The following is a 55253-nucleotide window of genomic DNA, read 5'->3' on the forward strand; positions in this document are numbered from 1 at the left end:
AGCGCTGATGCTGCTGCATCACTTGCTGCGCACGCTGCTGCTGATAACCGGGGGGCTCGCCGAGGACGACCCTGAGCCGGGAGCCCTTTCATGATCCTGATGATAGGTCTCTTCATACTGCTGGTCGTGCTTGGCACACCGTTGGCGTTTGCCATCGGTATCACGGCAGTGTACGGCTTGCTGGAGAGTGGCGGCGAGGCGCTGCTGCGCCTGGTGCCCATGCGCCTTTACTCCGGTATCGACATGTTCTCGCTGATGGCCATGCCGTTCTTCATCCTGGCCGGGGACATGATGAACAGGATCCGGATTACCGACAGATTAGTGGATCTGGCCAATGCCCTGGTCGGTCGCGTACGTGGGGCGCTCGCGTACGTCAATATCCTGGTTTCCGTGCTGTTTGCCGGCCTTACCGGTGCGGCCGTGGCCGATACCGCAGCCATCGGGCGCATGATGATCCCGACCATGCATGCCCAAGGCTACGACCGCGCCTTCGCCGCGGCAGTCACGGCATCGTCTTCAGTGATTGGGCCCATCATTCCGCCCTCGATCATCATGGTGATCTACGGCTCGTTGATGCAGGTATCGATTGCCGGTCTTTTCGCCGCCGGTATCGTGCCTGGCATCCTCATGGCCGTATCGCTGATGGCCTACATCGCCTGGCGTGCCAAGCGTGACAACCTGCCCGTCGCTTCGCTGCGTAGTGACACACCGCCCTTGGGCATGGCCGCACGGCGGGCCATCGTGCCCCTGATGATGCCGATCATCATCCTGGGGGGAATCCTGGGCGGCGTCGTCACTCCCACCGAGGCAGGTGCGCTGGCTGTCCTGTATGCCTTGGTCGTGGGTGTGATCGTCTATCGCAACCTTGGTTTCAAGGATATCGCTCTGCTGCTCTACGACATGGTGCGAACCTCCGGTTCGGTATTCATCATTCTCGCTGCCGCCTCGATCCTTGGCTGGGTTCTGGCCAGGGAGGGCGTACCGAACGAGCTGGCGGCCTTGCTGCTGGGCATCAGTGACGATCCCCTCATTTTCCTGTTCGTCGTGTCGTTCGCCCTGCTGATTGTCGGCATGTTCATGGAGATGACAGCGGTGCTCATCATTCTTGGACCCATTCTCCATCCGATTGCCGTATCGCTTGGCATCGATCCGCTGCACTTCGCCATCGTCATGATCGTCAATCTCAACATTGCCCTGGCGACCCCGCCACTTGGGGCCTGCCTATTCGTTGCCTCCTCGGTGGGTGAAGTGTCGTTCGAGAAGCTGATGCTGCGCATCCTGCCGTTCATTCTGGTGGAGGTGCTGGTGCTGGCGCTCGTCGTTGCTTTTCCCGCTATCGCCCTCACGCTGCCGGCGTGGCTTGGGCTGCATTGATGAACAACAAGGACCATTCCATGCGCAACGACCTCATTCTCTGTGGCGTGGGTGCCATGGGGCAGCGCATTGCTCGGCTTGCGCTGGCGCGTGACTACCCCATCCGTGCGGTGGTTGATCGTGACCCGGCCAAGGCGGGCATTGCCCTCCATGAATTGCTCGACATCCCCGAGCCCGAGCAGCCAGTGATCATCACGCCCGACCTCAACCTGGCCCTGCAGGGCGAGAAGGCCACGGTGATGCATGCCACCGGATCCTTCCTGACCGATGTGGCGCCCATGCTGCGCGACTGTCTCGAGAAGGGGCATGACGTCATCTCCATCGCCGAGGAGATGATCTATCCGATGGCGGCCGATCGGAAACTGGCCAGTGAGCTCGATGAGCTGGCCAGACTGCATGGGGCCCGCCTGCTGGGCACCGGCGTCAACCCGGGCTTTGCCATGGACGTGCTGCTATTGGCCCTTACCGTTCCTTGCGGTCAGGTCGGCCATCTGTATGCACGTCGCTGCAACGATCTATCCGATTTCGGTGCCACAGTGCTCGACAGCCAGGGCGTGGGGCTGACGATTCAAGCCTTCGAGCGCGCCGTCGCAGCCGGTGAGGTAGTGGGGCATGTCGGCTTTCGCCAGTCGATTTGCCTGATGGCGGCACAGCTCGGCTGGCCAGTGGATCGTATCGAGGAGCACAAGGTGCCGATCGTCACACGAGTGGCGCGATCGACTCCCCATGTATCCGTGGCGCCGGGTGAAGTGGCTGGCTGTCATCACGAGGCCGTTGCCTACTGTGGTGACCGCGAGGTCATTCGCCTGGAGCATCCTCAGCAGATTCGGCCGGAACTGGAGGGTATCGAGACCAGCGACTTTGCCCGTATTTCCGGTGACCAGGCAATCGAAATGCGTATCTCACCCGAGGTCGGCGGTGGGGCCGGCACCGCTGCCTGTGCCGTGAACGCCATCGCTTATCTTCCCCTGGCCAGGCCCGGACTCGTGCACCTCAACGAGCTGCCGCTGACCGCCCCCCGTTTCGCCCAATCACCACTTGACTGAAGGAGACGACATGCAGAGCCACTGTGGGCAGTGGGTGCAGATTCGCACCACGATTCTTCCACCGGACGCACGCGCCGAGGCCATTCCTGCCGAGACCCGTGAAGTGCCGCTCGAGATGCGCATCAAGGGCTGGCAGGTTTCGCCCGAGACCGCCACCACCGGCGATACCGTGGAGGTTCGCTCGACCCTTGGCCGCCATTACCGGGGCCAGCTCGAGGCGATCAATCCGCCCTATGGGCACGACTTCGGGGCGGCTATCCCCGAGTTGCTGGAGGCAGGCGAGCAGGCCCGGGCCATTCTCAGCCAAGGCAAGGAGGCAACATGAAGCAGGTCGACTACCAGTCTGTCATGGCTCGCCGCAACGACACGATGCTTACGGCGCTGGGCTTGGACTACTCACCCTTCCTGGAAAACCCCATCGCATTCGATTACGAGGGGCTCATGGGTATGGTCGAGTATGACATTGATACCATTCGCCGTATCCAGGCGGACTCGGGCGTGGGTAACACGGCTTTGATAGAGCTCAAGCAGATTACCGAGCTGGGCCGGTTGCTTGCACCTGCGGGAAAGGGTGCACGTATTTTCGTCAAGGATGAGGCGGCAAACCCGTCAGGAAGTTACAAGGCGAGACGAGCCTCTCTGAGCCTTCATCATGCTCAGAAGTCGGGGTTTCGAGGTGCGGTAGCCGCTACCAGCGGCAATTACGGTGCGGCAGTGGCAAGCCAGGCGGCGATGCGCAACCTGGACTGCGTCGTCGTCCAGGAAGTATTCGACAGTCTGGGGATCGGCCAGCCCGAAATCCTCGAGAAGGGCCGGGCCTGTGAAATCTACGGTGCCGAGGTGCTGCAGCTCAGCGTGGGACCCGAGCTTTTCTATCAGTTCCTGCGCGTGCTTGAGGAGACCGGCTATTTCAATGCCTCGCTCTATACGCCCTACGCCATTGCCGGAGTCGAGCCGCTGGGCGTCGAAATCGTCGAACAGATGACGGCCGCTACCGGGCGCGCTCCAGACGTTGTGATGTGCACCCATGCCGGCGGAGGCAACCTAACCGGTACGGCACGCGGCTTGATCAAGGCTGGCACCACCGAGACCCAGGTGGTGGCCGCCAGCGTCGACCTGACTGGCCTGCACATGGCCAGTGACCGCGACTTCAACCGCAAGCACTTCACTACTGGCCATACTGGCTTCGGGATACCCTTTGCCGGCTGGCCCGACCGCACCGACGTACCTCGTAACGCAGCGCGTGCCCTTCGCTACATGGACCGCTATATGCTGCTCAAGCAAGGCGAGGTCTTCTACATGACCGAGATCCTGGCGCGTCTGGAAGGACTTGAGCGCGGCCCGGCGGGCAACGTCGCCCTGGCAGGAGCTCTGGCCCTGGCGCAGGAGATGGATGAAAACCAGACCATCGTGGTACAGGAGACCGAATATGCCGGGGCCGGCAAGCAGCCCTCGGCGCAACTGAGCTTCGCCCGCTCTAACGGGATCGACATTCGCCGTGGCGATAGTGAGGAAGAAGTGCCGGGCGAATCGGTGGTGATACCCGACCACCCTTCGCGTTTGCGAGTTCGCGACGTCGATCTCGACCGTGTGCGCAAGAGCCTCATTCGCAAGGCCGCCAGTCTGGCCCCGGAAGGCCGAGTCACTCGCGAAGAGGATATCCTTTTCCTGGCCGAAGAGACGCGGACCGACACCGATTTTGTCAGCCAAGTACTCGAGTCTGATGCAGGAGCTCCCTAAACCCCACTTGAGAATTTCTGCAGCAACCCATGACGGCCTTTCATGTGAAAGCCGTCATGGGCTGGGGTATCATGGCGCATCTGATCCTTCCCCCGTATGTGAGGTTTCCCGCCGATGTTCAGCCGTGACATGACGATTGCCGGTTTCGATGATGCTTTGTTCGACGCGATGCAGAAGGAAGTCGCTCGCCAGGAAGCGCACATCGAGCTGATCGCCTCCGAGAACTATGCCAGTCCCCGCGTGCTCGAGGCCCAGGGCAGTCAGCTGACCAACAAGTATGCGGAGGGCTACCCCGGCAAGCGCTACTACGGCGGCTGTGAATACGTCGACATCGTCGAGCAGTTGGCCATCGACTATGCCAAGCAGCTGTTTTCGGCCAGCTATGCCAACGTTCAGCCGCACTCCGGCTCCCAGGCCAACAGTGCCGTGTTCCAGGCCCTGGTCAAGCCGGGCGATACCGTGCTGGGCATGAGCCTCGACGCCGGCGGCCACCTGACCCACGGTGCCAAGCCGAACTTCTCCGGCAAGCATTACAATGCGGTGCAGTATGGCATCGACGAGAGCGGTCGCATCGACTACGAGGAAGTGGCCCGCCTGGCCCGCGAGCACCAGCCGAAGATGATCATCGCCGGCTTCTCGGCCTACTCCCAGATCATCGACTGGGCGAAGTTCCGTGAGATCGCCGACGAAGTGGGTGCCTACCTGCTGGTGGACATGGCCCACGTGGCCGGCTTGGTGGCCGCCGGGGTCTACCCGACCCCGCTGCCCCACGCCCACGTGGTCACCACCACCACTCACAAGACACTGCGCGGGCCGCGCGGTGGCCTGATTCTCTCCGCCGAAGGCGACGCCGAAATCGAGAAGAAACTGCAGTCCGCGGTCTTCCCGGGCGGCCAGGGCGGTCCCCTGGAGCACGTGATCGCGGCCAAGGCGATCTGCTTCAAGGAGGCGATGGACCCCGAGTTCAAGACCTACCAGCAGCAGGTAGTGAAGAATGCCCAGACCATGGCCGGCGTGTTCATCGAGCGCGGCTATGAAGTGGTTTCCGGCGGCACCGAGGACCACCTGTTCCTGCTTTCGCTGATCAAGCAGGGCCTGACCGGCAAGGACGCGGACGCCGCCCTCGGCCGCGCCCATATCACCGTCAACAAGAACGCCGTGCCCGGCGATCCGCAGAGCCCGTTCGTCACCTCAGGCCTGCGCATTGGTACCCCTGCCGTCACTACCCGCGGCTTTGGTGAAGGCGAGTGCCGTGACCTGGCGGGCTGGATCTGCGATATTCTCGACGTGATGGCGAAGGGCGAGGACTCCGGAGCCATCGAGGCCGAGGTGAAGGCCAAGGTCGAGGCCGTCTGCGCGCGCTTCCCCGTCTATCGCTGAGCTCCGATACCCCGCATGACTGCAACGCCCCGTGCCGCTCATCGCCGGCACGGGGCGTTGTCGTTCCCCGATGCCAAAGATTCCAACACTGCAACACTGAAATCGTCATACAACGCTGACCGGGGTCGGCTTTTTCTGCATGTCGCCCGAGGCTCCTTCCGGTATGCTGGCGAGTGAAAGCATCGTTCTGAAGGATCCTGAGTACATGTCGACACTGACGTTCCAAGGGGCAGTGGGGGAGGTTACCGGTTCTCGCTACCTGATCGAGGTCGAAGGCGAGGGTGACGGGGAAGATCGAGTCTACCGGATACTGCTGGAGTGCGGCCTTCATCAGGGAGGCAAGGAGGCTGACGAGGCCAATGAGGCACCCTTCGGGGCGTTGGCGAAACAGCTCGACGCCGTGGTGATTTCCCACGGTCATCTCGATCATGCCGGCCTGCTGCCCAAGCTGGTTCGGGAGGGCTACAGCGGGCCCATATACTGCACCCGTGGCACACGCGATCTGCTGGAAATCATGCTCGAAGATGCCGCCTTCATCCAGGCCAAGGATGTCGAGTGGGAAAACAAGTGGCGCAAGCGCAACGACAAGCCGCTGATCGAGCCGCTCTATGAACTGAAGGATGTGGAACGCACCCTGAGGCTATGCAAGTCGCAGAGCTACGGTCAGCCTGTGCAGCTCCCCGGCGGCGTGACCCTGGTGTTCCGTGATGCCGGTCATATTCTGGGATCTGCGCTCGTCGAACTGGCGATTCCATCCGGGGGGCAGGTGAAGCGCCTCGTCTTCTCGGGGGATCTGGGCAACCCCAGCTCGGTGTTGATGAAGGACCCGGAAAAGCTCTACGAAGCCGACCTGGTCTTGATGGAGAGCACCTACGGTGATCGTGATCATCGTCCGCTCGAAGAGACTCTCGAGGAGTTCGCACAAGTACTGGAAGAGGCGCATGCCGATGGCGGCAACGTGCTGATTCCCGCTTTCGCGGTGGGGCGTACCCAGGAGATCCTCTATCACCTGGGCGTGCTCTATCACCAGGGCCGGCTGCGGCAGCAGATGGTCTTTCTCGATAGCCCCATGGCGATCAAGGTTACCGAGCTCTACCACCGCGCTCGCAAGAACCTGGATGCCGAGGATCTCAAGGTCCTCAACATTGCCGCCAGCGGCGATGTCAGCCGCTACCTGCCGGTCCTGCGCATGACGCGGACGGTGGAGGAATCCATGGCGATCAACCGGATTCATGGTGGGGCAATCATCATAGCGGGCGCCGGCATGTGCACCGGTGGGCGCATCGTGCATCATTTTCGCTATAACATCGAGAAGTCGAGTACGCGCCTGGTTATCGTCGGCTTCCAGGCCGGTGGAACCCTCGGCCGCCAGTTAGTCGACGGCGCCGAGCGGGTTCGGGTACTAGGGCACGATCTTCAGGTGAAGGCCCAGGTGCATACCATCGGCGGTTTTTCCGCCCATGCCGGGCAGAGCCAGCTGATCGGCTGGGCCGGTGCCTTTCGCAACCAGCCACGTTTCTATCTGGTCCATGGTGAGCCCGCTTCCCAGGAGGCACTCAAGGCTGCCCTGGGAGAAACCGGCGTCGAGGCGGAGATTCCCGCCTTTGGCGACCGTATCGTGCTTTAGTCAGGGTTACGAGACCACCTGCTGCCTTGCCTGCGGAGTGCCGAAGGGTCAGCTTGAAAGCAGTCAACCGGTGTCAGGGAGGGGGCCATGGGCTTGATTCAGGCGTTGACACGAAACCTGGTATTGGCGATCCCCATCGCCATGTTGCTGGGTCTGGCTTTCGGGGCATTGGCCACGGTGGACTGGCTCTCGGTGCTGGTGGTGCCGCTCACCCTGCTGATGATCTACCCGATGATGGTCAACCTGAAGCTGCGTCAGCTGCTGGAGGGCGGCGATGGGCGCACCCAGGGCCTGGCGCAGCTGATCAATTTTGCGGTCATTCCCTTCATCGCCTTCGGCTTGGGCATCTGGTGGTTCGGCGACCGCCCCTACCTGGCACTGGGGCTGCTGCTGGCGGCCCTACTGCCTACCAGCGGCATGACCATCTCTTGGACCGGCTTCGCCCAGGGCAACCTGCCTGCTGCAGTCAAGATGACCGTGCTGGGCTTGCTCCTGGGGTCGCTGGCCACGCCCCTCTACGTGAAGTGGTTGATGGGCGCCGCCATCCCGGTGGACCTGTTCGGCGTTTTTCGCCAAATCGTGCTGGTGGTGGGCCTGCCATTATTGGCTGGCCAACTGACACGCCATCTGCTCGTCAAGCGCCACGGTCAGGCCGGTTTTCAGAAGCAGTGGGCGCCGCGCTTCCCGCCTTTTTCCACCCTGGGGGTGCTGGGCATCGTGTTCGTGGCCATGGCGCTCAAGGCCGACGATCTTCTGACTACCCCCGGACTCCTGCTGGATATCGCCGTTCCGCTGCTGGCCCTCTATGCCATCAACTACCTGTTCAGTACGCTGGTGGCCAAGGCCTGGCTCTCCCGTGGGGATGGCATCGCTTTGGTATACGGCACGGTGATGCGCAACCTCTCCATCGCTCTGGCGCTAGCCATGAATGCCTTCGGCGAAGCAGGAGCAGAGGCATCGCTGCTGATCGCCCTGGCCTATATCGTCCAGGTACAGTCGGCGGCTTGGTACGTGCGCCTCACCGACCGGCTGTTCGGACCGCCCGCCGAAGAAGTCACCTGAGAGTCGTTGGGTTATTCCCTGGCGCCGGCCGCCTCGAGCTGTGATACGACCCCGGCGTGGCCACCCTCTCGCGCCAGCTGGAGCGGCGTGGTGCCGTCGTCAGCCGCATGGGCAGGATCGGCGCCGTGAGCCAGCAGCAGGGAGGTGAGCTCCTCGCTGCCATTCCTTGCGGCCCATATCAGGCTTGACCAGCCCGCTTGGTCATCGACGGCATGCACGTCAGCCCCCACCCTGAGCAGCGCCCGACTCGTCGCCTCCCGGCCGTTCACGACGGCCACCATCAGTGCCGTATAGCCCGCATCGTCGCGATGCTCCGGGTTGGCGCCGCGAGCCAGCAGTTCCTCGAGCATGGCCAGGTGACCGTTTGCAGCTGCCTTCATCAGGGCCGTCCAGCCGCAGCGGTCGCGCTCGTCAACGGGGGTGCTGGCGTCGATCATTTCCATGACCGCTTCGTGCTCGCCACGCTCGGCGGCAAGGGTCAGGGCCGTTCTTCCCAGTGGGTCGATTTCCTGCTCAGGCGGCTCCAGCATGCGAGGCATCACCACGAACAACGCCAGCACGATCAGTGGCAGCAGTCCGCCGGTCAGCATCGGGTAGCGGCGATAGGGCAGGGTGATCCAGTGGCGGAGTGTCGACATGCCAGGTGGGTGCCTCAAGTCATGGCTGGCTCATGATGATGCCGCACTACGGTTCCCTTTCGTGCGTGACATGTTGTCCCAAGCTTTTCTCAAAGGTCACTCAACTTGATTCATATCAAGCTGCGTCCAAGTGACGCATGTGAATCATGGTGCAATGCACTAGGCTAGCCTTAATGCTGGTAGATATTAATATAGAGGGTTTGGTTATGAGATTTGCTTTGTTGGCCGGCGTCCCGTTGGCTGGCCTTTTGACCGTCGGCACTGTCCTGGCCCAGGAGTCCGACGCCTACAGCGAGACCCAGCTCGGCCTCTACCTGGATGCGGTGGAAGCCTACGAGCTGATGCAGGAGAACGAGCGGGCGGTGCTGATCGACGTGCGTGATCCCGTCGAGATCAAGTTCACCGGTTTCGCCGGGTCCACTGATATCCACGTGCCCTGGGTACTGGCCGATCACACCGACTTCGATGAGGAGGCGAAGACCTGGCCCATGGTACGCAACAGCGACTTTGAGGCGCAGGTGAAAGAGCGTCTCGAGGCCCTCGGCGTGACCGAGGACGACCCCATCATCGTCATGTGCCGATCCGGCGCCACCCGGAGCGCCCCTGGCGCGGATGTGATCCACGCCATGGGCTATAGCCAGGTGTATTCGGTCAGCGATGGGTTTGAGGGCGGCACCCTGCAGGAGGGTGAATCCAAGGGGGTGCGTGCTGTAAATGGTTGGCGCAACTCCGGCTTGCCGTGGAGCTATGAAATCGATCCCGCGGTGGCCTGGCGCCCGGCCGACTGATCCAAAGCCGTTGTCGATACCACAACAGAGAGAGGTGTACCTATGAGCATCAAGACTACCCTGACCCTGGCTGCAACCGCCACTGCCGTCGCCCTGTCCGGTGCAGCCCTGGCAGACAGCCACGGTGGAGAAGATCATGCTTACGATGACATGGCCGAGCGTGCCCTGGTCATTCTGACCAGCGACTCCCTGCAGACCCAAGGCATGGCAATGATTCTGTCCAACGCCATGCAGCAGCAGGGAGCCGAGCTCTCGATACTACTGTGCGATGCGGCAGGCGATCTTGCTATCGAAGGCTACGCCAGCGCTGAGCCGATCAATACTCCGCCCGAGAATCCGGCCGGACAGGTGACCCCGGAAGGGATCCTGCAGATGCTGATGGACAATGGAGCCCAGGTGGAAGTTTGCGCCATCTACCTGCCCAACAGCGAGCACGAGCAGGAGGATCTGCGAGAGGGTGTCGGCGTGGCTGCCCCCGGCCCGATGGCCGAGATGATGCGCGATCCGAAGATTCCTGTCTTCAGCTTCTGATCTCCAACCTCGCGAGGTGTATCACATGAAGAGCAACGTAGGTGGTATCGACAAGATCCTGAGGATCGTGGTCGGGGCCGTATTGATCGGCCTGGCCCTGACGGGCGTGATCGGCGCCTGGGGCTGGATCGGCGTGTTGCCGCTGGCGACCGGGCTGTTCAACTTCTGTCCGGCCTACCAGCTGCTAGGTGTCAATACCTGCAACCTGACCAAGAAGTAGCCGAGAGTCGTCACTCTCGCTTTGAAGGCGCTATCGCTCCCGGCGATGGCGCCATTTTTTTCTCCGCTGCAGGGCTTGGCTATCGCCATCATCGGCAACTTCAATTGGTCGTTATATCTCCAAATGAAATATCGTTATAACCGAAGCGAGGAGAAGCCCCCACATCACCCAGAGAGGAGAACGAATATGGAAAACCAGATCCAGCAGCCTACGATGCCCCAGCTCAACCGTCCGGCCCCGGACTTCAGCGCCAAGACTACCCACGGCATGAAGTCGCTGTCGGACTACCAGGGCAAGTGGCTGGTGCTGTTCGCTCACCCCGCCGATTTCACCCCGGTCTGCACCACCGAGTTCATGGCCTTCGCCCGGCGCGCCGAGGAGTTCGCGGCCGTCAATACCGAGCTGCTGGGGCTCTCCATCGATGGCATTCATGCGCACATCGCCTGGACCCGTAGCATCAAGGAGAACTTCGGTGTCGAGATCCCCTTCCCGATCATCGAGGATCTGCAGATGAAGGTGGCCAACGCCTACGGCATGGTGCAGCCGGGTGCCAGCGACACCTCGGCAGTGCGCGCCACCTTCGTCATCGACCCGGAAGGCGTGCTGCGGGCCATGATCTACTATCCGATGAGCAACGGCCGCTCCATCGACGAGGTGCTGCGCCTGGTCAAGGCGCTGCAGACCAGCGACGAACACGGCGTGGCCACCCCTGAAGCCTGGCAGCCGGGCGAGCCGGTCATCGTGCCGCCGCCACACACCGTTGCCGACGCCGAGGCGCGCCAGGAGCAGGGCTACGAGTACACCGACTGGTACTTCTGCAAGAAGACCCTTTAACGCATCAGCAGGGCCTCGGCGCCTCCGGGGGCTGGGGCTCTGCGTTCGTTATGCATAAATGATATATATATATAACTTTATTCGTGCTACAGTAAGACAAGCGTGCGGAAACTACACCGACGGAGGTCGATAACCATGTCCAAGCCGATCGTGACCCATTTCTTTGACGAGCCCACCAATACCTTCAGCTATGTGGTGCAGGATCCGGGCAGCAAGGCCTGCGCCATTGTCGATTCCGTGCTCGACTTCGACTACGCCGCCGGCAGAACCGATGTGCGTTCCGCCGACGAGATCATCGCCTTTATCCGGGATAAAGGCCTTGAGGTCGAGTGGATCCTCGAAACCCACGTGCATGCCGATCATCTTTCCGCCGCCCCATACCTGCACGAGAAACTGGGCGGCAAGACCGGTATCGGTGCCAAGATCACCGTGGTACAGGACGTCTTCGGCAAGGCCTTCAACGCGGGTACCGAGTTTGCCCGCGACGGCAGCCAGTTCGACCGCCTCTTCGAGGAAGGCGACACCTTCGCCATCGGTAACCTGGAAGGGCGCGTGCTGCATACGCCGGGCCATACGCCGGCCTGCCTGACCTACGTCATCGGTGATGCCGCCTTCGTCGGCGATACCCTGTTCATGCCCGATTACGGCACGGCTCGCTGCGACTTCCCGGGTGGCGATGCCCGCACCCTCTTTCAATCCATCCAGAAGGTGCTGGCGCTGTCGGACGAGACGCGTCTCTTCCTGTGCCATGACTACAAGGCGCCGGAACGTGAGGAGTACCAGCACGAGACCACCGTGGCGGAGCAGCGTGCCCATAACGTCCATGTGCACTCAGGCATCAGCGAGGAGGAGTTCGTCAAGATGCGCACCGAGCGCGATGCCACCCTCGATATGCCGCGCCTGATCCTGCCGTCGGTGCAGGTCAACATGCGCGCCGGCCACATGCCTCCGCCCGAGGACAATGGCCAGATCTATCTCAAGGTGCCGATCAACAAGTTCTGAGGCGGTCAGGAGGTGAGCCACCATGCAGGTACATGAAATTGACCCCGGCTTTGCCATCGCCGATGCCGTCACCCCGGCCGACCTCGAGGAGGTCGCTCGCCAGGGAGTCCGTGCGGTGATCTGTAACCGTCGTCCGGGCGAGGCGGAGGATCATCCCGATGATCGAGCGCTGAGTACAAGGGCTGTCGAGCTGGGGCTCGAGTGGCGCTGCATCCCGGTCACTCCGGGCGAGTACAGCGAGGCCGATATCGCGGCCTTCGGGCAGGCGCTGGAGAGCCTGCCCACGCCGATCCTGGCCTTCTGCCGGACCGGCAGGCGGGCGGTACACCTGTGGGCGCATGCCCGAAGCCGTGAGCCGCAGTGCAACATCCCGCTGCTGCTGGCCGCCGCGCGAGCCGCCGGGCATGACCTCGAGGAGCGCCGCTCCCAACTGGAAGCGGCTGCCAGGCAGAGCTGATCGATGAATCCCAAGCGCTACCTACCGATACTGCAGTGGTTGCCTGGCTACAGCCGGGCCACCATGGGCAGCGACCTGCTGGCAGCGGTCATCGTGACCATCATGCTGATCCCGCAGTCGCTGGCCTATGCCATGCTGGCGGGATTGCCGCCCGAGGTGGGGCTCTACGCCAGTATCGCGCCGCTGGTGGTCTATGCCGTGTTCGGCACCAGCCGGACCCTGGCAGTCGGGCCGGTGGCGGTAGTTTCGCTGATGACGGCGGCGGCGGTGGGGCAGGTCGCCCCCCAGGGATCGCCGGAATATCTCGGTGCGGCGCTGGTTCTGGCGCTGATGTCGGGACTGATCCTGACCCTGATGGGGGTGGCACGGCTGGGCTTTCTGGCCAACTTCCTCAGTCACCCGGTCATCTCGGGTTTCATCACCGCCTCGGGGCTGATCATTGCCGCCAGCCAGCTCAAGCATGTCCTGGGTGTGGAAGCCAGCGGTCACAATCTGCTGGAGCTGCTGGGCAGCCTCGGCGGCAGCCTGGGGGGAGTGAACGGGCCTACCTTGATCATCGGCTTCTCCGTCCTGGCTTCGCTCTACAGCGCCCGCCGCTGGCTCAATCCCTGCCTGCGAAAGCTGGGCGTACCCGCACGACCGGCAGATATGCTGACCAAGGCGGCGCCCATCCTTGCCGTGGCGGTGACCACCCTGGTCACCTGGAGGCTGGGTCTGGATGCCCAGGGCGTGGCCGTGGTGGGAGAGGTGCCGGCGGGTCTGCCGCCCCTGACCCTGCCGGGGTTCGATAGCGGCCTGTGGAGCCAGCTGTTCGTGGCAGCCCTGCTGATCAGCATCGTCGGCTTCGTCGAGTCGGTCTCGGTGGGCCAGACTCTCGCCGCCAAACGCCGGCAGCGGATCGACCCGGACCAGGAGCTGGTGGGGCTGGGCACCTCCAACATTGCCGCGTCGTTCACCGGCGGCATGCCGGTCACCGGCGGCTTCGCCCGCTCGGTGGTCAACTTCGATGCCGGCGCCGAGACTCCCGCAGCCGGGGCCTTCACGGCGGTGGGTATTGCCGTGGCGGCACTGCTGTTGACCCCGCTGATCGCCTACCTGCCGATCGCCACCCTGGCAGCCACCATCATCGTGGCAGTGCTGTCGCTGGTGGACTTCGGCGCCATCCGCCGGACCTGGGACTACTCCCGCTGTGATGCCATGGCCATGCTCGTCACCATCGGCGTGACGCTCGCCATCGGAATCGAGACCGGCATCCTGGCCGGGGTGGGACTTTCACTGGCCTTGCATCTCTACAACACTAGCCGCCCCCACAGCGCCGTGGTCGGTCGCGTGCCCGGGACCGAGCACTTCCGCAACGTCAAGCGCCACGCAGTGGAAACCGATCCACAGCTGGCCATCCTGCGGGTCGACGAGAGTCTTTACTTCGCCAATTCGCGCTATCTCGAGGATACCGTCATGGATCTGGCGCTTCGCCAGCCCGGGCTATGTCACGTCGTACTGGCCTGTCAGGCAGTGAACGTCATCGATGCCTCGGCGCTGGAAAGCCTGGAGGTGATCAATGCCCGACTGCGCGATGCCCAGGTCAAGCTGCATTTGGCGGAGGTCAAGGGGCCGGTGATGGACCGGTTGAGGAATACCCAATTCTGCCGCGAGCTGACCGGGGAGGTGTTCCTGAGCACCTTTGATGCCTGGCGCTCGCTGCGTGGCGAGTCTGCCACACCGGGCCGAGCCTGCGGTGCAGCGGAGCCGATGGTGTAGGCACGACCTTTCTTGACGTTCAACACTGTAAGAAGGAGTGAAGAAGTGGACTGGATCGCGAGCCTTCAGGGGCTGATAGGGGGTGTGTTCATCGGCCTGTCGGCCGTCTGGTTGATGGCCACGCTGGGGCGCATTGCCGGCATCAGCGGGATCGTTGGTAGCCTCGTCACCACGCTGCCCAAGGGCGACAGCGGCTGGCGCGTGGCCTTCGTGCTGGGTCTGGTCAGCGGTCCCCTGTTGCTCATGCTGCTGGGAGGCGGGCTTGGCAACGTCGCCGGTGCCCCCGGTGAGGTGGTCGGTCAGCCGGCTGGCGGCGTGGGCCTGATGCTGGTGGCCGGCCTGCTGGTGGGGCTGGGAACCGGCCTGGGCAGTGGCTGCACCAGTGGCCATGGCGTCTGCGGCCTGGCGCGCTTGTCACCGCGCTCGATGGTGGCGACGATGACCTTCCTGGCCTGTGCCATCGTCACCGTCTATATCGCACGGCACGTGCTGGGAGGTGGCGCATGAAATCCGTCATGGGTTATATCGCCGGGCTGCTGTTCGGCCTGGGCCTGGCACTCGCCGGCATGACCGACCCGGCCCGGGTGCTCGGCTTCCTGGATATCTTCGGCGCCTGGGACCCGACGCTGATGTTCGTCCTCGGCGGGGCGGTGGTGACGACTTTCATCGGCTACCGGCTGGTCTTTCGCCGCGAGCGGCCGATGCTGGGGGAGACCTTTCAGCTGCCCACGCGCCAGGACCTGGACGTCCGGCTGATTGGCGGGTCGGCCCTGTTCGGCATCGGCTGGGGGCTTTCCGGCTACTGTCCCGGGCCCGCGGTGGCATCCATTGCCGGGCTCACCGCGCCGCTGTTCGCCATGCTGATCGCCATGGTGGCGGGCTGGTTCCTGGCCCGGGCGATCCCCGCTCGCGACTGAGGGGGGCTCGACAACCCTGCCCTGCGTCCCCATCGGCTCGGCCGATGGGGACGCTTATCGTTGCTCTCTCGGCCTGGCTTTCTCCTGTCGTTAACCTCCGCTTAATCTGCACATGACACGATGCGCCACAAGAAGAGGAACCCTTCATGCACGTTCTGCTCATCGAGGATGATGCGCTGGTGGCCTCAGGCATTCTGGCCGGGCTGAGCGCACACGATTTCGTTGCCGACCATGTGGAAACCATGGCAGAGGCGCGTATGGCCCTCGAGGCGGTGGCCAGCGACGTGGTCATCCTCGATCGTGGCCTGCCTGATGGCGATGGACTCGAGTTGCTGGAGGAGTGGCGCAGAGCCGGGGTCACCACCCCGGTACTGGTACTGACTGCGCGCGACAGTGTTCAGGATCGCGTCATGGGACTTCAAGGTGGAGCGGACGACTATCTGGTCAAGCCCTTCGACCTGGACGAGCTGGTGGCACGGTTGCATGCCTTGCTGCGCCGGGCCGTAGGGCGATCCCGCTCGGTGATGGAGCACGGTGCGCTGTGCCTCGACCCGGTTGCGCGCGAGGTGAGCGTGGCCGATCAGCCGGTGGCGCTGTCGCGACGAGAGCTGGTGCTGCTGGAAACCTTCCTGCGGTCGCCTCGCAGCGTGCTTACCGCCGACCAGCTCAAGGACAGCCTCTACGGCATGAACGAAGACGTGGAAAGCAATGCGCTCAACGTGCATATCCATCACTTGCGGCGCAAGCTCGGCATCCGGGTGATCGAGACCGTACGCGGGCTGGGATATCGCCTGGGCAAGCCTTCGGCGGTGGAAGCGCCGCCCGGGAGAGCGGGGCGATGAGCCTGCGTACGCGCCTGTTGCTGACCTTGGGCTTGACCCTGGCATTGCTGTGGGGGCTGGCTGCGACCTGGTTGATGCGTGACCTCGAAGAGCAGTTCGTGGCCACCCTCGATCAGCGCCTGGCCCAGTCGGCACGCATGGTGGCAGGGCTGATGGCTCAGCTTCCCGAGGAGGTGTGGCTGACGGCGGATCGGGCCGCCTTGTCGATTCCACCCATCGAAGGGCTCGCCTGCCAGGTGCATTCGCCCAGCGGAGAGGTCATGGCCCGCACCCATACCGACCTGGAGTCGATCCTGGCGCCGGGGGAGCGCGGGCATAGCTTCCGTGAAGAGGGGGGCGTCACCTGGCGGGTGTTCACCTACGAGCGTGGCGGACTGACCATTACCACCGCGGACCGAATGGATGAGCGCAACCAGTTGTTGAGTGAGGTCTTCAAGGTGGCGGTGGTGCCTTTTGCCGTGGCTCTGGTGGGCAGCATGGTCGCACTGTGGCTGGGAGTGGTGCGTGGCCTGGCGCCGTTGTCCCGGCTGCGACAGTCGCTGGCGAAGCGTCACCCTGAAGCCCTGGGGCCGGTAGCCACTCACGGGGTACCGGTGGAGCTCAAGCCGCTGATCAAGACGCTCAATGGCCTGTTGGAACGTGTTCAGCAGGCCATGGTGCGCGAGCAGCGCTTCACCAACGATGCCGCTCATGAGCTAAAGACGCCGCTCACTGCCATCAAGACCCATCTCCAGGTAGCCGGTCGTGTAGAGGGACAGGCTGCCCGCCAGTCACTGGCCCACGCCGAGGAGGGCGTCGGCAGGCTGACGCGAATTCTCGATCAGCTGCTGATGCTCGCCCGGGTCGAGGGTCAGGCCCGGTTCGATGATGGCGAGTGCAGCCGAATTGCCGATGTGGTGGAGCTGGCGCTTCGCGATAATGGCATGACGGTGTCGCGGTTCGAGCTACCCGCAGTGTGGCCCGAAGGACGGCTAGGCCTGCCTCGCGAGCTGGCAATCACCGCATTGCGCAATCTGGTTGACAACGCCCTGCTGCATGGCGGCGATGCGGGGCCGGTGGTCCTTGACGCCGAGCGGGTTGAAGGAGGATCGGCTGTCACCTTCCGGGTCCGCGACCACGGGACGGGGGTCGAGGCCAAGCTGCTGGGGCAGCTGACCGAGCGCTTCTGGCGCACCAGCAAGCAGCAGGGGAGCGGCCTGGGGCTCGCCATCGTCAACGCGATCGCAGAGCGCTTCGGCGGGCAGCTCGATTTCACTCGCCCGCAGGGAGGCGGACTCGAGGCCCGCCTTACCTTGCCGCTGCAGCCGGAGCCCTGAGCTCGCGGCTCAGGGCTGTTCTCCCCCCATCATTTCCACCAGGCGCGCCTCTTCCGGCATGCCGTCCGCACGCTGTAGCCGTCCCTCGTGGCGGTAGATCGTGGTCGGCGTGGCATACAGCCCCAGTTCATCGAACAATCCGTTGTTGCGATAGATCTGGTCCTCGATATCCCGGGGCTGCGGGGCCGCCGCGACGGAATTGCCCTGGCTGTGGTCGTGCAGGGCGGCCTCCGGGTCATCGGCGCCCAGCAGGGAAGCGGCCTTCGCCGGGCTGCTCTGCTGCAGGATCCCCACCATGATATGGCGCAGCTGGACCTGCCCGGCCTCGATCCACGGGCGGGCCTGCTTCCAGAACTGGTGGCAGTAGGGGCAGTTGGGGTCGGTGAAGGTATACAGCACCAAGGGGGCGTCCGGCTGGCCGTCCTGGATCCAGTAGCTGGCTTCCAGCTTCTGCCAGACTTCCTCTTCCTGTGGTGCTCTGACGAGTTCATCGAGAGGCGCCTCGGAGAGGTCGTTGCCTTCGGCATCGATCATGGTGCCGACGATGGCATGTTGACCATCGCCAGTCACGAAGACGGTCATCTCGCGGCCCTGGTGGCTGGCGGCGAAGCCGGAAAGGCCGCTTGGGGCCTCGAACTCACCGTGTATTTCCAAACCTTCTGCACTCAAGGCGCGGATGGGGGCTGGCCAGTCGTCGGCAAGCGCCATGGGGGCGCCGGCGAGGACAGTCAGTCCGGTGGCAAGCACGCAATATCGAAAAGCCATGTGGGTTTCCTTGATGTCGATGTGACGCTATGGACCCCGGGAGTCCGTTGGATGACAGGGGGCTGAATTCAGCGCAGGCGCTCGATGCCGCTCAGCAGGGTGGCCCGAGACAGTTCGCCGAAATGCGTGCTTCTCAGTTGACCGTCTGCATCGTAGAACAGCGTCGTCGGCATGGCCATGGAGCCGGTGACTTCGCCAAGCGAGTTGCGGGCATCGAGCAGGATGTTGTCGAGCTCAAGGGTGTGTTCGGCAAGAAAGCGTTCCACGTGACGGGCATCTTCCCCCTGGTTGACGAAGACAAAGGTAATGTCGTCCGCTTCCTGCTGCATCTGCTCGAAGACCGGCATCTCGCGAATACAGGGCGGGCACCAGGTAGCCCAGAGATTGACTACCAGCGGCTGGCCCTCCGCGGCCGCAAGCGAAGGCAGGTCGGCCGGGCTGCCATCCAGGGCGACCAGTGCGGTATCCGGCAGGGGGCGCGCAGTGGATTCCATCAGCAGCAAGGGGCCGGCAAGCAGCCCCCAGGTAATGGCGCCCGTGGTCAACGCGCCGGCAAGGGCGACCCTTTGTGCCGGGTGCCGCCACATCAGCCAGAGGGCGTAGGCCAGGCCAACCACCAGGCCTCCCAGGGGGTCGAATCCACCGTCACGGATGTCCAGTATCGACAGTATCCCGTCGTAGCTGCCCCAATAGCGGATCACGAACAGGGTGCGGGCACCGGCCAGTCCGAGAAGCAGCAGTGTAAACAGTGTGTCGGCGACAGGGGTGCGATAGCGCCGCCCCAGCAGCGCTCCGGCAAGCAGGGCCATGAAGAAGGCCAGTACGATCAGCAGTTGGCCGATGGAGATTCCCACGGGGCCAAGGGCAAGGCTCTGCTGCAAGGCATGCATAGGGTGCTGTCCTCCTGAAGCGAAGCTCACGGTAAAGGCGACTCGCCAGCGTGACAGGCCTGGATTAATTCCCGGTTAACTCAAGCTGTGTCGCTATGACGCAGCCTGCCACACTTGCGCTACGGCATAGTATTCTCATGCAGTGCTTGCCCTGACCCTGCTCGACCTTATAACAAGGAGCCTCCATGATACTGCCCCGCTCACTTCTGCTTGCCGCCGGCCTTTCCCTGGTATCTCTCGCCGCCCATGCCGATCTGCTGACCATCGAGGATGCCCAGGTGCGTGCCGTGCCGCCGGGTTCCCAGGCCTCGGCTGCCTTCATGACGCTGCGCAACCCCGGAGAAGAGGATGTGGTTCTGGTGGACGCCGGCTCCGCGGCTGCGGAGGTCATGGAACTGCACAACCATGTCGATGTGGAAGGCGTGATGCAGATGCGCAAGGTGCCGGAGATCGTCGTGCCGGCTGGAGGTAGCACGTCGCTGGCGCCGGGTGGGCTGCATCTGATGCTGATCGGCCTGACTGCTCCCCTGGAAGAGGGTGAGCCAGTCGAAATCGAGCTGATATTCGAATCGGGTGACAGTCAGCGGTTCGAAGCGCCGGTGAGGCAGATCATGGTTCACGACCACGACCACGATCACGATCACGATCACGACCACGACCACGACCACGACCACGACCACGACCACGACCACGACCACGACCACGACCATGACCACGACCACGGTGACCACTCTCACTCCCACTAGCGCCGAGAGGGTCGTGCGGGGCCAGCCTCGGCTGGCCCGCGCTGGGCGGTGAGCGGTCGAGCGGGTACAATGCCGGGTCAAACACGCTTATTCGCGACCCAAGCGCGACGTTCGCGTCGCCCCGCTCCACGTTCGGATCGACACCATGCATTGCCCTTTCTGTGGTGCCCATGACACTCGAGTGACAGACTCCCGCCTGGTGGCAGAGGGCGATCAGGTGCGCCGTCGCCGCCAGTGCACTGATTGCGGCGAGCGCTTCACCACCTACGAAACCGCTGAGCTGGTCATGCCCAGGGTGGTCAAGTCAGACGGCTCACGGGAAACTTTCGACGAACAAAAGCTGCGTGCCGGAATGCTGCGTGCCTTGGAGAAGCGTCCGGTCAGTGCCGAGTCTATCGAGGCAGCGGTCGAACAGATTCGTCACCGTCTGCGAGCCAGCGGCGAGCGTGAAATCCAGGCTCGTGATATCGGCGAAGCCGTGATGCAGGCGCTCAAGCGCCTGGATCAGGTCGCCTACATACGCTTTGCTTCGGTCTATCGTCGCTTTCAGGATATCGACGAGTTCCGCGCCGAGATCGACCGTCTTTCCCAGGAGCCCGGCTTTCCCCCCGGCTCGAACGACGACTAGCCTTTCCAGAAGCTCAGGAGCGATATGGGCAAGCCGACCGATTCCGCCTGGATGGCCCGGGCGCTGCAGCTCGCTCGCCGCGGCAATTATACGACTCACCCCAACCCCCGCGTGGGCTGCGTGCTGGTCAAGAACCGGAGAGTGGTAGGCGAGGGCTGGCATGTCCGTGCCGGTGAGCCCCACGCCGAGGTGCATGCGCTGCGCATGGCCGGAGACGCTGCCCGTCGCGCTACCGCCTATGTCACCCTCGAGCCGTGCTCGCACCAGGGGCGCACCGGCCCCTGTGCCGTGGCACTCATCGAAGCGGGGGTCAAGCGGGTGGTGGTGGCCATGCAGGACCCCAACCCCGACGTGGCCGGTCGAGGCATCGCCATGCTCCGTGAGGCGGGGGTCGACGTCGTGGTCGGCCTGCTCGAAGAGGAGGCCAAGGCCCTCAACCCGGGTTTCATCTCGCGCATGACACGCCTGCGCCCCTACGTGCGGATGAAGATGGCCATGAGTCTCGATGGGCGCACCGCCATGCAATCGGGCGAATCGCAGTGGATCACCGGCCCTCATGCCAGAGCCGAAGTGCAACGGCTACGTGCCAGCGCCAGCGCCATCATGACCGGGGTCGATTCGATCATCTTCGACAACTCACGCTTGACGGTCCGGGCCTCCCAACTGGCGCTGGACGATGCCGAGGCCATCGCCGAGCGCCAGCCGTTGCGCGTGGTGGTCGATACCCAGCTGCGCCTGCCCCAGGCGGCGGCCTGCCTGCGTGAGCCGGGGCGTACCCTGCTGGCGACCGCCCCCGGGCATGACCCGCAGCGCCGCGCCCGCCTGGAGGCGGCAGGCGCCGAGGTGGTGGTGATCCGTGCCGGAGGGGATGGGCGCATCGACCTGACTTCCCTGATGCGCTATCTGGTGGAACAGGAGCTGGTCAACGAACTGCTGCTCGAGACCGGGGCCACCCTGGCTGGCGCCATGCTCGATGCGGGCCTGGTGGACGAGATGCAGCTTTTCGTGGCGCCGACGCTGCTTGGCGGCGAGGCGCGCCCGCTGTTTGCCCTGCCGGGACTGACGCGCATGGCCCAGCAGCGGCCGCTGGAGATTCTCGACATACGCGCCGTGGGGCGCGACTGGCGGATCACCGCGCGACCGGAGCGCAGGCAGATTGAGGCGTAGTTTTCCGCGCAACCGAGCGACGGGGCAGGCTGCTGGGGAGGTTTTTTTCCAGGGATGGAAAAAATAGCGTCCAGGGAGGGATTCACAGCGCCTCCCCAGCGGCCTTTGCCCCGGAGGGGTAAAGTGTGAGGGGATGCCCCAATGTACTCGTTACTGGCGCCCGAAGCCGCGCCAATGTACTCGTTACTGGCGCCCGAAGCCGCGCCAATGTACTCTGACGCCCATTCAACGTGGTGCGATCTTCGCTGCAATGTTCTGTTGCGGTGCACTATCGCCCAGGAAATCGATAGATATTCGGAGATTCGAGCGTGCATTCTTCCTCCGGGGGCCTGGCTCCCATTGAAGAGCTGATCGAGGATATTCGCCAAGGCAAGATGGTGATCCTCATGGATGATGAGGATCGCGAGAACGAAGGCGATATCATCATGGCCGCCGAAAAGGTCGAGGCCGAGCATATCAACTTCATGGCGCGCCATGCGCGCGGCCTGATCTGCATGCCGATGACGCGTGAGCGCTGCGAGCGCCTCAATCTGCCGCTGATGGTGAGCGACAACGGATCCGGCTTCGGCACCAAGTTCACTCTCTCCATCGAGGCCGCCGAGGGTGTGACCACCGGTATCTCGGCCGCCGATCGGGCACGGACCGTGCAGGTGGCAGCATCGCGCAACGCCAGTGCCGAGGACATCGTCCAGCCCGGGCACATCTTCCCGCTGATGGCCGAGCCCGGTGGCGTGCTGCGTCGTGCCGGCCATACCGAGGCGGCCTGTGACCTCGCTGCGCTGGCCGGCTTCGACCCCAGTGGGGTGATCTGCGAGATCATGAATGACGACGGCAGCATGGCCCGGCGCCCCGAACTCGAGCGCTTCGCCGCCGAGCATGGCCTCAAGATGGGCACCATTGCCGATTTGATCCACTATCGCATTCACAACGAGCAGACCGTGGAGCAAGTGGAGTCCACTCTGGTGGACACGGCATACGGCAAGCTGACCCTGAACCTGTTTCATGACCGCATCCAGAATGCCCACCACGTGGCGCTGGTAAAGGGGAATCCTTCCCCCGAGGCCCTGACTACCGTACGGGTCCACCTGGCCGATACCATGCGCGACCTGCTGGGACTGCAGAAGAGCGAAAACCGCAGCTGGACGACCCACAGTGCCCTGCAGGAAATCGCGGCCGTCGACCATGGCGTCTTCGTGCTGCTGGACGACGGCCGGCCACAGCGGGATTTCCGCGATCAGCTCGAAGTCTTTCTGGAGCGCCGCCGCTTGCCGCGTACCAGCGACTCCGACGGGGCAGGCAATTACCTGACCATCGGCACCGGCTCGCAGATTCTGCGCCACCTCGGCGTAGGGCGCATGCGGCTGTTGAGTTCGCCCTGGAAGTTCTCGGCGCTGTCAGGCTTCGACCTCGAGGTGATCGAGCAGATTTCCCCGGGCAGCCAGACCGTACCCGAGCAGGAGTGACGCCGGGCTCGGTCTGCTCGAGTCGGCAGCAACCACACGTTTTCAGCAGGACCCTTTTCATCAGGAACTAGCGATGCATACCCTGTCTCAACTGGAAGGCAACTTCGTCGATGTCGATGGCCGTTACGTGATCGTGGTGGGCCGCTTCAACCATCATGTGGTCGACAGCCTGGTCGAAGGCGCCGTCGACAGCCTGGTCCGCCACGGCGTGGATGCCGAGAACATCGACATTGTCCACGTGCCGGGAGCCTGGGAGCTGCCGCTGGCGGTGAAGCGCGTGCTGCAGGTGGCTAGCCCCGATGCAGTCATCGCCCTGGGTGCAGTGATCCGTGGCGGCACGCCGCACTTCGAATACGTGGCGGGTGGCTGCAACGCCGCCCTGGGTAATCTTCAGCTCGAGTTCGATACCCCCATCGCCAACGGCGTGCTGACCGTCAACTCCATCGAGCAGGCCATCGAGCGCTCCGGTACCAAGGCCGGCAACAAGGGCGCCGAAGCAGCCATGGCTGCGATGGAAATGGTCTCACTGCTGCGTGGCTTCGGTGACAGCGACTCCAGCAACGGAGCGGATACATGAGTGCATCGCGTCCGCAACGCCCCCCTTCGGCGGGCCAGCAAGCGCGACGAGCGGCCCGGGAGCTGGCGGTACAGGGCCTCTACCAGTGGCAAATGACCGGCAAGTCGGCCACCTCGATCGAGGCGGAGTTCCGCAGCCAGCAGCCCGATGATGACCTCGAGGATCACGAGAACTGGGCCAAGGTGATGCAGATTGCCGACTTGGCTCTGTTCCATGAGCTGCTGCATAACGTGGTGCGCTATCGCGATGATCTGGATGCCTCGATCTCACCGCTGCTCGACCGTCGCCTGGAAGATCTCGACCCCATCGAGCTCGCCATTCTTCGCCTGGGGGCCTATGAGTTGAGTCGCCGCCTCGACGTTCCCTACCGGGTGGCGATCAACGAGGGCGTGGAACTTGCCAAGTCCTTTGGCGCCACCGACGGGCACAAGTACGTCAACGGCATTCTCGACAAGCTGGCCGCCCGGTTGCGTAGCGCCGAGGTCAGGGCACGTCGCGGCTGAAGGGGTCCCCGGTGGCCAGTGAATTCGAACTGATCGCCCGCCACTTCACTCCTGCTGCACCCGGCCCGGATGCCGGCGTGCCGCTCGGCGTGGGCGACGATTGCGCCTTGCTCGCCCCGCGTCCGGGCCTGCAGTTGGCGGTCAGCGTGGACACCTCGGTGGCCGGGGTCCACTTTCCCGCGGATGCGCCTGCCGACGCCATCGGCCATCGTGCCCTGGCGGTCAGTCTGAGCGATCTGGCCGCGATGGGAGCGGAGTCGCGCTGGTGCCTGATGTCAGTGACGCTCGAGGACGACAATGACAGCTGGATGGCGGGCTTCGCCAGCGGCTTCCATGCGCTGTGCCAAGCGAGCGGTACGGCGCTGGTGGGCGGCGACATGACCCGGGGACAGCTTGCCATTGGCGTCACGGTCATGGGAGAGGTTGCTCCCGGGCAGGCGATGACTCGGTCCGGCGCCCGTGCCGGTGACGTCCTGGCCGTGACCGGCGCTCTGGGCGGTGGGGCAGGGGGGCTGGCTTTGTGGCAGCGCGGTGAGCGTGACCTGACGCATCCGCTGCTGGGCCGTTACCTCAAACCGACGCCCAGGCTCGCGGCTGGCCTGGCACTTCGCGACCTGGCCACGGCCGCCATCGATATTTCCGACGGGCTGCTGGCCGACCTCGAGCATGTCCTCACGGCATCGGGAGTCGGGGCTCGGCTCGAGCCAGAGGCACTGCCCCTGGCACGGGGGTTGCGCGAGTCGCTGGGTGAGAAGGCCGCTTGGCGTGCCGCGCTGTGTGGTGGCGATGACTATGAGCTGCTGCTAAGCCTGCCCGGGGAAGCCCTCGGGGAGGCGCAGCGGCGGCTGACGCTGGAGGGGCTTGCGCTGACGCCGATTGGCACCGTCTGTTCCGGCAGCGGGGTGTCCGGGGTCGATCTGGACGGTGCTCGCGGCTGGCAGCACTTTGGTGGAGGCGAGCCATGAACCGTTGTCCACAGAGCGTCTGGCGGCGCCCCGTGCATTTCTTCGCCTTCGGCTTGGGCAGCGGTGGCGTGCCCTGGGCCCCGGGCACCTTCGGTACCCTGGCGGCAATTCCCTTCTACTGGCTGATGTCCGAACTGCCTCTGGGCTGGTACCTGTCGCTGGTGGCGGTCGCCTTCGTGGTGGGTGTCTGGCTGTGCGACAAGACCTCACGGGATCTCGGCGTGCACGACCACTCCGGCATCGTGTGGGACGAGTTCGTCGGCTACTGGATCACCATGGCCGCGGTCCCCTTCTCCTGGGAGGCGGCGCTGTGGGGGTTCGTGCTGTTCCGGATCTTCGATGTATTCAAGCCATGGCCCATTCGCTGGGCCGACCGGCGCGTGGCGGGCGGGTTCGGTATCATGATCGATGACGTGCTTGCCGGTATCTATGCCTGGAGTACGATGCACCTGTGGCTTTGGTTGCACTAGTTTACATACCATGTACGGTTAGTTGGTCTAGCGCATGTATCAGCACAGGGAGGCGAAGCAATGCGCAAGGAACGTCTTATCGTCCCGTTGTTGGTTGTGCTATTGCTTGCCTGGTTTGGTGCGCAGGCGGTATCGAGCTGGCTGTTCGAGCGCGAGATGTCGCGCACCCTCGCCGATCTCGAGGCACGCGGAGAGCTGGCCATCGAGCGCGTCGACGTCGAGCAGGGCTGGTGGTCCTCGACCGGGCGCATCCATCTGGCGCCGCTGTTTGGTCAGATGTGGCATCTCGAGCTGCCTTATCAAGCCCGACATGGGGTGCTCCGCACGCACCTGGACGGGGAGGCGATGCTGCGCCATGGGCCGGACGGTACCCATCTCTTCGATGAATCACTGGCTTCGACTCCACCCCTCTGGGAAGCCAGCTACCATACCCTGACCGGAACCCTGGAAGGGGGGCTGCAACTCGCCCCGCTGCGTATCACCCAGCAGGAGCGTGAACTGGCCTTCGACGGGGGCAGGCTTCGCTTCAGTGGCGAACAGGGCAATTGGCGTCTGCGGGCCCGGCTCGAATCATGGTTCCTCAGCGACGGTGAGACCAGGCTCGAAGTCGGCCCGGCCACCCTCAACAGCCAGTATGCCTACACCCAGGATGCGCACTCCTTTACTCAGGAGGATCGTCTGCAGATCGAGTCGCTCTCCTGGCGCCAGCCGCAGCTAGCACTCGACGCCAGCGACGTTCGCGTGATGAATCGCACGCTGCTGGATGATCAGGAGCTGAGGTTGCAGCTAGAGCTGGATCTGGGCGAAATCCATACTGCCGAGCAGGTACTGCTGAGGGGTCAGACCGAGGTCGAGCTCTCGCGCCTGCATGCCGACGCCATTCGCACTGCCATGCTCCAGCTGCGCAAGCTGGCTGCCAGCGGCCATCATGGCCTGAAGCGGGATGACATGCTGGTAGAGCTCCAACCCTACCTGCTGGCGATCCTGCAGGATTCGCCGCGCCTCGACCTGCTGCGCCTGGAGCTGGAAAGCCCCATGCTGGGCCTGTCTGCCCGTGCCGACGGTTCGCTGTTCTTCGACGGTCGCCGGCTCGAAGAGCTCAGCCTGGTCGGTCTCGATGATTCCGCGGCGAGGGAGCCTTGGCGACGACGCCTCGACGGCGATTTCACCTGGTATGACTTGCCCACCGTGGTGGCGCTGTGGCTCGGCCTGCCGTTGGACACCCGCACACTTGAGGTCGACATCGGCCGCGGACAGGTGCGGGTCAACAGTCGTCCGCTGCCGCCTTTGTGGCGCTGATCCCCCTCTGCTGTGATGCATTGAGCTTCCGTCGCCTTGAAGTTGGGCTATGCTGCCCGCATTCCAGAGGGCATTGAGCATTGGCTTCGGAAAGAGGACTTCATGAGCGATCACGACCAGGACGAACATGGCTGGCAGCAGGCGAGGCAGGAGGAGAACGAGGCGCTGCGCTCCGATGGCGAGGTGGACGAGGTTGCCAACCATGCCGTGGTGCCTGCCAGCGACTATCTGCCCGAACGCATCTACCTGCTGCCGATCCACAACCGCCCGTTCTTCCCCGCCCAGGTCCAGCCGCTGGTGATCAACCGCGAGCGCTGGGAGGAGACCATGCGCCGGGTCGGCAACACACCGCACCATACGCTGGGGGTGGCATTCGTCGGCGATACCAAGGTCGACGAGCTTGGCCACGACCATTTTCCCGAGATCGGCACGGCAGTGAAGGTGCACAAGCTGCACGGCGAGGAAGGGCAGCTTCAGTTCATTGCCCAGGGGCTGCGCCGTTTCCGCATCCAGCGCTGGCTGTCGAAGAAGCCGCCCTATCTGGTCGAGGTCAGCTATCCCCGTGAGCCGGTCAAGGCCGACGAGGACGAGACTCGCGCCTACGCCATGGCGATCATCAACGGCATCAAGGAGCTGCTGCCGATCAACCCGCTTTACGGCGAGGAGCTCAAGCACTACCTCAACCGCTTCAGCCCCCACGAGCCGGGGCCGCTGACCGACTTCGCTGCCGCCATCACCTCGGCCAAGGGCCGCGAACTGCAGGTCGTGCTGGAGACGCTGCCGGTGCAGGCGCGCATGGAAAAGGTGCTACCGCTGCTGCGCAAGGAGATCGACGTCGCCCAGCTGCAGACCGAGATCAGCGAGCAGGTCAACGCCCAGATGCAGGAGCGTCAGCGCGAGTTCTTCCTGCGCGAGCAGCTCAAGGTGATCCAGCGCGAGCTGGGCATTTCCAAGGACGACCGCGAGAACGACGTCGACACCTTCCGTGACCGCCTCGAGGCACTGGTCGTGCCGCCCAAGGTGCTGACGCGTATCGAGGAAGAACTCGACAAGCTCTCGGTACTGGAGACCGGTTCGCCGGAGTACGGCACCACACGCAACTACCTCGACTGGCTCACCTCGATGCCCTGGGGCGTGCACAGCGAGGATCAGCTCGACCTGAGCCACGCTCGGGCGGTGCTCGACCGCGACCACGACGGCCTCAAGGACGTCAAGGAGCGCATCATCGAGTTCCTCGCCGAGGGTACCTTCAAGGGTGACGTGGGCGGCTCCATCCTGCTGCTGGTCGGCCCGCCGGGGGTGGGCAAGACCTCGGTGGGACGCTCCATTGCCGAAGCGCTGGGGCGCGAGTTCTACCGCTTCTCGGTGGGCGGCATGCGCGACGAGGCCGAGATCAAGGGGCACCGGCGCACCTACATCGGTGCCATGCCCGGCAAGCTGGTCCAGGCACTCAAAGAGGTCGAGGTCGAGAACCCGGTGATCATGCTCGACGAGATCGACAAGCTGGGCAAGTCGTTCCAGGGCGACCCGGCCTCGGCGCTGCTCGAGGTGCTCGACCCCGAGCAGAACGTGGATTTCCTCGACCACTACCTCGACGTGCGTCTGGATCTCTCCAAGGTGCTGTTCGTGTGCACCGCCAACGCCCTGGATACCATCCCCGGGCCGCTGCTCGACCGCATGGAGCAGATCCGTCTCTCGGGCTACATCGCCGAGGAGAAGGTGGCCATTGCCAAGAACCACCTCTGGCCCAAGCTGCTCAAGCGCGACAAGATTCCGCGCAAGTGCATCAACCTGACCGATGCGGCGCTGCGCCAGGTGATCGAGGGCTATGCCCGCGAAGCCGGGGTGCGCCAGCTCGAGAAGCAGCTGCACAGTATCGTGCGCAAGGCAGCGGTCAAGCTGCTCGAGGGCGACCGGGCCTCGGTGCGCATCTCGGTCAAGAACCTCGAGGAGTACCTCGGTGCACCGCTGTTCCGTCAGGAACAGGTGCTCAAGGGCGAGGGTGTCGTTACCGGGCTGGCATGGACGGCCATGGGTGGTGCCACGCTGCCCATCGAGGCCGGCAAGGTGCACTCGCTGACCAGGGGCTTCAAGCTCACCGGCAAGCTCGGCGAGGTGATGCAGGAGTCGGCCAATATCGCCTACAGCTATACTCTCGGCCATCTCGCCGAGTACGGTGCCGATGCCGACTTCTTCGACTCGGCCTTCGTCCATCTGCACGTGCCGGAAGGGGCCACGCCCAAGGACGGCCCCTCGGCAGGCGTGACCATGACCACTGCGCTGCTGTCACTGGCGCGCCACCAGGGAATCGATCGCCCGCTGGCGATGACCGGCGAGCTGACGCTGACCGGTTACGTGCTGCCGGTGGGGGGGATTCGGGAGAAGATCATCGCCGCTCGGCGCAGCAAGATCTTCGAGGTGATCCTGCCCGAGGCCAATCGTCGCGACTACGACGAGCTGCCCGATTACCTCAAGGAGGGGGTGACGGTGCACTTTGCCAAGCGCTATCGCGATGTGGCTAGGGTGGTCTTCGGTATCTAGTCGAGCGTCTTACCAAGTCAGGCAAGAGGTGGCGCTAGATGGACACGTTGGCACCGCCATCCACCACCAGCGTTTCGCCGTTGACGAAAGTGTTGTCAGCGGAGGCCAGGAAGGCCACTGCCCGTGCGACCTCGGTGGCTTCGGCGACCCTGCCTAGCGGGGTGGCCGACTGCCAGCGCTGGCGGGACTCGGATGCGGCATCCTGCATCCCGGCGCTGACCGGGCCGGGGGCCACGGCATTGACCAGAATGCCCTGGGGGCCGAGCTCCACCGCCAGCGCACGGCTCAAGGCCAGCATGGCCCCCTTGCACATGGCATAGGTGGAGCGTTCGGCAGCGGTGCGCAGGCCGTGCGCCGAGGCAACGATCACGATCCGCCCCTTCCCTTGGGGGACCATCAACCGCGTGGCAAGCTGCAGCGCCTGATAGGCGCCGCTGACGTTGACCGCCAGCATTTCCTCCAGCTCCCTGGCGTCGACCTCGACGAAGGGGCCGCGCCGGATCACCCCGGCGGCGTTGATGCAGCTGTCGAGCCCCTTCCCATGGGCTTGGATTCGAGCAAAGGCGGCAGCGAGGCTTTCCGACCGCGTCAGATCGCAAGGCACGAAGGCGCAACGCTCTGGCCAGCGCGCGCTCAAGTCGCTTGCCATGGGCTGTGCCTGTTCGAGGTCGAGCAGAAACACGAAGTCTCCCGCCTCGAGAAGCGCCTGGGCGATGGCAATTCCGACGCCACCGCAGCCCCCTATTACGGCTGTGATTCGCATGGTGTTAGCTCTAGGTATTCTTCGTGTAAAAAAGTCGGCATTATATCCCTTTGCATGACATTCTTATAACGATTGGCCCAAGACCAATGACAATGACATCGCGCCGCGATGCTGGACGCCAACATGGAGACCGACATGTCACACCGCAAACCTGCCTTCACCCGAACCCTGCTGGCCTCGGCCACTGCCGTTCTGCTTGGCGCATCCGCGCTTTCGGTCCAGGCCGAAACCCGCGTGACCTACAAGTCCGCTTCGGCGGGTACTGCCTACTACCAGATGGGTGTCGAACTCTCCGAGGCGATCCGGCGTGGTACGGAAGGCGACGTCGTGCTCACGCTGGAAGAGAGCCAGGGCTCGGTGCAGAACGTCATGGAAGTGATGGCACGCCAGGGTAACTACGTCTTCACCACCCCGCCGGGCCTGGTCGACCAGGCCATGGCCGGCGAAGGCCCCTTCGCCGAGCGTCAGAGCCCGCGTTTCCAGGATATCCGCGGCCTGTTCCCGATCCCTTCCATCACCATGCACTTCGTTGCGGCCGGTGACGACGGCGTGATCGGCCTGGAGGACCTCGAAGGCAAACATGTGCTGATCGGTCGCGGCACCTTCGGCGCCCGCGAAGCCGAGCGCTACCTGGAACTGTTCGACATGATGGACAAGGTGCGTGTGGCCAGCGCCGAGATCGGCAGTGGCCCCGATGCGCTGAGGAATGGCCAGATCGATGCCTTCGTCACCGCCAGCTCCTTTCCCACGCCCAACGTGATCGAAACCGCCGCCAGCATGCCGATCAGCCTGGTCAGCCTCACCGACGATCAGATCGAGCAGACCGGCGCGGCGCGCCAGACCATCCCGGCCGGCACTTACTCCGGCATCGACCAGGATGTCGAGACCACCTCGCTGCCGGTGATTGCCTACACCACCACCAGCATGGACGAGGAGACCGCCTATACCCTGACCCGCACCTTCTGGGAGCGGCGTGATGCCATGGCTGACGAGGCGGCATGGTGGGGCGGCATCACCCACGACATGATCGGTAACATTGCCGGCTCCCTGCATCCCGGTGCCGTGCGCTACTACGACGAAGCCGGCATCGAGATTCCCGACGAGCTGCGTTAACTCCGACTGAGCAGGTGGGGCACAAGGATGGCCCCGCTGCAGTCGCAAGGCATCCCGTACTATGTCATCGACACTCTCTTCTTCGCCGACGGCCAGCGCCGTTGATGGCGTGCCACGTTTGCATCCCGCCTGGGTGATTCTCGGGGCGGTCACGGTAGTGTTCCATCTCGGCTTGATCTTCTACGGCCTGACGCCGGCACTGGTCAGCCGACCTATCCACATGGCCCTGGCACTGCCGTGGATCCTGATCCTGGCCGCCCGCACGCCCTTCGAGCGCTGGAGCGGCTGGTTGCTGACCGTGCTCGGCATTGCCGCCTGTGGCTATATCGCCTTCAACGAGGAGGCGCTGTCCAATCAGTACGGCTTCATCGACAACAACTTCCAGATGGCGCTGGGTGTCTTTCTGATCGCACTGACCCTGGAAACGGCGCGTCGTGCGATCGGCTGGCCGCTGCCGCTGGTGGCGTTGGGAGCGCTCGCCTACGCGGTGTTCGGCGAACATATCCCCGGACAGTTTGGCCACCCGGGCCTGCCGATGCAGAGCTTCGTTGGCACCCTGACCATTGCCGAGAGCGGCCTGTGGGGTTCGCTCACCGGAGTCAGCGTCGGGGTGGTGGCGATCTTCGTTATCTTCGGCGCAGTGCTGAACGCCGGCGAGGCGGGGCGCGGCTTCATGAACATGGCCAGCGCCTTCGCCGGGCGCCTGACCGGCGGCGCGGCCAAGGTCTCGGTCATCTCCTCGGCGCTGATGGGCTCGATCTCCGGTTCCGCCTCGGCCAACGTGGCCTCCACCGGCGCAATTACGATCCCCTCCATGGTGCGCCTGGGCTATCCGCGCACCCTGGCCGGCGGCGTCGAGGCGGTGGCCTCCTCGGGCGGGCAGATCATGCCGCCGCTGATGGGGGCCGGGGCTTTCGTCATGGTGGAGCTCACCGGCACGCCCTATACCCAGATCATGGCTGCGGCGCTGCTTCCGGCCATCCTCTACTTCGCCACCGTGTGGATGGGGATCAATGCCTTCGCCACCCGCCACGACCTGCGGCCCATGCCGGATGCGGACCGGCCCAGCGGCAAGGAGGTGGCGATCACCTCGCTGTTCTTCGCCGTGCCCTTCGTGCTGTTGCTCGAGCGTATCTTCCTGGGGGGCTACACCCCGCAGTATGCAGCCAGCATTGCCATCTTCGCCGGCATGCTGCTGCTGTTCTTCGATGTGACGCTGACCTTTTCGCTGCGCGGCTTCGCCACGCGCATGGCAGAGGCGATGGTCACCGCCGGGCGCCAGGTGGCGGTGATCGGCGCCATCATCATCTGCGCTTCGCTGGTGATCGGGGTGCTGTCGCTGACCGGGCTCGGGGTAAAGATCACCTCCGGCATCCTGTCGCTCTCCAACGAGATGCTGTGGCCGGCGCTGCTGCTCACGGCCCTTGCCTGCCTGATCCTGGGCATGGAGGTGCCGACCACGGCGGCCTACGTGATCTGTGTCTCGGTGGCAGGGCCGGCGCTGACGGCGCTGGGGCTCGAGCCACTGCTGGCGCACCTGTTCGTGTTCTGGTTCGCGCTGCTCTCGACTATCACCCCCCCGGTATGCGGGGGCGTGTTCATTGCTGCAGGCATGGTGGGGGAAAACTGGCTCAAGGTGGCGATCAAGGCCATGGCGCTGGGCATCGGGCTCTACATCATCCCGCTGGCCATGGTCGCCAACCCCGATCTCATCCGCCTCGCCTTCGACCCGCTGTGGGCGGTCTTCGATGCGGTCAAGATCGCGTTGGGCCTGATGGCGACCTCCTACGGCGTGATCGCCCGGCGTGCGGCCTGGCTGCGGGTGGTGCTGGTCGTGGCCGGGCTAGTGGTGATCTTCGCCATCTGATTCGAGCGTCTGAGGAGAGTGACATGATCGTTGCCACGCTGGGCCCCGAGGGAAACAACCATGTACTGGTGCTGCGCCGCTATCTCGAGGCCCGCGGACTGATCGATGCCGAGGTCAGGCTGATCGATGAGTTCCCCGCCGCCTTCGAGGCGCTGGTGGCGGGGGAGGTGGACCGGGTGCTGCAGTGCACCGCCCATTTCAGCCATGCCGACTGCGTGGGGCGGTACATGCACCGTGCGTTTCCGGTGGACACCTTCGTCGCCGGCAGCCATCCGCTGGTGCTGCTGGCCCAGCGCGACATCGCCACGCCGCGCCAGGTGGCGCGCCAGCCGGCCACCCGCTACTACACCGACCTCTCGGGCTTCGCTGAGGAGATCGATGCGCCCACCACCGTGGCGGTGGCCGAAGGGCTGCTGGCAGGGCGTTTCGAGGCGGGCATCTGCGCCCGCCAGACCCTGGAAGCCCACCCGGACAAGCTGCGCCTGATCGAGGCGCTGGGTCCGGCACTGGACGTCTGGGTGGTCTACGGCAGAGAGCCGTTGCCCGATACTCATTCGCTGGTGGTCTAGCCGCCTCGCCCCGTGCATGACAGAATTGCCCTGACATACCTAGACCGTCGCCGCACTTTGGTGGCATAGACGGCGTGAACCGCATAGCGCCTACGCGCACGAAGAGGACACCATGCCTGAATATCGCTCCCGCACCACCACCGCCGGCCGCAACATGGCCGGCGCCCGCGCCCTGTGGCGCGCCACCGGCATGAAGGACGAGGACTTCCACAAGCCGATCGTCGCCGTGGCCAACTCCTTCACTCAGTTCGTGCCCGGTCACGTGCACCTGAAGGACATGGGACAGCTGGTGGCCCGCGAGATCGAGAAGGCCGGCGGGGTGGCCAAGGAGTTCAACACCATCGCCGTGGACGACGGCATCGCCATGGGCCACGACGGCATGCTCTATTCGCTGCCGAGCCGTGACATCATCGCCGACAGCGTCGAGTACATGGTCAACGCGCACTGCGCCGATGCCCTGGTGTGTATCTCCAACTGCGACAAGATCACCCCTGGAATGCTGATGGCTGCCATGCGCCTCAACATTCCGGTGATCTTCGTCTCCGGCGGTCCCATGGAAGCCGGCAAGACCAAGCTGCTCGATCACGGGCTCGACCTGGTCGATGCCATGGTCATGGCTGCCGACGACTCGGTGGACGACGAGACCCTGGCCGAGGTGGAGCGCAGCGCCTGTCCCACCTGCGGCAGCTGCTCCGGCATGTTCACCGCCAACTCCATGAACTGCCTGACCGAGGCACTGGGCCTGGCTCTGCCGGGCAACGGCACGGTGCTGGCGACCCATGCCGATCGCCGCCGTCTGTTCGAGACCGCCGGTCACCGTATCGTCGAGCTGGCCAAGCGCTACTACGAGGGCGATGAGGGCCACCTGCTGCCCCGTGCCATTGGCTCCAAGGCGGCGTTCAGGAACGCCATGACCCTGGACATCGCCATGGGCGGTTCCACCAACACCATCCTGCACCTGCTGGCCGCCGCCCAGGAGGCGGAGATCGACTTCGGCATGGCCGACATCGACCGGCTGTCGCGTGAGGTGCCGCAGCTGTGCAAGGTGGCGCCCAACACCCAGAAGTATCACATCGAGGATGTGCATCGCGCCGGTGGCATCATGGCCATCCTCGGTGAACTCGACCGTGCCGGGGTGCTCGATACCCGCGTGCCCACCGTCTATGGCGATAGCCTCAAGGCGGCGCTGGACGAGTGGGACATCATGCGCAATCCGTCCCCGGAGGTGGTGGAGTTCTTCAAGGCCGGTCCCGGCGGCATCCCGACCCAGACCGCCTTCTCCCAGGCCGCACGCTGGCCGAGCCTCGACGGCGACCGCGCCAACGGCTGCATCCGCGACCTCGAACACGCCTTCTCCAGGGAGGGCGGCCTGGCGGTGCTCTACGGCAACATCGCCGTGGATGGCTGCGTGGTGAAGACCGCCGGCGTCGATGACTCCATTCTGGTCTTCGAAGGGCCGGCCCACGTGGTCGAGTCCCAGGACCAGGCGGTGGAACACATCCTGGCGGGCAAGGTGAAGGAGGGCGAGGTCGTCGTCATCCGCTACGAGGGGCCGAAGGGCGGTCCGGGCATGCAGGAGATGCTCTATCCCACCTCATATCTGAAGTCGAAGGGGCTGGGCAAGGCGTGCGCGCTGCTCACCGATGGGCGCTTCTCGGGCGGTACCTCGGGGCTCTCCATCGGCCACGTTTCTCCCGAGGCGGCGGCAGGCGGTGCTATCGGCCTGGTGCAGTCGGGCGACACCATTCGCATCGACATCCCCAACCGCCGCATCGACGTGAAGCTGAGCGATGCTGAGCTTGCGGCGCGTCGTGAGGCGGAGGAAGCGCGTGGCAGGGAGGCTTGGAAACCACGCATCGAGCGCCTGCGCAAGGTGTCGGCCGCGCTCAAGGCCTATGCGCTGTTGGCCACTTCCGCTGACAAGGGTGCGGTGCGAGACCTCTCCAAGCTCGACTGATGTATGCCACGAACCGGGTCCAGGCCCGGTTCGTCACGCAGCATTCACCATCGAACCCCAGGTAGGGAGAACGCTATGCGTCAGCAGATCTTCGGTGTCGGCCTGATCGGCTTCGGCACGGCAGGGAAAGTCTTCCATGCCCCGTTGATTCAGGCCACACCGGGCCTCGAACTGCTGGCTGTAGTCAGCACCTCGAGCGAGCGGGTGCATGCCTCACTGCCTGAAATGGATGTGCTGACGAAGCCAGCGGAGCTGTTCGCCCGACCGGATATCGACCTCGTCGTCATTGCCAGCCCCAACGACACACACTTTGCGTTGGGCAAGGCAGCCATCGCCGCCGGCAAGCACGTGGTGGTCGACAAGCCGTTCACCATATCCTTGTCCGAGGCACGGTTGCTCAAGGCGGAAGCCGACAGGGCCGAGCGCCTGCTCAGCGTCTTCCATAACCGTCGCTGGGACAGTGATTTTCGTACCTTGCAGTCACTCGTCGAGGCGGGAACCGTTGGTCACCCGGTTTCGCTGGAGATGCGCTTCGATCGTTTCAGGCCCGTGGTAGCCGAGCGTTGGCGCGAGCAGGACAAGCCGGGTAGCGGGATCTGGTACGACCTCGGCTCGCATCTGCTCGATCAGGCGCGGACGCTATTCGGCATGCCGCGGGCGATACTGCTCGACCTGATGGCGGTGCGAGACGGCGCCGAGGTGGATGATGACTTCCTCGCCGTGCTGGACTACGACGGGCTACGGGTTACCCTGCAAGCCAGCTCGCTGGTGGCAGAGCCGACCCCGCAGCTGGCCTTGCACGGTACCCAGGGAAGCTTCGTCAAGTATGGCCGCGATCCGCAGGAAAACTGGCTGCGGGAAGGGCGCATGCCGAGTCGTGATTGGGGCATCGATCCCCGGCCCGGACACCTGACCGTGGTCGGGGAAGCGGAGCTCGTCACGCACGAGCATCCAGGCCTTCCCGGCGACTATCTGGGTTACTACGCCAGCATCGCCGAGGCGCTGGCGGGGCAGGCGGGGCTTCCGGTCAGCGCTGAAGAGGGAATCGAGGTCATGACCCTGCTCGAGGCCGGACTGGACAGCTATCGCCAAAGTCGCTGGATTCGGCTCAAGGAGGGCAACGGCGGCCTGCGTAAACTGCATCGGCATGGCTGAAAGCCGCCGCCTGCCCCGGTCTCTACCAGCGCAGCGGCGTTTCCCTGCGGTGCCGTTCACGCAGGGTATCGCGGGCAATATATAGGGCCGCTATGGCTCTTGCCTCGTGGAAATCATCCCGCAGCAGCAGGGTCGGCAGCTCCTCCAGTGCATGGGTCTCGACCACCAGCGGCTCCGGTTCGTCACCCGGCAGGCGCCTGGCGTAGAGCTCCGTGGCCAGCAGAACCTGCATGCGATGACGCATGTAGTTGGGTGCCAGCGACAGCTCCACCAGGGGCTCTATGCACCTGGCGCCGAAGCCGCACTCCTCCATCAGTTCCCGGTTGGCTGCGGTAACGATATCCTCGCCCGGGTCCACCAGCCCCTTGGGCAGCGTCAGCACGTAGTCCTCGAAGCCCGCGGCATATTCGCGTATCAGCAGGACATGTTCGGGATCGGGCATGGCGATGATCATCACGGCCCCCTGGTCACTTCCGGACAGTCGCTCGAAGGTGCGCTCGGCGCCATTGGCAAAGCGCAGCTCCAGTGACTCGATATGGAACAGCCGGCTTCGGGCCACGGACTGGCGTGACACTACCTGGGGTTTCTGCAAGGTCTTGTGCTCGGTCATGAAAGCTCCGTTTCGTGCGGGATGCCGTCGGCATCGAGCTGCCGGGAATGCGCCGCCATCATCCATTGGGTACAATACCACGCCTTCCATCGCTAAGACGTCACCGGGAGTCGCCATGATCGACTGGCGTGCCATCGATACCGTTCTGCTGGACATGGACGGCACACTTCTCGACCTGCATTTCGACAGCCACTTCTGGCTGGAACACCTGCCGCGGCGCTATGTCGAGTTGCATCGCCTCGACGAGGCCACCCAGGAACAGGTGCGCTCCCGTATCCTGCACGAAAGGGGATCGCTGAACTGGTACAGCCTGGCCTATTGGAGCCGTGAGCTGGGCGTGGACATCGTTGCCCTCAAGCGCGAGATCCAGCACCTTGTCGGGCTGCGCAGCGACGCGCTCGACTTCCTCAAGTGGCTCAAGCAGGCTCATCCCCGGGTGGTGCTGGCGACCAACGCCGATCGCGAAAGCCTGGAGCTCAAGCTGCCGCTGACCGGACTCGAGGAGTACCTGGATGCGATCGTCTCCTCGGCCGACCTCGGTGTGCCCAAGGAGGCCCAGGAGTTCTGGTTCGAGTTGCAGGAGGTCGAACCCTTCGACCCGGCGCGCACGCTGTTCATCGATGACAACCCGGAGGTGCTGGAAAGCGCTCGGGAGTTCGGTATCCGCTACCTGCTGGGGATCAAGCAGCCCGACAGTACCCGGCCGGAAAAGGAGCTCGAGGAGTTCATCGCCCTGGACCGCTTCGCCGCCATCCTTCCCGACGCGCTACCCTCGGAGGTACGCAGCAACACTTCGGCTCGTCCCGAGGAGGGAGGCAAGTTTGAGTAACGTACGCCTGGACAAGTGGTTATGGGCCGCCCGCTTCTTCAAGACTCGGGCCCTGGCCAAGAAAGCCATCGAGGGCGGCAAGGTGCATTACAACGGCGAGCGTGCCAAGACCAGCAAGAGCGTGGAGGTTGGCGCACTGGTTCGCGTGCCCCAGGGCTGGGAGATCTGGGAGGTCGAAGTGGTGGCACTTTCCGATCAGCGTCGCGGTGCACCTGAAGCGCGTGAACTCTATCGCGAAACTGTCGAGAGCGCTGAACGCCGAGTGCGTGAGGCCGAGAGCCGGCGTCTGACCAACCAGGCAATGCAGCATCCGCTCAAGCGCCCCGACAAGAAGCAGCGCCGTGATATCCAGCGCTTCCAGCGTCAGTTGGATGAGTGAAATGCCTCCAACAGCTGCCTCGATACCGAATGACCCAACCGGAATTGATCATGACCGACCAGATCCAGCGCTTTCTATTTGACCGCACCAATGTGCGTGGCGAGATCGTCACACTGGAGCGCTCCTACGCCGAGGTGCTTGATCGCCATGGCTACCCGCCAGCCGTCAACCGTCTGCTGGGCGAACTGCTGGCCGCAGTGGCCCTGCTCACCGACACCGTCAAGCTCGACGGGATCCTCAGCATCGAGGTACGCGGGCAGGGAGAGCTGTCCCTGCTGATGGCGGAGTCCAATCCTGGCGGTGAGCTGCGCGCCATCGCCCGCCTGGCAGATGACGCGACTCTGCCCGAGGGCGAGGCCGGTTTCCGCCAGTTGGTAGGTGACGGCCATATCGTGATCACTCTCGATCCGAGAGAGGGGAATCGCTACCAGGGCATCGTGGCCCTCGATCACGACAGCCTGGCGGGGTGCCTCGAGGCCTACTTCTCGCAATCGGAGCAGCTGCCGACCCAGCTTTGGCTGCGTGCCGACGGCCAGCGAGCCGGTGGGCTTTTGCTGCAGCGTTTGCCCGACGAGTCGCAGAACCAGGACCAGGATGCCTGGGCGCGTACCGTCCAGCTTGCGGGTACCCTGCGCAGCGAAGAGCTCCTCGGGCTCGAACAGCATGAGCTGCTGCATCGCCTGTATCATGAGGAGACGGTGCGGGTATTCGAACCCAAGTCGCTGCGTTTCGGTTGCACCTGCTCGCGGGAGCGCATCGGCGAAGCGCTGCTGACCCTGGGGGGCGACGAGTTGCGCACGGTGCTGGCCGAGCAGGGTGAGATCGAAACCCAGTGCCACTTCTGCCATACCCATTATCGCTTCGGTGAGAGCGAAGTCGAGGCGCTGCTGCACGAGCAGGGCGGCGCTGCACCTACTCTGCACTGACCTGCCAGTCGAGCATGGCGAACGAGACGCCTGAGGCGTCTCGTTCGTTCGTCTGACGATGCTGCAATGCACAAGCTTGGGTCTGGTCAACCTGCGGCGATATGTCTCCATGTAGTAGTAAAACTACATGAACTTCGGCCAACGTTAGCGTTTCCTGACGGCTTCCTTTTTGCCATAATGGCGCCCGCCTTAAGGCCGATCGCCGCATGACAAGACGGCAAATATCCGCACGGACGATCGGACCCCTCAAACGCAATGGCGCACGGACGCCTGGCATACGAGAGAGAACCGGCCGCAAGGCCCAGGAAACGACATGACCACAACCCAAGCCGCTCCTCAAGCACACGTCAATCTCAGCAGTGCCGAACTCATCGAGCGTGCCGTGGCACGCGGTGAAGGCCGACTCGCCGCCAATGGCGCCCTGGTGGTGAACACCGGGCTGCGCACCGGCCGGTCGCCCAAGGATCGCTTCATCGTCGACGAGCCCTCGACCAGTGGCGACATCGACTGGGGCAGCGTCAACCGGCCTTTCCCTGCCGATCAGTTCGATGCCCTCTGGGGTCGCGTGGAGGAGTACCTGGCCGGCGGCGAGCGCTTCGTTTCCGAACTCCATGTGGGCAGCGACCCGACCCACTATCTGCCGGTGCGAGTGACTACCGAGACGGCCTGGCACAATCTCTTCGGCCGCACCATGTTCGTGCGCCCCGAGGGCTACAACCCCTCTTCCAAGCAAGAGTGGACCATCCTCAACGCGCCCCACTTCGAGTGCGATCCCAACCGTGACGGCACCAACTCCGACGGCACCGTGATCATCAACTTCGCTCAGCAGAAGGTGCTGATTGCCGGCATGCGCTACGCCGGCGAGATGAAGAAGGCGATGTTCTCGGTACAGAACTTCCTGCTGCCGGCCTCCGACGTGCTGCCCATGCACTGCTCGGCCAACGTCGGCGAAGACGGCGAGACCGCGCTGTTCTTCGGCCTCTCCGGTACCGGCAAGACCACGCTCTCCGCCGATCCGGCGCGCTACCTGATCGGTGACGACGAGCACGGCTGGGGCCCCGGCACCGTGTTCAACATCGAGGGTGGCTGCTATGCCAAGTGCATCGATCTCTCCGAAAAGAACGAACCGGTCATCTGGAACGCGATCAAGTTCGGCACCGTGCTCGAGAACGTCGTCCTCGACGACCGTCGCGAGCCCGACTACACCGACGACAGCCTGACCCAGAACTCCCGTGCTGCCTATCCGCTGGAGCACGTGGAAAAGCGCGTGCCGGAGAACCGTGCCGGTGAGCCCAATGCCATCATCTTCCTGACCTGCGACATGTCAGGCGTGCTGCCCCCGGTATCGGTGCTTTCCAAGGAGGCGGCGGCCTATCACTTCCTCTCCGGCTACACCGCCAAGGTGGGCTCCACTGAAATGGGCTCTTCCGAAGGCCTCTCGGCGACCTTCTCCACCTGCTTCGGTGCGCCGTTCTTCCCGCGCCCGGCCCGCGTCTACGCTGACCTGCTGATCAAGCGCGTCGAAGCCAAGGACGCCCAGGTCTACCTGGTCAATACCGGCTGGACCGGCGGTGCCTACGGTGAAGGCGGCTCGCGCTTCTCCATCCCGACCACTCGCGCCATCATCAGCGCCATCCAGTCCGGGGTGCTGCGCGAAGTCGAGACCAAGCGCATCGAGGGCCTCAACCTCGAGGTGCCGGTCTCGGTGCCCGGCGTCGAGTCGCGCCTGCTCGATCCGCGTGAAACCTGGGAAGACAAGGCAGCCTACGATCGCAATCTGCGTGACCTGGCAGCCAAGTTCGTCGACAACTTCAAGAAGTTCGACGGGGTCAGCGAAGCCATCGTCAAGGCCGGGCCCAGCCTGACCTGAACCGGCGCTTCTCACGGCAGTCTGATAGGGGAAGAGGCATGAGCCTCTTCCCCGTTTCGTTCATGGGCTGGGAAAGGCGCAGGAGGGCGATACAGATGAAGCGTCGTCACTTTCTCGGTGTGCTGGGTGCCGGCGGTGCCGCCTGGCTGCTCCCGGGGGTGGGCTGGGGGTTCCCGAGGCTCAGCCTCGAGCCGGCACCGGATCTCGAGCGAATCGAACTGTCACGTGACGAATGGCGCGAGCGACTTACGCCCGAGCAGTTCTGGATTCTCCGCGATCACGGCACCGAGGAGCCTTTCTCGAGCCCCCTCGACAAGGAGTGGCGTGCAGGGGAGTACCGCTGTGCCGGCTGCGACCTGCCGCTGTTCGAGAGTGCCATGAAGTATGACTCCGGCACCGGCTGGCCGAGCTTCTTCGAGCACATCGAGGGGCACCTGCTCAGCCAGCTCGACTTCCGCCTGATCTGGCCGCGGCGCGAATATCACTGCGCCCGCTGCGGCGGCCACCAGGGCCACGTCTTCAGCGATGGCCCCGAGCCTACCGGCCTGCGCTGGTGCAACAACGGCCTGGCGCTGACCTTCGTGCCGGTGGCTACCTGAACCCCTCGACGATATGCTGCGCCAGGCCATCCACCGCCGGTGAGGTGGCCTCCGGCGAGCGCAGCAGCACGATGGAGCCGTCCGGCAGCGGGGGCAGGCCATCTGCCTCGTCGAGCACCCGCATCCCGGGGGTGACCAGGCTCTTCATCAGCGCGGACACGGCAAGCCCGGCACCCACCACCGCCTGCAGCGTGGCCAGGCTGGGGCTGGAGTAGGCAATGCGATATTGGCGTCCGGCGCGGGTCAGGGCGTTGCAGGCGTGCCGGCGACAGAAGCAGGGCTCCTCGAACAGCGCCAGGGGCAGCGGCGATTGACGATGCACGGGGTGGCTCTCTGCCACCACCCAGACCGTCTCCTCGCGGCGCAGGATGGTGCCGATCTCCTGGCCCACTTCGCGGGTCACGATGCTCAGATCCAGGCTGCCCTGCTGGCGCCCGAGCAGTTCAGAGGAGGGGGCGCACTGCACTTCGACGTCGACCAGCGGCCAGCTCTGGGAGAACGACTTCAGAATGCCCGGTAGAAAGCGCATGACGAAATCGTCGGGAACGCCGATGCGTACCCGTCCGACCATATCCGGCTCACGCAGCATGTTGAGCGCCTCGCCCTGCAGCGCGAGGATGCGGCGGGCGTAGCCGAGCAGCGTGGTGCCTTCGCTGGTCAGATGCATCTGGCGCCCCTGGCGTTCGAACAGCGGGCGCTGGATGACGTCCTCTTCTAGCCGCTTGATCTGCATGCTGACCGCGGATTGGGTGCGATTGACCGCCTGGGCCGCGCGGGTGAAGCCGCCATGGTCGACGATGGCAACGAAGGTGCGCAGCAGTTCATGGTCGATGGTGTAGAGCATGGCCGTTGTTCCAAGCTGTTCCGCAGATTGTTTCATCAAGCAGAGTGATGGCGGGTATAAGAACTATTCGTTGGATTGATTCTAGCGCCTCGTCGAGACTTTCTCCATCGCATCATCGGATGGAGGAAACACCACATGAACATCAAGGCAAGGATCAACCCTGAAGACGTCTTGCCCCGCCGTAAGCTCAACTCACGAAGCCGCTTACGTGCCTTTTTCGAGCTATGGCGCTGGGCGCGTCAGATGGATCGCCTGGTACAGCTTCGCCGCGAGCGCAGCCAGCTGCTCGAGCTCAGCGACCACCAGCTTCGTGACATCGGCCTGACTCGGCACGAGGCGGCACGCGAGGCGCGCCGCCACTTCTGGGACGACATCGGCTGGCGGCGCTGATCCTGGCGGCGAGGGCGTGGCGTTTGTGGTACCTTGACGCGATCTTTCGCTGTCGCAATACCAAGGAAGTCATGGACGCCACGACCCGGATCATTTCGCGCCTCGCCGAGGAGCTCGCCGTTCGCCCGCAGCAGGTCTCCGCTACCGTGGAGCTGCTCGATGGCGGTGCCACCGTGCCCTTCATCGCCCGTTACCGCAAGGAGGTCACCGGCGGCCTTGACGACACCCAACTGCGCAACCTCGACGAACGCCTGCGCTACCTGCGCGAGCTGGAAGAGCGCCGTACTGCCGTGCTTGCCGCCATCGACGAACAGGGCAAGCTGACGCCGGAGCTGGCGGGGCAGATCCAGGCCGCCGATACCAAGCAGCGCCTGGAAGACCTCTACCTGCCGTACAAGAAGAAGCGCCGCACCAAGGCCCAGATCGCCCGCGAGGCGGGGCTCGAGCCGCTGGCCGATACGCTGCTGGCAGATCCCGCCCTCGACCCCGAGAGCGAGGCCGCCAACTATCTGCGCCCCGCAGAAGGTGACATCCCGGCCGTCGAGGATGCCAAGGCGGCGCTGGACGGCGCCCGTCAGATCCTCATGGAGCGTTTCGCCGAGGATCCCGATCTGGTCGGCGCGTTGCGCGAGCGGCTTTGGAGCGAGGGCGAGCTCAGCGCCCGGGTGATTGCCGGCAAGGAGCGCGAGGGCGCCAAGTTCTCCGACTACTTCGAGCACGACGAGGCATTGGCCAAGACCCCATCGCATCGTGCGCTGGCGATGTTTCGCGGCCGCAACGAGGGCGTTCTGACGCTGGCCATCCGCCTGCCCGGCGAGGACGAGGCGCCGATTCATCCTGCTCAGGTGGCCATCGCCAGGCATTTCGACATCCGTGACGAAGGCCGCGCCGCCGACAAGTGGCTGGCCGACGTGGTGCGCTGGATCTGGCGGGTCAAGCTCTACACCCACCTCGAGACCGAGCTGATGGGGCGGCTGCGCGAACGCGCCGAGCTCGATGCCATCGAGGTCTTCGCCGCCAACCTCAAGGACCTGCTGCTGGCCGCCCCGGCGGGGCAGAAGGCGACGCTGGCCATCGATCCAGGCCTGCGCACCGGCTGCAAGGTGGCGGTGGTGGACGCCACCGGCCAGTTCCTCGAGCACGCCACGATCTTCCCCCATGCGCCGCGCAACGCCTGGAGCGAGTCCCTGGCGCTGCTGGCCAAGCTGGTAGACAAGCACGACGTGGCGCTGATCGCCGTGGGCAACGGTACGGCCAGCCGCGAGACCGACAAGCTGGCCGGCGACCTGCTCAAGCTGTTCGCCGGCAAGAGATCGCTCTCCAAGGTGATGGTCAGCGAGGCCGGGGCCTCGGTCTACTCGGCGTCGGAGTATGCCTCCCGCGAGCTGCCCGAACTCGACGTCACCATCCGCGGCGCGGTCTCCATCGCCCGGCGCCTGCAGGATCCGCTGGCCGAGCTGGTCAAGATCGAACCGAAGTCCATCGGCGTGGGTCAGTACCAGCATGACGTTTCGCAGCTGCAGCTGTCGAAGAGCCTGGAGGCGGTGATCGAGGACTGCGTGAACGCCGTCGGGGTCGATCTCAACACCGCCTCCAGCGCACTGCTCTCCAGGGTGGCCGGCCTCAACCCGGCGCTGGCCGAGGCCATCGTCGCCCGGCGCAATGCCGAGGGCGCCTTCGCCAGCCGCAAGCAGCTGCTCGACGTCAGCCGCCTGGGACCCAAGACCTTCGAGCAGTGCGCCGGCTTCCTGCGCATCATGAACGGCGACAACCCGCTCGATGCCAGCGCCGTGCACCCCGAGGCGTACCCGGTGGTGGAGCGTATCGCCAGCCGCAGCGGTCGCCCGGTGGCCAGCCTGATCGGCGACAGCGCCACGCTGAAGACGGTCAAGCCCGCCGAATTCGCCGACGAACGCTTCGGTGTGCCCACCATCAGCGACATTCTCAAGGAGCTCGACAAGCCGGGCCGCGATCCGCGCCCCGAGTTCAAGGCCGCCGAGTTCCGCGAGGGGGTGGAGACGCTCAAGGACCTGGAGCCGGGCATGATCCTCGAAGGCAGCGTGACCAACGTCACCCACTTCGGTGCCTTCGTCGACATCGGCGTGCATCAGGACGGCCTGGTCCACATCTCGGCGCTGTCGGACAAGTTCGTCGAGGATCCGCGCTCGGTGGTCAAGGCCGGCGACATCGTCAAGGTCAAGGTGATGAGCGTGGATCTCGAGCGCGCGCGCATCGGGCTGTCGATGCGGCTCGACGATCAGCCGGGCGAGGCCGAGGGCGGCAGATCGTCGCGCGCTGGTCATGGCGAGCGGCGTGGCGGTCAGGGCAAGGCGCCGCGCAAGAATGCGCCCCGCGAGCAGGCCCAGCCCAATCAGATGGGGGCGCTCGGTGCGGCCTTGCTCAAGGCTAGAAAGGGCAAATCTTGATCCGGGTAGGGCTAACGCCATACTCTCGATATCATGCGCATGACGACGAGGAGGCTGCCTTGCCGGCCAGCTTCCTCCGGCTGCCCTGAGCGGCCGGCACGCTTAGACCAAGAGGCCCGTTGAAGGCCTCCTAGACACGGGGTCCACGCCTTGTCTGATTCATACTCTGCCTCTGTATCGTACCTTGCCGGGCTGGCGGCCCGGGGACGCTTCGGGCGCCTGCGTCGCGGCCTGGAAAAAGAGGGCCTGCGTGTCGACCGTGAGGGACGCATCGCCTCCACGCCGCACCCGCATGCGCTCGGCTCCAAGCTGACCCACCCTTACATCACTACGGATTACTCGGAAGCGCTGCTGGAGTTCATCACGCCGGTCTATTGCCGTCCGGAGGATGCCCTCGAATTCCTCGCCGACCTGCAGCGCTACAGCTATCGCCACCTTGGTGACGAGTTGATCTGGCCCGCCAGCATGCCCGCCAGGCTCGACGGCAACGACAGCGTGAGCATCGCCGACTACGGCAGCTCCAATGGCGGCATCATGAAGCACGTCTATCGCAAGGGGCTCGACGTTCGCTATGGCAGGATCATGCAGGCCATTGCCGGGATCCACTACAATGTCTCGCTGCCCGACGAGCTGTGGGAGCTGCTGCGCGAGCGCGATGAGGCTGTCGACATGTCGCTCGACGACTACCGCTCGAGCCGCTATTTCGGCCTGATCCGCAATTTCCGCCGCCACAGCTGGCTGCTGCTTTATCTGTTTGGCGCCTCGCCGGCGCTGGATCGCAGCTTCCTCCCCGGGGGCAATGTACCCGACAAGCTGCACGCCCACGGTCGCCACACCCTGGTGTCACCCTATGCCACCAGCCTGCGCATGTCGGATCTCGGCTACCAGAACAAGGTGCAGGCGCAGCTGAAGATCTGTTTCAACTCGCTGGCCAACTACGTCAACACCCTGCGCCATGCCATCTCCACGCCGTGGCCCGCCTACGAGAAGCTGGGGGTAAGGCATGGCACCGACTGGCAGCAGCTCAACGCCAATATCCTGCAGATCGAAAACGAGTACTACAGCGATATCCGGCCCAAGCGGGTTACCCGGCAAGGCGAGACGCCTAGCCAGGCGCTCGAGTCACGTGGCGTCGAGTATATCGAGGTGCGCTGCCTCGACCTCGACCCGTTCCTGCCGCTGGGTATCGACGACTCGCGCCTGCGTTTCATCGACACCTTCCTGATGTGGTGCCTGCTGGCCGAGAGCCCCTGGATTCCCGACGAGGAGTGCGACCGCCTGGATGACAACCGCCAGCGGGTCGTCGAGCGTGGGCGCGACCCCGAACTCAGGCTGGTCCAGAATGGACGGCGGCGCAGCGTGGCCGACTGGGGCAGCGAGATCTTCACTGAGCTGAGCAGGGCGGCCGAGCTGCTCGACGCGCTGGAAGAGGAGGGTAGGCCACACGCGGATGCCGTTGCTGCATTCGCCCCCTGGCTCGATGACCCGGCGTTGACACCATCCGGCAGACTGTTGGCGCGTCTCGAAGCAACGGGAGAAGAGTTTCTTGATGCCATGCTCGCCATTGCCGAAGAGCAGGCGGAAAGCTTCCGGAATCAGCCCATTCACCCGGCGCAAGAGACGACCCTGGCCCAGATGGTCGACTCCTCGCACCAGCAGCAGCGCGACATCGAGGCGGCCGATAGTAAGCGCTTCGAGGAGTTTCTCGAGGACTATTTCGCCAGTGCCCGCGAGCCCAGGATTGCCATGGCCAGCGAGGGAGCCGCCCGATGAGTCGAGCAGGATTGCGTCATCTGTCGGTGCGCCAGTGGAGCCTGGCAGGCTTTTCCTTCTGTGTGCTCATGATGCTGGTCGCCTTGGCTCTCGAGCACATCGGCGGGCTCGAGCCCTGCCCGCTGTGCATCTTCCAGCGGGTTGCGGTACTTGCCGCGGCTGCAGTGTTCCTCGTCGCGGCGATCCACAACCCGCGCGGGCGGGTCGGGGCCGCGCTCTACGGCGGTCTGTCGCTGGCCGCCGTGATCGGCGGCATCGGCGTGGCCTGGCGCCACCTGTGGCTGCAGTCGCTGCCGCCGGATCAGGTGCCGAGCTGCGGCCCCGGCCTCGACTACATGATGGACATCCTGCCCATGCGCGACGTGGTGTCCATGGTGCTGTCGGGCTCCGGCGAGTGCGCCGAGATCGACTTCCTGCTGCTGGGCATCTCCCTGCCGGGCTGGACCTTGATCGGCTTTCTCGTCCTTGCGCTGGCCCCGCTGGGTATCCTGCTGGGAGCATTCCTCGAGCGCCCCGGCTCACTCAATGGCTCCCGCCGAGCGGCATGAGCCGAAGAAAACAACAACAACAAAAGGAGGGCTGCGTGCTCTACCGCGACTTCGCCACCCAGGAACAGATCGATCAGGAATACGACCCCATGCGCGGCCGGGAACCCGCTGCACTGCTGGCCGACTGGCGAGCCCGCAGCGAGGCGCTAAGCGACCGCGTACGCGTAACCCGGGATGTCGCCTATGGCCCAACGCTGGCTGAGCGCATGGACGTCTACCATGCCGAGCGGGACGCTGCTCCGCTGCACCTGTTCTTTCACGGCGGCTACTGGCGCTCACTGGGGCATCGAGAGTTCGGCTTCGTTGCCGAGGGGTTGGTCGAGGCGGGTATCAGCGTGGGTGTGGTCAACTACGCCTTATGCCCCGCGGTGGCGTTCGGCGAGCTGGTACGCCAGGCGCGCGCTGCTGTGGCCTGGGCGCACCGCCATGGCGCATCGCTGGGCCTCGACGCTGAACGGCTGAGCGTGTCAGGCCACTCCGCTGGCGGGCACCTCGCCGCGATGTTGCTGGCAACAGATTGGCAGGCGGAGTACGGGTTGCCCAACGACTTGATCGAAGGTGCGCTGTGCATCAGCGGCCTGTACGACCTGCGTCCTTTCCCCTGGTCGTGGCTGCAGCCCAAGCTGCAGCTTACTGGACGTGACGTCAACGACTACAGCCCGCTGTTTCTGCCCTGTCGGGTGCCTGCCCCGGTGCAGCTGGTAGCGGGCAGCAAGGAGTCCGGGGAATTCGCCCGCCAGATGCATGCCTATGCCGAACATCTCGATGCCCACGGCATGGCGGTCGGCACGGAGCTGCTTTCGAGCGACGATCATTTCTCCATCCTTGACCACTACGCGCCGAGCGGGCGCTTTGTCCAGCGTATCGCCGCCTTCCGTGGTCTCGTGCAGGGCAGCGACTAACGCTTGCAGCACCACGTTGCCGCGTTTTCCTCAGGGGAGTACGGCGGTCGCCTCGATCTCGATCTTGGCCCGGTCCTCGACCAGATCCGCTACCTGTACCATGGTCATCGCGGGAAAATGCTTGCCCATGACCTCGCGATAGGCCGCTCCTACTTCCTTCAGCCTGGCCAGGTATTCCTGCTTGTCGGTCACGTACCATGTCAGTCGTACCACGTGCTCGGGGCCGGCGTCGGCCTCTTTCAGCACCTCGACGATATTGGCCAGGGCCTGGTGAACCTGGGCGACGAAGTCGTCGCTCTCGAAGACCTGGGCGCCGTTCCAGCCGATCTGGCCGCCGACGAAGATCGTGCGCCCGGTGGCGAGCACGCCGTTGGCATAGCCCACGGCAGCCTTCCAGTGGGAGGGGTGCAGCAACTGATGGGAGGTGGCGTCATTCATGGTTGTTTTCCTTGGGAATCTTCTGTGGCGAAACGTCGACGCATGGCGTCGGGCCAGGGCAGAGGGCGGCCGCTATCCAGATCGATGAAGACCAGGGTCGAGTCGCAGGTCAGACGTGGCTCGCCGTTGCACAGAGCCACGGTGCGCAGGGCCATGCTCGTGCGGCCGATGTCGCGAATGGTCAACTCGAAGGTCAGCGTCTCGCCCAGGCGACTGGGGGCGTGGAAGTCGGTCTCGATATGGGCGGTTGGTACGCCGGTGCGGTTCTCCACATGGAGTTGGTTGAAGTCGTGCCCCACCGCTTCGGCGAAGAAGTCCTCCACCACGGAGTTCAGCATCTCGAAATAGCGCGGATAGAACACGATGCCCGCCGGGTCACAGTGCTGGAAGCGCACCTTGCGTTGGGTGGTGAATGGCATGGTGGGGATCCTCTAGACGCCGAGATAACGGTCGCGCACGCTGTCGTCCAGTGCGGTGGGCTCGCCTGTCCACACCGTTCGCCCTTTTTCCAGGATCGTACAGCGGTCGGCCAGTGGCAGCAGTTCGGCCAGCGACTTGTCGACGATCAGGGTGGACTGGTCCTGGGCCTTCAGCTCGCGGATGGCGGCCCAGATCTCCTGGCGAATGACCGGGGCGAGGCCTTCGGTGGCCTCGTCGAGCACCAGCAGGCGGGGATTGGTCATCAGCGCGCGGCCGATGGCGAGCATCTGCTGCTCACCGCCGGACAGGGTGCGCGCCATCTGGCTGCGTCGCTCGGCCAGGCGAGGGAAGAGTGCCTCCACCCGCGCCAGGCTCCAGTAGCCTGGACTGGCCGTGACCACCAGGTTCTCGCGTACCGAAAGGTTGGGGAAGCAGCGCCGGCCCTCGGGCACCAGGCCGAGGCCGGCCTGGGCGATGCGATAGGAGGGCAGGCGACGCAGGTCGTGGGACTCGAAGGTGATGTTGCCGCTGCGCGCTGGGGTGAGGCCGAAGATGGAGCGGATGGTGGTGGTCTTGCCCATGCCATTGCGCCCCATCAGCGCCATCATCTCGCCGGCCTTGACGCTCAGATCGACGCCGAACAGCGCCTGGGAAGGGCCGTAGAAGGTCTCGATCGCGGTGACGTTCAGCATGCTGCCTCTCCCAGGTAGGCTTCGCGGACTTGCGGATTGGCGCGGATCGCGGCGCTGTCGCCCTGGGCGATCACGCCGCCGGACACCAGCACCGAGATGCGGTCGGCCAGGCGGAACACGGCGTCCATGTCGTGCTCGATGAGCAGGATTGGCACCTCGTGTCTGAGGGCATCGAGCAGTTCGGTCAGGTGGGCCGTGCCCTCCGGCCCCAGCCCGGCCATGGGCTCGTCGAGCAGCAGCACCCGGGGCTTGAGCGCCAGTGCACAGGCCACCTCCACCTGACGACGCTCGCCGTGGGAGAGTTCGGCCACCTGGGTGTCGGCACGGTGGGTGAGTGACATGCGCTCCAGCGCCTCCAGCGCCGGGACCAGCAGGCTGTCGTCGCGCTGCACCGGCTTCCAGAAGCGGAAGCTGTGACCCTGCAGCGCCTGTACGGCGATCATCACGTTGCGCTTCACCGACAGCGGCTCGGCCAGCGACGAGACCTGAAAGCTGCGGCCCAGCCCCAGTCGAGCGCGCTGGGCCACCTTCAGCGAGGTGATATCCTCGCCGGCCAGCACGATGCGGCCGGAGTCGGGCTTCAGGCTGCCGGCGATCTGGCCGATCAGGGTCGACTTGCCGGCGCCGTTGGGGCCGATCAGGGCATGAATCTCGCCGGGGCGCAGGTCCAGCGAGACGTCGCGGGTAGCCTGCAGGGCACCGAAGCGCTTGTTGAGGTTGGCAAGCTCGAGTACGGCTTCATTCATGGCGCTCCCTCCCGGCCAGCCAGCCCATTACCCCATGCTTGGCGAACAGCACCACGAACAGCAGTACCAGGCCGAGGAACAGCTGCCAGTACTCGGTCATGCCGCCCAGCAGGGTTTCCATCATCACGAACAGCAGCGCGCCGGCCAGCGGGCCGTAGAGCCGGCCAACGCCGCCGAGAATCACGATCACCATCAACTCCCCCGACATGTGCCAGCTCAGCATGCTGGGACTGACGAAACCGTTGAGGTCGGCGTACAGCGCCCCGGCCAGCCCGGTGATCATCGCCGAAATGACGAAGGCGACCAGGCGAATGGGGTAGGGCGACACGCCGGCGGTGGCCAGGCGCGTGTCGTTGAGCCGTGCCATGGTCAGGGCGGCGCCGAAGCGCGATTTCATGATCCGCGAGGTAATGGCCAGCGAGAGCACCAGGCCGCCGAAGCAGATCAGGAAGAAGGTCAGGGCGTCGTTGGTATCGACCCACGGCAGGCCATTGCGCAGGAAGATCGGCAGGCCGTCCTCGCCGCCGTAGGTGGGCCAGGAGTTGGCGAAGTAATACATCATCTGGGCGAAGGCCAGGGTGATCATGATGAAGTAGACCCCGGTGGTGCGCAGCGAGATGGCACCGATGACCAGTGCCAGCAGGCCGCACAGCAGGATCGCCGCGAGCCAGATCACCAGCATGCTGTCGCTGCCGGGGATGGCGATGGGCCAGCCGATCACCGGGGTGAAGTCGAAGGCGTGGTAGGCGCTGATGCCGGCCACATAGCCGCCCAGCCCGAAATAGGCCGCGTGGCCGAAGCTGACCATGCCGCCATAGCCGATGGCCAGGTTGAGGCCCACCGCGGCCATGGCGATCAGGGTGATGCGCGAGGCCAGGTTGACGTAGTAGATATGGCCGAGGAAATAGAGCGCCAGGGGCGCCAGCAGCAGGAAGGCCAGCAGGCCGATCTGTACCAGCCCCTTGCGGTCGTACCAGCTGGCCGCGGGGGTCGGTAGCCCCGGCTGGGGGGCGAGCGTCGAGGTATTGGACTTATTCATTGGCGGCAAACAGTCCCTTGGGTTTGAAGGCGAGGATGGCGGCCATCATGATGTAGATCAGCATGGCAGCGATGGCCGAGCCGACGCCGGCGGCCTCCGAGGGGCTCATGAACTGGCGGAAGAAACCGGGCAGGAATACCCGCCCCAAGGTATCGACCACGCCGACCAGGATGGCGCCGTAAAGCGCCCCCTTGATCGAGCCGATACCGCCGATCACGATGACCACGAAGGCCAGGATCAGCACCGGTTCGCCCATGCCCACCTGCACCGATTGCAGGGCGCCTACCAGGGCGCCGGCCAGGCCGGCCAGCGCTGCGCCCATGGCGAACACCAGGGTGTAGAGTCGGGCGATGTTGATGCCCAGCGCGCCGATCATCTCACGGTCGCTCTCGCCGGCGCGGATGCGCATGCCGAGCCGCGTGCGGGTGATCAGGAAGTACATCCCCACCGCCACGGCGACGCCCACGGCGATGATCACCAGGCGATAGATGGGATAGCGCAGGCCACCGGGCAGGGTGACCGAGCCCGACAGCATGGCCGGCGGGTTGAGCCACAGTGGCGAGGAGCCGAAGATCCAGCGCGTGCCCTCGGAGAAGATCAGGATCAGGGCGAAGGTGGCCAGCACCTGGTCGAGGTGCGGACGGTGATAGAGCCGGCGAATCACGATCAGCTCCACCAGCGCACCCACCGCGGCGGCCACGGCGATGCCTGCTGCCAGGCCGACGAAGAAGGAGCCGGTGGCGGCAGTCACCAGCGCCGTGGCGTAGGCGCCCACCATGTAGAAGGAGCCGTGCGCCAAGTTGATCAGGCCCATCACCCCGAACACCAGGGTCAGGCCGCTGGCCATCAGGAACAGCATGGTGCCGAGCTGTAGGCCGTTGATGAGCTGTTCGATGAATAGTGTCATGGCTTCGTCTGTGAGTCAGGGGCGGGAGATTCCGCCGGGGCCTGGGGCGCCCGGCGGCACTGACGTTGCATCACATCTGGCACTGTTCGTAATAGATGTCCTGGATGTCTTCCACGGCGATGCCGACCAGGCGGTTGGTGGGCTGGCCGTTATCGCCCTCGACCACCTCGCGCACCAGGATGTCCTGGATCGGGTGCTGGTTGGGGCCGAAGCGGAACTTGCCACGCACCGAATCGAAGTCGGCTTCACGCAGGGCCTCGCGGAAGGCGTCCTGGTCGCTCGGGTGGGCCTTCTCAAGGGCACTGATTATCAGGTTGGCAGTGTCGTAGCCCTGGGCCGCATAAAGGGTCGGCATGCGGTCGTAGGCTTCGCGGAAGCCTTCGACGAAGGCGTGGTTGGCCTCATTATCGAGATCGTAGGCCCACAGCGAGGTATTCATGGCACCGATGGCAGCGCTGCCCACCGCCTGGATGATGGTCTCGTCGAAGGAGAAGGCGGCACCGAACACCGGCAGGTCGACGCCGGAGTTCTCCCACTGCTTCATGAACGAGATTCCCATGCCGCCGGGCAGGAAGAAGAACAGGCTGTCGGCATCGCTGGCGCGGATCTGGGCGATCTCGGCGGCGTAGTCGGTCTGGCCCATTTGGGTGTAGAGCTCGTCGACCACTTCACCTTCATAGAGGTGCTTGAAGCCGGCCAGGGCGTCGGTGCCTGCCGGATAGTTGGGCGCCATCAGGATCGGCCGCTCGAAGCCCTGCTCGCGCATGTAGGCGCCCATGCCGCCGTGAAGATTGTCGTTCTGGTAGGCCACGTTGAAGTAGTTCTCGTGGCACATGCGCCCGGCGAGATCCGAAGGGCCGGCGTTGGGCGAGAGGTAGAAGGTGCCCTGGCGCACCGCGGCAGGCACCACCGCCATGGCCAGGTTGGACCAGATGATGCCGGTGAGGATGTCTACGTTGTCCCGCTGCATGAATTCGTTGGACAGGCTGCGTGCCAGGTCGGGCCGGTTGGCATCGTCCTGGATCAGCACCTTGACGTCATCGCGTCCCGAGCGCTCGATGGCCAGCATGAAGCCATCGCGGACGTCGACGCCCAGGTGCGAGCCGCCGCCGGAGAGCGTGGTGATCATGCCGATCTTGACCTCTTCGGCCTGGACCGCCGCCATGGCGGTAGTCATCAACAGGCCAAGGCCAACGCTGGCGAGTTTCTTCATTGGATTACCCTCTTTTGTTGTCGTCGTTGTCTACTTCGGCGCGGTGTCCAGCACGCGCGCCGTTATTGCTCGTCAGGCCCTTCAGTCGGGGTAGTGTTCCTGGCGCAGCCGGAAGCGCTGCACCTTGCCGGTGGCCGTCTTGGGCAGCGATTCGACGAAGCGGATTGATCGCGGGTACTTGTAGGGGGCGATGCGTTGCTTGACGAAGCCCTGCAGCCGCTCCACACAGGCCGCATCCGGCTCGACTCCGTCAGACAGTACCACGAAGGCCTCGACGATCTGCCCACGCTCTCCATTCGGTGCGCCGATCACGGCACACTCCGCTACTGCCTCGTGGGCCAGCAGTGCGGCTTCCACCTCGGGGCCGGCGATGTTGTAGCCGGAAGAGACGATCATGTCGTCATTGCGCGCGGCAAAGTGGAAATAGCCCGCTTCATCCTGGTAGAAGGCGTCGCCGGTGATGTTCCAGCCGTTTAACACATACTTGCGTTGGCGTGTATCGTCCAGGTAGCGACAGCCCGTGGGCCCGCGCACTGCCAGGCGGCCGACTTTGCCGCGTGGCAGCTCGTTCATCTCGGCGTCGACGATCTTCGCCTCGTAGCCTGCCACCGGGAGGCCGGTGCAGGCCGGGCGGTGATCGTCGAGGCGATTGGAGATGAAGATGTGCAGCATCTCGGTGGCGCCGATGCCGTCGAGGATCGGCGTGCCGGTCTTCTCGATCCAGTCGTGGTA

The 55253-nt window shown here is 64.6% G+C and carries 58 protein-coding genes (2 of these 58 running past the window's edge); 44 read left to right on the forward strand and 14 right to left on the reverse strand.

Annotated features, from left to right (window positions below; genetic code table 11):
• The 8 genes from H1D44_RS05895 to H1D44_RS05930 all read left to right on the forward strand — a co-directional run.
• Positions 1-94, forward strand: the 3' portion of a protein-coding gene (locus tag H1D44_RS05895; protein WP_181513906.1) for a TRAP transporter small permease subunit. Its footprint begins 428 nt before the window's first position; 94 of the gene's 522 nt are visible here — the last part of the coding sequence; its start codon lies beyond the left edge, outside the window; its stop codon occupies positions 92-94.
• The gene (locus H1D44_RS05900; RefSeq protein WP_181513907.1) at positions 91-1374 is read left to right on the forward strand and encodes a TRAP transporter large permease; all 1284 of its coding nucleotides are present in this window, start codon (positions 91-93) and stop codon (positions 1372-1374) included. The genes H1D44_RS05895 and H1D44_RS05900 overlap by 4 nt, the downstream gene beginning before the upstream one ends.
• 20 nt (positions 1375-1394) lie before the next feature.
• Positions 1395-2420: an NADP-binding protein gene (locus tag H1D44_RS05905; RefSeq protein ID WP_181513908.1), complete on the forward strand. Its 1026-nt coding sequence runs from the start codon at positions 1395-1397 to the stop codon at positions 2418-2420.
• A gap of 10 nt (positions 2421-2430) precedes the next feature.
• On the forward strand, positions 2431-2745 hold the full coding sequence (ortA, locus tag H1D44_RS05910; RefSeq protein ID WP_181513909.1) for a 2-amino-4-oxopentanoate thiolase subunit OrtA: 315 nt from the start codon (positions 2431-2433) through the stop codon (positions 2743-2745).
• The gene (ortB, locus tag H1D44_RS05915) at positions 2742-4160 is read left to right on the forward strand and encodes a 2-amino-4-oxopentanoate thiolase subunit OrtB (RefSeq protein ID WP_181513910.1); all 1419 of its coding nucleotides are present in this window, start codon (positions 2742-2744) and stop codon (positions 4158-4160) included. Before ortA ends, ortB begins: the two co-directional genes overlap by 4 nt.
• 114 nt (positions 4161-4274) lie before the next feature.
• A complete protein-coding gene (glyA, locus tag H1D44_RS05920; protein ID WP_181513911.1) occupies positions 4275-5540 on the forward strand; it encodes a serine hydroxymethyltransferase in 1266 nt (421 codons plus the stop codon).
• A gap of 205 nt (positions 5541-5745) precedes the next feature.
• On the forward strand, positions 5746-7167 hold the full coding sequence (locus H1D44_RS05925) for an MBL fold metallo-hydrolase RNA specificity domain-containing protein (RefSeq protein ID WP_181513912.1): 1422 nt from the start codon (positions 5746-5748) through the stop codon (positions 7165-7167).
• An 87-nt stretch (positions 7168-7254) separates the two neighbouring features.
• Positions 7255-8229 (forward strand): arsenic resistance protein, encoded by a 975-nt coding sequence (locus H1D44_RS05930; protein ID WP_181513913.1) that lies wholly within the window; start codon positions 7255-7257, stop codon positions 8227-8229.
• Positions 8230-8240: 11 nt separating this feature from the next.
• Here the strand turns inward: H1D44_RS05930 and H1D44_RS05935 are convergent, their stop codons facing one another.
• Positions 8241-8867 carry an ankyrin repeat domain-containing protein gene (locus H1D44_RS05935; protein ID WP_181513914.1) on the reverse strand — a complete coding sequence of 209 codons (627 nt, stop codon included), beginning with the start codon at positions 8865-8867 and terminating at the stop codon, positions 8241-8243.
• Between the two features lie 206 nt (positions 8868-9073).
• On the opposite strand from H1D44_RS05935, the gene H1D44_RS05940 reads away from it, so the two are divergent.
• From H1D44_RS05940 to H1D44_RS05990, 11 genes are all read left to right on the forward strand, one after another.
• Positions 9074-9655: a rhodanese-like domain-containing protein gene (locus H1D44_RS05940; RefSeq protein WP_181513915.1), complete on the forward strand. Its 582-nt coding sequence runs from the start codon at positions 9074-9076 to the stop codon at positions 9653-9655.
• Positions 9656-9697: 42 nt separating this feature from the next.
• The gene (locus H1D44_RS05945) at positions 9698-10186 is read left to right on the forward strand and encodes a DsrE family protein (protein WP_181513916.1); all 489 of its coding nucleotides are present in this window, start codon (positions 9698-9700) and stop codon (positions 10184-10186) included.
• 25 nt (positions 10187-10211) lie between these two features.
• The gene (locus tag H1D44_RS05950; RefSeq protein ID WP_181513917.1) at positions 10212-10406 is read left to right on the forward strand and encodes a YgaP family membrane protein; all 195 of its coding nucleotides are present in this window, start codon (positions 10212-10214) and stop codon (positions 10404-10406) included.
• Between the two features lie 186 nt (positions 10407-10592).
• Complete coding sequence (locus H1D44_RS05955; RefSeq protein ID WP_181513918.1) at positions 10593-11240, forward strand: peroxiredoxin; 648 nt, start codon at positions 10593-10595, stop codon at positions 11238-11240.
• A 135-nt stretch (positions 11241-11375) separates the two neighbouring features.
• Positions 11376-12242, forward strand: a complete 867-nt coding sequence (locus tag H1D44_RS05960) for an MBL fold metallo-hydrolase (protein ID WP_181513919.1) — start codon at positions 11376-11378, stop codon at positions 12240-12242.
• A gap of 22 nt (positions 12243-12264) precedes the next feature.
• Entirely contained in the window at positions 12265-12699 is a 435-nt protein-coding gene (locus tag H1D44_RS05965; protein ID WP_181513920.1) for a protein tyrosine phosphatase family protein, read from the forward strand.
• Between the two features lie 3 nt (positions 12700-12702).
• Positions 12703-14457: a SulP family inorganic anion transporter gene (locus H1D44_RS05970; protein WP_181513921.1), complete on the forward strand. Its 1755-nt coding sequence runs from the start codon at positions 12703-12705 to the stop codon at positions 14455-14457.
• Between the two features lie 45 nt (positions 14458-14502).
• Complete coding sequence (locus tag H1D44_RS05975) at positions 14503-14964, forward strand: YeeE/YedE family protein (protein WP_181513922.1); 462 nt, start codon at positions 14503-14505, stop codon at positions 14962-14964.
• On the forward strand, positions 14961-15374 hold the full coding sequence (locus H1D44_RS05980; RefSeq protein ID WP_181513923.1) for a DUF6691 family protein: 414 nt from the start codon (positions 14961-14963) through the stop codon (positions 15372-15374). The genes H1D44_RS05975 and H1D44_RS05980 overlap by 4 nt, the downstream gene beginning before the upstream one ends.
• A 146-nt stretch (positions 15375-15520) precedes the next feature.
• On the forward strand, positions 15521-16216 hold the full coding sequence (locus H1D44_RS05985) for a response regulator (RefSeq protein WP_181513924.1): 696 nt from the start codon (positions 15521-15523) through the stop codon (positions 16214-16216).
• Positions 16213-17532, forward strand: a complete 1320-nt coding sequence (locus H1D44_RS05990) for an ATP-binding protein (RefSeq protein WP_181513925.1) — start codon at positions 16213-16215, stop codon at positions 17530-17532. Before H1D44_RS05985 ends, H1D44_RS05990 begins: the two co-directional genes overlap by 4 nt.
• 9 nt (positions 17533-17541) lie before the next feature.
• Here H1D44_RS05990 and dsbG read toward each other — a convergent pair whose 3' ends face one another.
• Both dsbG and H1D44_RS06000 read right to left on the reverse strand, forming a co-directional pair.
• A complete protein-coding gene (gene dsbG, locus H1D44_RS05995; RefSeq protein ID WP_181513926.1) occupies positions 17542-18297 on the reverse strand; it encodes a thiol:disulfide interchange protein DsbG in 756 nt (251 codons plus the stop codon).
• Positions 18298-18365: 68 nt separating this feature from the next.
• Complete coding sequence (locus H1D44_RS06000) at positions 18366-19187, reverse strand: TlpA family protein disulfide reductase (RefSeq protein ID WP_181513927.1); 822 nt, start codon at positions 19185-19187, stop codon at positions 18366-18368.
• Between the two features lie 185 nt (positions 19188-19372).
• Here H1D44_RS06000 and H1D44_RS06005 point away from each other — a divergent pair, with 185 nt between their 5' ends.
• The 10 genes from H1D44_RS06005 (at position 19373) to lon (ending at position 29546) form a co-directional block, all read left to right on the forward strand.
• Positions 19373-19933, forward strand: coding sequence for a copper chaperone PCu(A)C (locus H1D44_RS06005; protein WP_181513928.1), 561 nt, complete (start codon positions 19373-19375; stop codon positions 19931-19933).
• A 145-nt stretch (positions 19934-20078) separates the two neighbouring features.
• Positions 20079-20561 (forward strand): transcriptional regulator NrdR, encoded by a 483-nt coding sequence (gene nrdR, locus H1D44_RS06010; protein WP_181513929.1) that lies wholly within the window; start codon positions 20079-20081, stop codon positions 20559-20561.
• A 24-nt stretch (positions 20562-20585) separates the two neighbouring features.
• The gene (gene ribD / locus H1D44_RS06015) at positions 20586-21728 is read left to right on the forward strand and encodes a bifunctional diaminohydroxyphosphoribosylaminopyrimidine deaminase/5-amino-6-(5-phosphoribosylamino)uracil reductase RibD (RefSeq protein WP_181513930.1); all 1143 of its coding nucleotides are present in this window, start codon (positions 20586-20588) and stop codon (positions 21726-21728) included.
• A 308-nt stretch (positions 21729-22036) separates the two neighbouring features.
• The gene (gene ribBA / locus H1D44_RS06020) at positions 22037-23191 is read left to right on the forward strand and encodes a bifunctional 3,4-dihydroxy-2-butanone-4-phosphate synthase/GTP cyclohydrolase II (protein ID WP_181513931.1); all 1155 of its coding nucleotides are present in this window, start codon (positions 22037-22039) and stop codon (positions 23189-23191) included.
• 73 nt (positions 23192-23264) lie between these two features.
• Positions 23265-23768: a 6,7-dimethyl-8-ribityllumazine synthase gene (gene ribH / locus H1D44_RS06025; RefSeq protein ID WP_181513932.1), complete on the forward strand. Its 504-nt coding sequence runs from the start codon at positions 23265-23267 to the stop codon at positions 23766-23768.
• Positions 23765-24271 (forward strand): transcription antitermination factor NusB, encoded by a 507-nt coding sequence (nusB, locus tag H1D44_RS06030; RefSeq protein WP_181513933.1) that lies wholly within the window; start codon positions 23765-23767, stop codon positions 24269-24271. Before ribH ends, nusB begins: the two co-directional genes overlap by 4 nt.
• An 11-nt stretch (positions 24272-24282) precedes the next feature.
• A complete protein-coding gene (gene thiL, locus H1D44_RS06035; protein ID WP_181513934.1) occupies positions 24283-25236 on the forward strand; it encodes a thiamine-phosphate kinase in 954 nt (317 codons plus the stop codon).
• Positions 25233-25706 (forward strand): phosphatidylglycerophosphatase A family protein, encoded by a 474-nt coding sequence (locus tag H1D44_RS06040; protein ID WP_181513935.1) that lies wholly within the window; start codon positions 25233-25235, stop codon positions 25704-25706. Before thiL ends, H1D44_RS06040 begins: the two co-directional genes overlap by 4 nt.
• A gap of 60 nt (positions 25707-25766) precedes the next feature.
• Positions 25767-27005: a DUF945 family protein gene (locus H1D44_RS06045; RefSeq protein WP_181513936.1), complete on the forward strand. Its 1239-nt coding sequence runs from the start codon at positions 25767-25769 to the stop codon at positions 27003-27005.
• Between the two features lie 102 nt (positions 27006-27107).
• Positions 27108-29546: an endopeptidase La gene (lon, locus tag H1D44_RS06050; RefSeq protein ID WP_181513937.1), complete on the forward strand. Its 2439-nt coding sequence runs from the start codon at positions 27108-27110 to the stop codon at positions 29544-29546.
• Positions 29547-29580: 34 nt separating this feature from the next.
• Here lon and H1D44_RS06055 read toward each other — a convergent pair whose 3' ends face one another.
• Complete coding sequence (locus tag H1D44_RS06055; protein WP_181513938.1) at positions 29581-30309, reverse strand: SDR family NAD(P)-dependent oxidoreductase; 729 nt, start codon at positions 30307-30309, stop codon at positions 29581-29583.
• A gap of 135 nt (positions 30310-30444) precedes the next feature.
• Here H1D44_RS06055 and H1D44_RS06060 point away from each other — a divergent pair, with 135 nt between their 5' ends.
• From H1D44_RS06060 to H1D44_RS06080, 5 genes are all read left to right on the forward strand, one after another.
• Complete coding sequence (locus tag H1D44_RS06060; protein ID WP_181513939.1) at positions 30445-31422, forward strand: TAXI family TRAP transporter solute-binding subunit; 978 nt, start codon at positions 30445-30447, stop codon at positions 31420-31422.
• 61 nt (positions 31423-31483) lie between these two features.
• Positions 31484-33289 carry a TRAP transporter permease gene (locus H1D44_RS06065; RefSeq protein WP_181513940.1) on the forward strand — a complete coding sequence of 602 codons (1806 nt, stop codon included), beginning with the start codon at positions 31484-31486 and terminating at the stop codon, positions 33287-33289.
• 23 nt (positions 33290-33312) lie between these two features.
• Entirely contained in the window at positions 33313-33858 is a 546-nt protein-coding gene (locus H1D44_RS06070) for a hypothetical protein (protein ID WP_181513941.1), read from the forward strand.
• Positions 33859-33970: 112 nt separating this feature from the next.
• Positions 33971-35815, forward strand: coding sequence for a dihydroxy-acid dehydratase (ilvD, locus tag H1D44_RS06075; RefSeq protein ID WP_181513942.1), 1845 nt, complete (start codon positions 33971-33973; stop codon positions 35813-35815).
• A gap of 75 nt (positions 35816-35890) precedes the next feature.
• Positions 35891-36970 (forward strand): oxidoreductase, encoded by a 1080-nt coding sequence (locus H1D44_RS06080; protein ID WP_181513943.1) that lies wholly within the window; start codon positions 35891-35893, stop codon positions 36968-36970.
• Positions 36971-36992: 22 nt separating this feature from the next.
• Here H1D44_RS06080 and nudE read toward each other — a convergent pair whose 3' ends face one another.
• On the reverse strand, positions 36993-37580 hold the full coding sequence (gene nudE, locus H1D44_RS06085; protein ID WP_181513944.1) for an ADP compounds hydrolase NudE: 588 nt from the start codon (positions 37578-37580) through the stop codon (positions 36993-36995).
• Positions 37581-37695: 115 nt separating this feature from the next.
• Between nudE and yrfG the strand changes: the two genes are divergently transcribed.
• The 5 genes from yrfG to msrB all read left to right on the forward strand — a co-directional run bounded on the left by yrfG (position 37696) and on the right by msrB (position 42183).
• The gene (gene yrfG / locus H1D44_RS06090) at positions 37696-38409 is read left to right on the forward strand and encodes a GMP/IMP nucleotidase (protein ID WP_181513945.1); all 714 of its coding nucleotides are present in this window, start codon (positions 37696-37698) and stop codon (positions 38407-38409) included.
• Positions 38402-38788: a ribosome-associated heat shock protein Hsp15 gene (gene hslR / locus H1D44_RS06095; RefSeq protein WP_181513946.1), complete on the forward strand. Its 387-nt coding sequence runs from the start codon at positions 38402-38404 to the stop codon at positions 38786-38788. The genes yrfG and hslR overlap by 8 nt, the downstream gene beginning before the upstream one ends.
• A gap of 50 nt (positions 38789-38838) precedes the next feature.
• Positions 38839-39714 (forward strand): Hsp33 family molecular chaperone HslO, encoded by an 876-nt coding sequence (gene hslO / locus H1D44_RS06100; RefSeq protein ID WP_181513947.1) that lies wholly within the window; start codon positions 38839-38841, stop codon positions 39712-39714.
• Between the two features lie 313 nt (positions 39715-40027).
• Positions 40028-41584, forward strand: coding sequence for a phosphoenolpyruvate carboxykinase (locus tag H1D44_RS06105; protein WP_181513948.1), 1557 nt, complete (start codon positions 40028-40030; stop codon positions 41582-41584).
• Between the two features lie 95 nt (positions 41585-41679).
• Entirely contained in the window at positions 41680-42183 is a 504-nt protein-coding gene (msrB, locus tag H1D44_RS06110) for a peptide-methionine (R)-S-oxide reductase MsrB (protein WP_181513949.1), read from the forward strand.
• Here the strand turns inward: msrB and H1D44_RS06115 are convergent.
• Positions 42176-43027: a LysR substrate-binding domain-containing protein gene (locus tag H1D44_RS06115; RefSeq protein WP_181513950.1), complete on the reverse strand. Its 852-nt coding sequence runs from the start codon at positions 43025-43027 to the stop codon at positions 42176-42178. The two genes, msrB and H1D44_RS06115, sit on opposite strands and share 8 nt — an antisense overlap.
• Before the next feature lie 135 nt (positions 43028-43162).
• Here H1D44_RS06115 and H1D44_RS20960 point away from each other — a divergent pair, with 135 nt between their 5' ends.
• From H1D44_RS20960 to H1D44_RS06140, 5 genes are all read left to right on the forward strand, one after another.
• A complete protein-coding gene (locus H1D44_RS20960) occupies positions 43163-43417 on the forward strand; it encodes a DUF1127 domain-containing protein (protein WP_238984371.1) in 255 nt (84 codons plus the stop codon).
• Positions 43418-43488: 71 nt separating this feature from the next.
• Entirely contained in the window at positions 43489-45843 is a 2355-nt protein-coding gene (locus H1D44_RS06125; protein WP_181513951.1) for a Tex family protein, read from the forward strand.
• Between the two features lie 150 nt (positions 45844-45993).
• The gene (gene gshA, locus H1D44_RS06130; protein ID WP_181513952.1) at positions 45994-47616 is read left to right on the forward strand and encodes a glutamate--cysteine ligase; all 1623 of its coding nucleotides are present in this window, start codon (positions 45994-45996) and stop codon (positions 47614-47616) included.
• Positions 47613-48164 (forward strand): disulfide bond formation protein B, encoded by a 552-nt coding sequence (locus H1D44_RS06135; protein ID WP_181513953.1) that lies wholly within the window; start codon positions 47613-47615, stop codon positions 48162-48164. Before gshA ends, H1D44_RS06135 begins: the two co-directional genes overlap by 4 nt.
• Positions 48165-48199: 35 nt before the next feature.
• The gene (locus tag H1D44_RS06140; RefSeq protein ID WP_181513954.1) at positions 48200-49066 is read left to right on the forward strand and encodes an alpha/beta hydrolase fold domain-containing protein; all 867 of its coding nucleotides are present in this window, start codon (positions 48200-48202) and stop codon (positions 49064-49066) included.
• A gap of 30 nt (positions 49067-49096) precedes the next feature.
• Here the strand turns inward: H1D44_RS06140 and H1D44_RS06145 are convergent, their stop codons facing one another.
• The 8 genes from H1D44_RS06145 to H1D44_RS06180 all read right to left on the reverse strand — a co-directional run.
• Positions 49097-49504: a RidA family protein gene (locus H1D44_RS06145; RefSeq protein ID WP_181513955.1), complete on the reverse strand. Its 408-nt coding sequence runs from the start codon at positions 49502-49504 to the stop codon at positions 49097-49099.
• Positions 49501-49923 (reverse strand): acyl-CoA thioesterase, encoded by a 423-nt coding sequence (locus H1D44_RS06150; RefSeq protein ID WP_181513956.1) that lies wholly within the window; start codon positions 49921-49923, stop codon positions 49501-49503. The genes H1D44_RS06145 and H1D44_RS06150 overlap by 4 nt, the downstream gene beginning before the upstream one ends.
• A gap of 12 nt (positions 49924-49935) precedes the next feature.
• On the reverse strand, positions 49936-50616 hold the full coding sequence (locus H1D44_RS06155) for an ABC transporter ATP-binding protein (RefSeq protein WP_181513957.1): 681 nt from the start codon (positions 50614-50616) through the stop codon (positions 49936-49938).
• Positions 50610-51362 carry an ABC transporter ATP-binding protein gene (locus tag H1D44_RS06160; RefSeq protein ID WP_181513958.1) on the reverse strand — a complete coding sequence of 251 codons (753 nt, stop codon included), beginning with the start codon at positions 51360-51362 and terminating at the stop codon, positions 50610-50612. Before H1D44_RS06160 ends, H1D44_RS06155 begins: the two co-directional genes overlap by 7 nt.
• Positions 51355-52401, reverse strand: a complete 1047-nt coding sequence (locus tag H1D44_RS06165; RefSeq protein WP_181513959.1) for a branched-chain amino acid ABC transporter permease — start codon at positions 52399-52401, stop codon at positions 51355-51357. The genes H1D44_RS06160 and H1D44_RS06165 overlap by 8 nt, the downstream gene beginning before the upstream one ends.
• A complete protein-coding gene (locus tag H1D44_RS06170) occupies positions 52394-53308 on the reverse strand; it encodes a branched-chain amino acid ABC transporter permease (RefSeq protein WP_181513960.1) in 915 nt (304 codons plus the stop codon). Before H1D44_RS06170 ends, H1D44_RS06165 begins: the two co-directional genes overlap by 8 nt.
• A 70-nt stretch (positions 53309-53378) precedes the next feature.
• Positions 53379-54521, reverse strand: a complete 1143-nt coding sequence (locus H1D44_RS06175) for an ABC transporter substrate-binding protein (protein WP_181513961.1) — start codon at positions 54519-54521, stop codon at positions 53379-53381.
• Positions 54522-54602: 81 nt separating this feature from the next.
• A protein-coding gene (locus H1D44_RS06180; RefSeq protein ID WP_181513962.1) for a benzoate-CoA ligase family protein crosses the window boundary here: on the reverse strand, positions 54603-55253 show its end. The gene runs 978 nt beyond the window's last position; 651 of the gene's 1629 nt are visible here — the last part of the coding sequence; its start codon lies beyond the right edge, outside the window — the gene reads right to left on this strand; it ends in the stop codon at positions 54603-54605.

This window comes from Billgrantia kenyensis (assembly GCF_013697085.1).
Lineage (GTDB): Bacteria > Pseudomonadota > Gammaproteobacteria > Pseudomonadales > Halomonadaceae > Halomonas > Halomonas kenyensis.

Excerpts from the sequence above, each read along its gene's own strand:
- H1D44_RS05900 (WP_181513907.1), top strand. The coding sequence starts at position 91 with ATGATCCTGATGATAGGTCTCTTCATACTGCTGGTCGTGCTTGGCACA.
- H1D44_RS05905 (WP_181513908.1), top strand. The coding sequence starts at position 1,395 with ATGCGCAACGACCTCATTCTCTGTGGCGTGGGTGCCATGGGGCAGCGC.
- ortA (WP_181513909.1), top strand. The coding sequence starts at position 2,431 with ATGCAGAGCCACTGTGGGCAGTGGGTGCAGATTCGCACCACGATTCTT.
- ortB (WP_181513910.1), top strand. The coding sequence starts at position 2,742 with ATGAAGCAGGTCGACTACCAGTCTGTCATGGCTCGCCGCAACGACACG.
- glyA (WP_181513911.1), top strand. The coding sequence starts at position 4,275 with ATGTTCAGCCGTGACATGACGATTGCCGGTTTCGATGATGCTTTGTTC.
- H1D44_RS05925 (WP_181513912.1), top strand. The coding sequence starts at position 5,746 with ATGTCGACACTGACGTTCCAAGGGGCAGTGGGGGAGGTTACCGGTTCT.
- H1D44_RS05930 (WP_181513913.1), top strand. The coding sequence starts at position 7,255 with ATGGGCTTGATTCAGGCGTTGACACGAAACCTGGTATTGGCGATCCCC.
- H1D44_RS05935 (WP_181513914.1), bottom strand. The coding sequence starts at position 8,867 with ATGTCGACACTCCGCCACTGGATCACCCTGCCCTATCGCCGCTACCCG.
- H1D44_RS05940 (WP_181513915.1), top strand. The coding sequence starts at position 9,074 with ATGAGATTTGCTTTGTTGGCCGGCGTCCCGTTGGCTGGCCTTTTGACC.
- H1D44_RS05945 (WP_181513916.1), top strand. The coding sequence starts at position 9,698 with ATGAGCATCAAGACTACCCTGACCCTGGCTGCAACCGCCACTGCCGTC.
- H1D44_RS05950 (WP_181513917.1), top strand. The coding sequence starts at position 10,212 with ATGAAGAGCAACGTAGGTGGTATCGACAAGATCCTGAGGATCGTGGTC.
- H1D44_RS05955 (WP_181513918.1), top strand. The coding sequence starts at position 10,593 with ATGGAAAACCAGATCCAGCAGCCTACGATGCCCCAGCTCAACCGTCCG.
- H1D44_RS05960 (WP_181513919.1), top strand. The coding sequence starts at position 11,376 with ATGTCCAAGCCGATCGTGACCCATTTCTTTGACGAGCCCACCAATACC.
- H1D44_RS05965 (WP_181513920.1), top strand. The coding sequence starts at position 12,265 with ATGCAGGTACATGAAATTGACCCCGGCTTTGCCATCGCCGATGCCGTC.
- H1D44_RS05970 (WP_181513921.1), top strand. The coding sequence starts at position 12,703 with ATGAATCCCAAGCGCTACCTACCGATACTGCAGTGGTTGCCTGGCTAC.
- H1D44_RS05980 (WP_181513923.1), top strand. The coding sequence starts at position 14,961 with ATGAAATCCGTCATGGGTTATATCGCCGGGCTGCTGTTCGGCCTGGGC.
- H1D44_RS05985 (WP_181513924.1), top strand. The coding sequence starts at position 15,521 with ATGCACGTTCTGCTCATCGAGGATGATGCGCTGGTGGCCTCAGGCATT.
- H1D44_RS05990 (WP_181513925.1), top strand. The coding sequence starts at position 16,213 with ATGAGCCTGCGTACGCGCCTGTTGCTGACCTTGGGCTTGACCCTGGCA.
- dsbG (WP_181513926.1), bottom strand. The coding sequence starts at position 18,297 with ATGGCTTTTCGATATTGCGTGCTTGCCACCGGACTGACTGTCCTCGCC.
- H1D44_RS06000 (WP_181513927.1), bottom strand. The coding sequence starts at position 19,187 with ATGCATGCCTTGCAGCAGAGCCTTGCCCTTGGCCCCGTGGGAATCTCC.
- H1D44_RS06005 (WP_181513928.1), top strand. The coding sequence starts at position 19,373 with ATGATACTGCCCCGCTCACTTCTGCTTGCCGCCGGCCTTTCCCTGGTA.
- nrdR (WP_181513929.1), top strand. The coding sequence starts at position 20,079 with ATGCATTGCCCTTTCTGTGGTGCCCATGACACTCGAGTGACAGACTCC.
- ribD (WP_181513930.1), top strand. The coding sequence starts at position 20,586 with ATGGGCAAGCCGACCGATTCCGCCTGGATGGCCCGGGCGCTGCAGCTC.
- ribH (WP_181513932.1), top strand. The coding sequence starts at position 23,265 with ATGCATACCCTGTCTCAACTGGAAGGCAACTTCGTCGATGTCGATGGC.
- nusB (WP_181513933.1), top strand. The coding sequence starts at position 23,765 with ATGAGTGCATCGCGTCCGCAACGCCCCCCTTCGGCGGGCCAGCAAGCG.
- H1D44_RS06040 (WP_181513935.1), top strand. The coding sequence starts at position 25,233 with ATGAACCGTTGTCCACAGAGCGTCTGGCGGCGCCCCGTGCATTTCTTC.
- H1D44_RS06045 (WP_181513936.1), top strand. The coding sequence starts at position 25,767 with ATGCGCAAGGAACGTCTTATCGTCCCGTTGTTGGTTGTGCTATTGCTT.
- lon (WP_181513937.1), top strand. The coding sequence starts at position 27,108 with ATGAGCGATCACGACCAGGACGAACATGGCTGGCAGCAGGCGAGGCAG.
- H1D44_RS06055 (WP_181513938.1), bottom strand. The coding sequence starts at position 30,309 with ATGCGAATCACAGCCGTAATAGGGGGCTGCGGTGGCGTCGGAATTGCC.
- H1D44_RS06060 (WP_181513939.1), top strand. The coding sequence starts at position 30,445 with ATGTCACACCGCAAACCTGCCTTCACCCGAACCCTGCTGGCCTCGGCC.
- H1D44_RS06065 (WP_181513940.1), top strand. The coding sequence starts at position 31,484 with ATGTCATCGACACTCTCTTCTTCGCCGACGGCCAGCGCCGTTGATGGC.
- H1D44_RS06070 (WP_181513941.1), top strand. The coding sequence starts at position 33,313 with ATGATCGTTGCCACGCTGGGCCCCGAGGGAAACAACCATGTACTGGTG.
- ilvD (WP_181513942.1), top strand. The coding sequence starts at position 33,971 with ATGCCTGAATATCGCTCCCGCACCACCACCGCCGGCCGCAACATGGCC.
- H1D44_RS06080 (WP_181513943.1), top strand. The coding sequence starts at position 35,891 with ATGCGTCAGCAGATCTTCGGTGTCGGCCTGATCGGCTTCGGCACGGCA.
- nudE (WP_181513944.1), bottom strand. The coding sequence starts at position 37,580 with ATGACCGAGCACAAGACCTTGCAGAAACCCCAGGTAGTGTCACGCCAG.
- yrfG (WP_181513945.1), top strand. The coding sequence starts at position 37,696 with ATGATCGACTGGCGTGCCATCGATACCGTTCTGCTGGACATGGACGGC.
- hslO (WP_181513947.1), top strand. The coding sequence starts at position 38,839 with ATGACCGACCAGATCCAGCGCTTTCTATTTGACCGCACCAATGTGCGT.
- H1D44_RS06105 (WP_181513948.1), top strand. The coding sequence starts at position 40,028 with ATGACCACAACCCAAGCCGCTCCTCAAGCACACGTCAATCTCAGCAGT.
- msrB (WP_181513949.1), top strand. The coding sequence starts at position 41,680 with ATGAAGCGTCGTCACTTTCTCGGTGTGCTGGGTGCCGGCGGTGCCGCC.
- H1D44_RS06115 (WP_181513950.1), bottom strand. The coding sequence starts at position 43,027 with ATGCTCTACACCATCGACCATGAACTGCTGCGCACCTTCGTTGCCATC.
- H1D44_RS20960 (WP_238984371.1), top strand. The coding sequence starts at position 43,163 with ATGAACATCAAGGCAAGGATCAACCCTGAAGACGTCTTGCCCCGCCGT.
- H1D44_RS06125 (WP_181513951.1), top strand. The coding sequence starts at position 43,489 with ATGGACGCCACGACCCGGATCATTTCGCGCCTCGCCGAGGAGCTCGCC.
- H1D44_RS06135 (WP_181513953.1), top strand. The coding sequence starts at position 47,613 with ATGAGTCGAGCAGGATTGCGTCATCTGTCGGTGCGCCAGTGGAGCCTG.
- H1D44_RS06145 (WP_181513955.1), bottom strand. The coding sequence starts at position 49,504 with ATGAATGACGCCACCTCCCATCAGTTGCTGCACCCCTCCCACTGGAAG.
- H1D44_RS06150 (WP_181513956.1), bottom strand. The coding sequence starts at position 49,923 with ATGCCATTCACCACCCAACGCAAGGTGCGCTTCCAGCACTGTGACCCG.
- H1D44_RS06155 (WP_181513957.1), bottom strand. The coding sequence starts at position 50,616 with ATGCTGAACGTCACCGCGATCGAGACCTTCTACGGCCCTTCCCAGGCG.
- H1D44_RS06160 (WP_181513958.1), bottom strand. The coding sequence starts at position 51,362 with ATGAATGAAGCCGTACTCGAGCTTGCCAACCTCAACAAGCGCTTCGGT.
- H1D44_RS06165 (WP_181513959.1), bottom strand. The coding sequence starts at position 52,401 with ATGAATAAGTCCAATACCTCGACGCTCGCCCCCCAGCCGGGGCTACCG.
- H1D44_RS06170 (WP_181513960.1), bottom strand. The coding sequence starts at position 53,308 with ATGACACTATTCATCGAACAGCTCATCAACGGCCTACAGCTCGGCACC.
- H1D44_RS06175 (WP_181513961.1), bottom strand. The coding sequence starts at position 54,521 with ATGAAGAAACTCGCCAGCGTTGGCCTTGGCCTGTTGATGACTACCGCC.